This window comes from Marivirga arenosa, assembly GCF_030503875.2.
Taxonomy (GTDB): Bacteria; Bacteroidota; Bacteroidia; order Cytophagales; family Cyclobacteriaceae; genus Marivirga; species Marivirga arenosa.
On sequence record NZ_CP129968.2, the window covers coordinates 2,716,444 to 2,774,114 of the forward strand.

The following is a 57,671-nucleotide window of genomic DNA, read 5'->3' on the forward strand; positions in this document are numbered from 1 at the left end:
ATTTTATATTCTTCATGACTTGTATTTTAGAATGTAACGTTTAAACCTATTGTATAAGTTCGCGGTCTAGGAAAAGAAGTATAATCAATATTTAAAGATGGTACTCCATTCAAAGACTTATTAACATTAACCTCTGGATCAATACCAGAATAATCAGTAATTACAAATAAATTCTGAGCATTAGCATACACTCTTAAAGCGCTAATAAATCCATCATCCGCTAGATCAAAATTATAACCTAATGCTAGGTTTTGTAAACGTAAAAAGTCACCTGATTCTAAGAACCTTGTTGAAACGTCTGGTGCGTTTATCGCAGATTCTCCAGAAGTTAATACATCTGAAGTTACATTTCTACCATTACCTAAAGCTCCTGCAGTAAAAAATGCATTTGCTGTATTATTGTATATGTAATGACCATACTGACCATTCATATAAATATTTAAATCAAAGTTTTTATATCTAGCGGTTGTATTGATACCTAAGTTATATTTTGGTATTGGGCTAAATCCAAGAAACTGTTGAAAATCACCATCATTATATTGAGCAACACCTTCAGCATTATATCCTGCAAAATCTCTTAAATAGTAAGCGAATAATGGCTGTCCTCCTGTGATACGTTGAGCAAATGCACCCGTTAAACCTTGTCCTGAAATTTCACCAGTATCGATAGATCCTTCGTAATCTTCCACAACATTATTATTATAAGATACATTGAACCCAAAGTTCCAAGTGAAATCAGCTTCATCCAAAATCACATAGTCTAATGCAAATTCAACCCCTCTGTTAATCACATTAGCATCAAGGTTAAACCAAGTAAAGGGTTGTGGTGCTGGTTGTGCAGATGTAACTTGAATTAATAAATCAGTAGTAGTTTTATTATAGAAATCTAAGCTACCACTTAATCTACCATTTAAGAATCCATAATCTAAACCAATGTTGGTTTGTGCTGTTTCTTCCCATCTTAGATCTTCATTATCAAAAGCAACGGTTGATAATCCTGGTCTGATAATTTGACCACCATCATTAAATCCTATATCACCATAATCTTGTCTTCTTTGGTGAAGGTTATGAGGGATTTCCTGATTACCAGTAACACCATATCCTGCTCTTAATTTTAAATCATAAATAGATTCAGGAATAAATGACTCATCTGATATTCTCCATGCTAATGCAGCTGAAGGGAAAATACCATATTTGTTGTTACCTCCGAATCTTGTTGAACCATCAGCTCTTAAAGTGGCAGTGAATAAATATTTGTCCTTAACATTATAGTTTATACGTCCAAAATAAGATTGTAATTCATTTTTATTTGCGAATATATCTTCAACAACTGCATTTACAGGAATAGATGGTCTAGCAGATAAATCTTCAGAACCTGATTCTAATCTATTTACAAAGAACTGATCATTTCCTGGATCGTAACCAAATTGCTGATAAGCACCAGAAATTGCACCTCTTACTGAGTTACCCGCTGATTCTAAATCAGAAATCATATTGTTCATGTCAGATGTATTGAATCCAAATCCTTGCAAAGTATTACCGCTTCTGTTAAACTCTTGGTAAGAGTAACCAGCTAATACATTAATATTGCCTTCTCCTAATTTCTTATCGTAAGTTAATAAAGCTTCAAGAAGATTACTGCTTGTTTCAACAGTTGCAATACCTGCTCTACCTTGTTGGAAAGAAGTACCGATATTTAACTCTGGAGAAACTGCTTGATTACGAACAGAATTAGAATTGTCAAAACCAGTGTTAATTCTGAAATTTAAATCGCTGGTAATATCATAATCTAATGAAAGATTAATTAAAGCTCTATTCGTTTGAGCCTCATCAAGATTATATTCTAACATTGATAAAGGATTTCTTAATCCTGCGATTTGATTTTCAGGATCAGCAGGAAGAGTAGGATTAGCAATATAAGCGGCACCTAATAAATCTCCTTCAAAACCGGCATTATTCGTGATTGGAGGAGCAACATCATTGATTCTTGATAAAGTTACCTGAGCACCAAATGTTAATTTATCATCTAAGAATCTTTGACTTAAATTTAATCTTGCATTGAGTCTCTCCATTGCAGAGTTTTGAATAACCCCCTGTTGATTTTCATAACCAGCAGATACTCTATAATTACCAGACTCATAAGCATTAGAGTAAGATAAATCGTGCTTATGAGAAATAGCAGTTCGAGTAATCTCATCTTGCCAATCAGTTGCATCTCCAAAATCTAATTCACTAGCACTTGCTCCATAATCTGGCAATGCAGACAAATATTCATCAGCAGTTAACAGATCAAACTTATTTGCAGGTGTTGCAAAACTTACTGATGAACCATAATTGAAATTATTTTGAGCACCAGAACCACTTTTAGTGGTAATTAAAACCACACCATTTGCACCTCTGGCTCCATAAATTGCAGTTGCTGATGCATCCTTCAGGATATCGATACTTTCAATATCGTTTGGATTTAAAAAGTTTAATGGATTTCTAGGTGATGATGTTCCACTACCTACATCTAATCCCCCAGCTGTAATATCATCACCAGATAATGGAATACCGTCTACTACAAATAGTGGATTATTACCATTTCTAACCGATGATGTACCTCTGATACGAATGTTTACACCTGCACCAGGCTCACCACTTGCTGAAGTAATTTGAACACCGGCAGATTTCCCCTGGATTAATTGCTCTGGTGAAGCAATTACACCACCGTTAAAGTCTTTTGCCGATACTCTTTCTACCGCTCCAGTAGCATCTCTAGCCTCCACTTGGCCATAACCTACTACTACAACCTCAGAAAGCTGTTCAACATCTTCCTCTAGCTTAACATTTACTACACTTCTACTTCCCACATCAATTGTTTGTGGTTTGTAACCAATGTAAGAGAATTTCAACTTAGCATCTGAGGGTACAGATAGTTTATAATTCCCATCGAAATCAGTAGTAGCACCATTTGTTGTGCCCACCACTAACACGTTAACGCCAGGTAAACCTTCCCCGGTCTTTGAATCTGTTACCGTACCGGTAACTGTCCTATCTTGTGCATAAAGGTTTCCCAGGGAAAACCAGCATACACTTGCGATAATTAGTAAAAAGTGTCTCATGAATTTTTAAATTTAGCCGTTTAATTGTTCAATAAGTGCTAATCAATTATAAAAATCAATTATTACTTATATCATTACACTTTGTATATTTAATGTGTTTAACAATAATTAAACATCAATGTAAAAATTACATCTAATCTCTGCAAGACTTTCAGTGTAAATTGTACACTTAGTCCCTTACGTAATCGTTTACGTAAATATTTTCTACTTTATTTATAATCTTTCTAAATAAAAAAGGGCTTTTTTGTTAAAATAATATAAAAATGAGTAAACATAACATTAGGTTAAAAGACATAGCAAAAGAATTAGGACTGAGTGTCCCCTCAGTTTCTCGCGCTTTAAACAATAAACCTGACATCAGCGAAAGCACTAAAAAAAAGGTATTTGAATTAGCAGAGAAGCTTCATTATCAGCGAAATGAATTCGCAGTTAACTTCAAGAATCAGCAATCCTTCATTATAGGAGCTATCATTCCCCAAATCGTGCATCACTTTTTCTCAAATGTTATTAATGGCATTATTACAGAAGCAGAAAAAGCGGGTTACGGCATTATGCTGTATCAAAGTAATGAATCCTATCAATCAGAATTGAGAGGGGTTCAAACCTTTCAGAGAAGTATGATAGATGGACTTATTATTTCATTATCAGACAGCACCACCAATGTAGATCATCTTAGGAGTTTGCAAAATCATAATGTACCCGTGGTGATGATTGATAAAGTAAGCAATGCTCTAGAAACGGCTAAAATTATTTGCGATGATTTTAAAGGGGCTTTTGAAGCAACTGAGCATTTAGTGCAAATTGGCAAAACTAAAATCGCCCATATCACAGGCTCATTAGAGCCTCATACTACAAAAGAAAGGTATAGAGGGTATAAAGCTGCTTTGAAGCAACATAATCTCGAACTCAAAGATCATTTTATAAAAAAATGTAACTTAGTATCACAAGAAGATGGATATAACGCCACCCTTGAATTAATGAAGCAGCATGATAAACCCAACGCCATATTTTGCGCTACTGACCCAGCTGCAATTGGAGCCATAAAAGCCTTAAAAAAATTGAATATAAAAATTCCAGAAGAAGTGGCCGTGATGGGATTTAGTGATTGGAATATGTCTTCTGTTATTGATCCTCCCCTTTCATCTGTAATTCAACCCGACCAAGAAATGGGCAAAAAAGCTGTAGAATTAATTATAAATGAAATTGAATTGAGCAAACAGAATAAACCCGTGCAGTATAAGACCCACGTAATGGAAACCTCCTTAATATTACGTGAATCTACATTGGGCAATAAAAATGAATGATTTTTATGCTGGTACTTTAATCATTTTCAAATCAATCAATTTTGATTCTTCATAACCAATTGATAAATATCCAAAAACTCCACCCGCTGCTTCTGCAACTCTTTTTGCAATATCCTTCATGGATTCAATAAACTGAACGGCCCAATCTTTATCCACTTTAGTTAATATTGAATTTAATCTTTCTATTTCCTCTATTACTTGCTTACTTCTTACTTCTGCTTCCTGAGGATATGAATTTAATAACTCATTTAAACTCTCTTCAAAATCAGGGGCTACTTCTTTGTAATAACTTAATAATTCTTTCCTGGCCTTACTTTGCTTAATCTTCGTAACATTAACCGCCTCCTTTAATTCACTTTTGCTTATTTCCTCATCAGCGCCAGCGATTAATATGGTCACCATAGCCGGTATTTTTTTTAATAGATCTATTTCAGACTCATTTAAGTTTTGAAGTTCTGGTATCATAGTTTTTTGTTTGATTTATCAGCAATATAAATAATCAGTGAAATAATTGACACGATTAAGGAGAGAAAAATATTATTTTCGATAAATAAATTTAATATAACTACAAATAACATTACTTAGCCTTTATTTGTTGTGACAACCAAATGCAAAATAATATCACTTTTAATAAATATTATCATCTGACTATAATTCTTTTATAAGAACTTTCACCTCCCACATTTATTCTCACGATATAAACACCAGAATTGAGTATGTCTTTCATAGGTATCAAATACTCAATTTTGTCTTTAAAACTCTCATTGAATATGATCCTATTTCCTTTCAAATCTATAATATTTACAGATAAATCGTGTTTTTGAGATAGTTCAATATCAATATTAAAATTATTGACTATTGGATTAGGATATACATTAAATTTTTTGATTAGCTTCTCTGAAATCCCGAAATTTCTTTGATTGGAATTTTCTTCCTGACTCTTGGATGAAATATTGATTATTTGTGAATAGTAATCTAAACATTCTGCTTGTTTTACTTCTAAACCTAGTTCAAAAGAGCCTTCCTGATTAAATATTAAAGATACATAATCATTATTTTCTTCTAATACAGTGACACCTTCCGGAATTTCCCAACTTACTTCATCAGGAATTGGCCAGCTTATATCAATAACTACAATGGTATCCCCAATAATTGCCTCTGAGGCCATTGTCATATCAGCACTTAATAAATCATCAGATACAATTAATTCAAAATTCTCAGTAGCAATACAGCCATTTTCGTTTTCAACAGTTAATTGATAAGTACCTTCTGTTGATAACTCTACTATTCGCTGATCACTTTCAAAACCATTTTCGGAACTCCAAAAATACTTGACAGCTCCTGGAATATTGTAATCGGTAATAAAGGAGGACCCAGTACAAATCTCTAATTCTGTATCAACTTGTATCTGAAAAGGTTCTGGATCAACTATGGTAATAGGCTCTTCAAATGTACACCCTTCAGAATCAATCACCGTAACTGAATAATTACCAGCTGAAACCTCGGTCAATTTAGCTCCAATTTTTCCATTATTCCATTTATAGGTATAGCCTTTATTACCACCAATTGCTTTAACTTCAATACTTCCATTCGAACTGCCAACACAGGATGGATTAATTACTTCTATAATTTCCAAATCTAGCGGCTCTTTTTCTCCTATAAAAATACTTTTAGTTAAAGAACAACCATTTTCATCAGAAACTGTAATATTGTAGGTACCGCTAGCAATATTGGAAATCGATTTTGTAGAACTTCCATTTGACCACGAAATATCATAATCTCCAGTTCCTCCTGTTATATCTACCTCAATAGAACCATCCGCTCCGTTGTAACAAGTAGGAAGGATGCTTTCGACAATAGAAATAACTATAGGTTCTGGTGAAGGGACATCAATCTGTTTAACAACAACACAACCATTTACATCTGTTATTTTAGCAGCATTTATACCTGAAACTAATTCTGTTGCCGATTTACCGATTTCCCCATTAGCCCAACTAACATCAAACGGTCCATCACCTGAAATTGATATAGAAGCCCTCCCATCAGCTGAGTCAAAACAACTTGTTGGATATATGTAGTCAACGCTCACTTGAGGCCCATCAGTACTCGTGATATAAACAATACTTTCATCCACACAATTATTGGCGTCATTTACTATAACCCTATAAATATCTGCTAAAACGTTATTAAGTTCTAAGCCTTGTTCAACAACTTCGCCCGCATTATTTACCCATTGTACGTTATACGGTTCAATTCCTCCTTCAATAGAAGCTTTAGCAAAACCCACTGCATCGCCACAACGAGCGTTTCCGGCATTAACTATTGAAACATTCAATCTACTTGGTTGTGAAATATTCAATTCAATTTGATCAGCGCAATTATTTGCATCCCTTACATAGAAAGTATAATCACCTGCCATTAAATTATTAAAAACATTTTCGCTCTGAAAGTTAATCCCATCCATTGAAAATTGTTTATCGCTAACTCCTCCTGAAGTATATAAAATTACTTGACCTGAAGCATCACCAAAACACTCAACATCAGTAATTTGAGGTTCAAGAAAATTTAATTGATCCGGTTCAGTAAGCGAATAATTTTCAGTTATAGAACAACCATTGAAATCCGTAATTTCTACACTGTAGTCACCGGCAGTTAAATCAGTGATATTTGGTGTAGTTTCTCCGGTAGACCATAAGTAAGAATAAGGAGTGGTGCCACCAGTGGCTTCCACTTGAATGGCACCATCATTAAATCCAAAGCAACTTATATTAAAACCATCATAATCGCTTATCAAAGCATCAGCTCGAAGTGGAGAAGGTTCAGTAAGCGTATAACTTTTTATAATTGAACAGGCTCTGCCATCCGTCACTTCAACTGTATAAGTGCCCGCTTCAAGACCTTCTAGACGATTGCTTGTATTGTCTGGAAAACCGCTCCAGGAATACGTATAATCAGCTCCAGTGCCTCCTGCAACATTTACTTCAATACTACCATCTTCAGCACCAGAACAAGAAATTTCGTACCCATTATAGCTTGAAAAAACCGGAGTAAGCTCCAGAGGATCATTAATGGCTACAAATACATTTATGGTCTTCGTACATTGATTATCATCCCGAACCGTTACAGGGTAAGTACCAGTTTCGAGAAAATCATATGTATTATCACTCTTGAAGAATGCCCCGTCAATTGAATACTGGTACGGAGCAGTTCCATAAGTTACATTCTCTATTGTAATAGAACCATCCAGGTTAGATGGACAGCTCTGATTAATTGTGCTTACACCAAAAGTTATCTCCTCTGGATCTTCCAATGTGACCGCATATGATTTTTTACACCCGTTCTGGTCTTTTATCCAGACGGTATAGCTTCCAGCTGATCTTCCTGTAAATGTGTTTGTAGTAAGATAGTCTACATCATTAAGGGAGTACATATAGGTGCCAGTGCCACCTGTCGCATTACTAACTGTTATAGCACCGCTATTGTCAAAGGCACAAATCGGATTAGTTTTTGTAATACTTGCTGTAATTTGATCAGGTTCAACTAATGTCACTGTTTCAGAATAGGTAGCCACACAACCCTTATCATCCTTTACATAGACATTATAAGTTCCTGCACTTAAACCAGTAAGATTACCTGTATAGGTGATACCATTTATGCTGTATCTGTAAGGAGGGGTACCCCCTATTGCCTCTACTGCAATTTGACCATTGCTACCACCCTTACATGAAATATCAAAACCATTTAAATCATCTCTAGAGGCATAAGCGTTTGTTATTTCCAGGGCTGCATCGGGTTGGGAAATAGTAAATGTTTCTTGTCCAACGCAGTTAATTCCTTCATTAACATCGACAGTGTAAGAACCTGCAGCTAAACCGCTGATGTTGCTTGTGACAGCACTACCATTCAATTTATATGTATACGATCCACTCCCACCTGTTACATTGATAGTAGCTGCTCCGTCACTTCCACCAAAACATGATACATTCGATATATTAGAAAAACTGACTGTAAGATCTACAGTTTCATCTTCAATATTAAAATCCAGAATTCGCGTACAAATAGGATTGTTTTTGTACTGTAATTTTAAAACATATGAACCCGGATCTATATTTAGCCTTAGTGGTAAATCTGATCTTTTAAATGTTGGCATTGACCCTGGGAAATCCTGAATTCTAAATTCAGTTTGTAGATCACCCGCACCTCCAATAGAATTGATTCTAATTCCAGATTCTGAATTGCATGACTTGTTTATAATATCATAATCTGGAAGTGGTGGTCGGATATTTATGAATGAGGTAGCACTTTCGCCAGAAAAAGCAGATTCTACTGCACCACTGGAACAATTTCGATAAACAGTTTTAACCCGAAACACTATATCTTCTGAATCATCGGTATTTATATTTAAATTGGGCACAGTCCAGTTCAAAGTTTTACTTGACGTCCTTCTTCTACCTCCCCAACTACCTTCTCCAATTTTTCTTTCCCAAATATAATCTACGTTATTCTTGCTATCTCCATCTGCATTAAGATCAGGATCCACTGTGGCTTCCAAAGAAATTACATCACTAGGACAAAAACTACTGACAGGATTATCAATTGTAATACCTGTAGGAGCTGCTGGTGCTGTTGTTGGTATTTTTGATGTAACCGTGAGAGAAGCATAATCACCATTTTTTATACAAATATCGCTTTTACCGGTAAATGTTACAGAAACTGTACCAGTTGCACCACTTCCCCATCTAACCAATACTGTGCCTCCATTATCATTCCCTACAATTGTCCCACCTGTTACATTCCACTTCCGGCTACTATATGTACACCCTTCTTCACCTATTAAAGGATTAAAAGTGTAACTATAAGATATTTCGGAACTCGGACACTTCTCTGCTGCCCCATTTATTGTAAATCTTCTATCTTGACCAAAGCTACTACTTGCAAAGCCTAATAAGAATACAAGGGTTACGATAAAATTAATATATTTATATTTCATAAAACACTTATTTAGCGTACTTTTTCATGCTTGAGTACTTTCCAGATTTATCCTTAATTTGTAAGTAATATAAAAACTCATTAGACTTTGAAAGATCTAAGAATTCAAACTCATCAAATTCCTGCGTTGCATATAGCACCACATTGTCTTCTATTAATTTATAAATCAAAACTTTCTCGCCAATGAAATCATCAGAAAGCTGCCATTTTATAATAAACCCTTTTTCATCTGCAAGCACTGTAAAGAATTCATCTGGAAAAGAAAAAAATTTATCTTGCGTTTTTAATTTTATAATATTCGATGACTCAGAACTTAATCCCATGGAATCTTGAGCGACAACCATATAATAGTAATTCTTATTATTTTGAATATTCTCATCCTGAAACGATTCACTCATTCTATTTTTAGTTCCTATATCAGTCCATTCTAAAGCTTCTTCTCTTTTTCTGTAAATTATATACTTATTGATATCTGAACTATAACTTTTTTCCCAATATATCTTTATACCATCATTTGTAAACTCATAATTTTTTAAAACAGGTGGGACAGGTGGTATAAAATCAGGTTTTTTTACTTTCAAAATATCACTAAACTCAGAGGGGTTGTACCTGTTATCAATGGCTTTTAATTTATAATATATATTTTTACTTAAATTTTTTATTTCAATGCGATCTGTAAAAGTAGTTCCTAAAACGGGTGATTTGGTTATTTCAGAAAATTCACTGTTTTCAAAGTTGGATCTATAAATACGATATCCAAGTAAATCCTCCTCTTTATTTTCTCCCCAACTCAGATACACTTCACCCTCAGAAGAAACAACATACTTTAATTCCGAAGGGCTATCAGGAGGAATACTATCTATCTTCTGTACAAGAATTGGAAATGACTGTTGTTCAATATCATTTACACCTTTTGTAGTTATTCTGAAGTAGGAGGTATTGAAATTGTCTTTAACAGTATATTCCCTAACAGACTTTTCAATCAAATCATTATTTTCTCTTTTAAAGGGGCCACTTTGTTTATCACTCCGTTCAATATAAAACCCCTTGATATTTTGCTCCTGATTTATCGGAAAAGTCCATTTTAGCCTTGTTGTATTTTCTGAAATTTCATATTCACTTAAAACTGCACGTTCGACCATGGACATTTGTCCTTTTCCTGATACTATTTCGGAAGGTTCGCCAAAATCGCCAAACTGATCGACTCCTACAATACGATAATAGACCTTCTCATTATTCGCTCTAAGACTATCACTCTTCCGGTAGATAAAGCCCTGCTTATCTGGAGACAAAAAAGGCTTATCATTCACTTTGAAAAAGTTGATGGAATCATAAGATTTTTCAACAAAATATCCGGTATAAAAATCTTTATATTTATAGATGTCCCAGGATAACATCACATTACCATCTCCAAAATCTGCTTCAGGTTTTTGTAATGGAGGTAACTGACTCATTTTCCTTGCATCCACATAAATGAAACCGTATTGATAATCAGTAGTATCCATGTTGTTAGCTATTATGCGGTAGAGGTAGGTTTCATTATCTTTAATACTCAAATCTGAAAAGCCTAGACCAGCATATTTAGCTACCTTGAATGACATATCGGCAGAAAATAAAGCAAAGGAAAAACGGGTCTGTTGCTCCTTGGAGGTGTTCACTATGCTAGCAATGTCATTACTAGATTCATTTGAAAATTGAAAGGTACTTCCATAAAGTGCCTGAGCTGCAATTGCAGCATAATCGTTCGCATCTACAAAACTCTCCCATTTTTCAAGCGGAAAAGCCTTCACCAGTGAAGATAGTGTTGTTTTAGGCTTTTCATCGAGCAAAACTGAATCTCTTATAATTGTATATCGCTCAATAGCATACCCCGTCCTATTCAGTTTCTGCCAGAAAATGTGATTGGAAGGAGCCCATCTTAGTGAAACTGAATCCTCATAAACCTTGGCTTTCACTAAAATACTATCTCTAGAAAACGCTTGTCCGTTTATATAATGAACAAGGGCAAAGTAAATTACGGCAAGTATGTAAATTCTTGTCAACTTCATAAGTTAATAATTATAATCAATCACTTTGTTTCCACTGTTATTAACCGACTTTTCACCCGGTAGTACATAGAGAAATTCAACACTGTAATCATCGTATTTCAACCATGGAAAAGGGCGACTAAATAAGTAATTGATTCTTGAAGTATTCTGCTCTACGGAAGCATCGGCAGCTTGATTTATTAAATTCATATAGTCTGCATTCATCTCAAATGGGAGATCATATATGATTTTTAAGGAATTAATAGTCTGACTAGCACTCCTACTTGTTAAATCATCCGGGCTCTGGATAATATTTATGGCTTTTAAAGGTATAGTCCCTAAGACATTTGTATTCCTGTGGGTAAATTTCATTTTTCCCTGGATAGGATAATCATCATAAACTAAAGGATAGACCTCATTCTGATACCAGTTGTTATCCGTTCTGGCTTTCACTACCACCAGATTTTCCGTTCCACTACCTATCTCATGACTTCCAAATGCCTCATCCAAATCCGGATCAGTTTTAAGTTCATCAATACCATTCAACACACTTGAAGAGTATCCCTTATTTAAACTCATTTTATTTACCTTTTCTCCAAAGGTAGAATACTTACTACTTCTGAAATTCATTCCAAACACCTGCTTTTCCTGCAATTGGTCTATAGTACCTTCTGCTGTTTTAGTTCTGATTTCAGTATCAAGCTTGTTATTTCCTACCGTTAGTTTATCACTACGTTCACTGACGTTTCGATCTATGGCTTCAGCCTTTTTTGCAGGAAGATTTACCAATTCAAACTGATAAATTTTGTTCTTGCTCAAATTTGCAGGTATATCGAAAGTAACTTCCCTGCTGGAGTTGGAATACGAATAATTTAGGTAGACGCCTTCTCCACCTGAAGGCGTAAATCTAGCTCTTTGCGTCCATTCGCTGCTTACTTGAAACAGCTCAGGTTGACCTTTATCCAATTTGATATATCCTTTATTATATTCGTCCTTATAGAAATTAAGCTGATTTACAATAGGATAGGAGTATTCCACATTTTCTTGAGGTATATAATCAGGAGCTATTCCTGTGGTGAATTTGATGGATTTCTCTTCGATATATTTCTTATTATCGACTATTACGGGACTCCATGCACCAGCTTTTTTCTCTTCAAAACTTACCTTTACTCTAAATGTTAATTCTTTTTCGGAAGGAAAAATATCATATGAATCAAAGGCCACCACATCATTCGTAGTATTCCAGTTCAGATCGCCAGCAATTTCAGTAGTACCGTTTAGTACTTTGAGCTCATCTAATTTTATACGGAAAGTCTTCTTTTGTTCATCTTCATCAACCATTTCAAATATTTCGTCCACCGCCATATTGAATACGGCTTGGGGATTATTGAATACATTAACATCCTTTTCCCCATCTCGAGGGGTAAGTTCAGCAATAACTTGAACTCCTTCCAAAGGATTTCCACCTTCCATATCACATTCTTCACCAATTGTGACCTCGAACTGACAATCACCTTTTACAAGCCCACCTAAAGCACTAAAGCTCCCTCCTACTATCCCTCGCATCCAAAATGGATTTGGCAATTTAGCCTGCAATACCGCTGCTGCACCTAAATTCAATATATCCACCTTTTTATTTTTACCAAATAGCTTCACCTTAATTCCTATTTTACCGTCAAAATAAGCATAGGCCTGACCATTGGCATACCATCCATTTACACCTAAAGGATCGGAACTACCTGCACACGTCACATTTCCATAATCTTTTAACATAATATCAAAACCAGCCCCAGCTGAGAGACTTGCATAAAACATCAAGAACGTCAAGTCTCCAGTATCTATAGAAAAAGCAGAGCCAAACGCAAAACCCCCACCATTCTCTAATGCATTCATATCACGCATATAATCCAATTCTACCCCCTTTAAATTATTCTTGACATTATCAGGGGGTGGCGGGCTACCTTTTATGTCCGTACCCACCATTAAATAACTAGTGGCTTCTGCCCTAATTGGTCCAACTCCCATACTTAAGCCAATCCTGTCATCTGGCGTTCCGGCATATACATACCAATCGTCAGGTGCAAAATGCAATACTGCCCAACCAGCTCTACCTCCAGCCCCGCTTCCTTTGATTATACCACCCGCTACATTGACATAGGTTTCAAAATTGCCGTGTAATTCTTTGTTATTAAAATCATAACTAATAAATACGCTGGCAGAAATTTGCCCCTTTTCTCCAGCAGCTGCCCCTATTTGTCCATAAATCTGAGTCACACTTTGATCTGCCTCCGCATTCTTTGCTAAAAGTGCACCTCCAGGAATATTTCCTGCTACTTTTTCTGCTTTAGCTACTACAGAAGCCAGCTTCTGCGTTTTCTCTTTAATCTTGGCTAAAGTCCCTTCTGCTGGCGGAGTCGCTAAATATCCATTGCCTTTAAATGAAACATAACGCATACCGCCTCCCTTGTTAAAGGCTACTTCAAAGGTAAGGTCTCCATTAAAGGCTTCCGGTTTAGGATGTGAGCCTAATTCAACCGTGGCTTTAAGTCCTAAACCTGCTGATTCTTTCGGTACATAAACTACACCTGAAGCAGTTTCTCCAAGTGAACTTCCTACGCCCTTAGTGTCCATTGCCATTCGGTAATAAGCACCACCTCCAAAGCCGTAAATACCCACTCCAGTAAAAATAGGAAGCCCTTCGGAAAACGACCCCAAGGCATCGGCATACCAATAGCGATACCCCTCTACATTACCAAAGATTGCAGTGGCCTGAAGTTTAATACCTGGCTTAAATTCGGCTTGCACTTGTCCATTAAAACCTTCACCGTACATTGGGTCATTTTTAAAGAAAGTAAGCTGTCCATTAAATTTGTAGGCACCGCCATCTATATCAATAGCGATATCACGAACCTGAATTTCTTTATATTTCCATTTTTTTATTTTTTCTCCTTCTGGTAATTCTCCAACAATAGTTAATCCAGCATCCGCTCCAAAAGAGCCTCCATCAGAACCCGTTAAACCTAACAATAAATCAAATTCTAAGCCTACCTCTGTATCCGAAATGGTTTTCATCCCAATATTGTTAATGCTTACCGGGAAATTAGCCATGGCTTGTTGCGCTGCTTCTGAACCAAAGGAGAAATTCCCAGCTTGAATGAAAGGCTTAACAGTTTGCACTTGTAAGTTCTCAAAGGTAATATCGGCTAATTCTACCCCTTTTTTGTTTTCATTATTACCCAATTGAGCCTGAATATTCATTTTACCATGTAAGTTGGCTTTTGGCCTGAATTTCCCATCCACCACTTTTATTTCCACGTAAGAGTTAGGATAAAGCTCTAATTTGCTGGTTTTAAACATCGGAAACTCCAAACTGTCTGGGGCTTGTACGTTGAAAACATAGTCGCTGCCTGACTGGATTAAGGCAGAATAATCAAATGGCCTTTCTTCACCTGAAATGGGAATGATAATACCTCCTGAAAAACTACCACTTCGGATACTGTTCGCCATAATATCTATTTGAAGGCTGTCTATAGAATAAGCCCAGCCATTCATGTCTCCATTATCTTTATTGATGAGCTCAGTTGCCGTTAACAAACCGCTGAATCCCATGTCATCAATTAATACATTTTGAGCAAAGAATTGCGTACGCTCGCTGGCTCCCGACTTATTGAATTCAGGTGGGAGTGCTACCATTAATTCTCGCATATAAAAGCCTCTCCAAAGATTGGGTAGACCAGCCATAATTGCAGGCGACTGGTAATCATCCGGGAATTGAACATTAGCCGCATTTCTATAATCTGAATAATCGAAAACTACTTTTTGGGCACTAAAGCCTACACCTTTTAAAGATGCTAACTGAAAAGGAGGCATATCCATTTCTATTACCAAATCATTCCAGTTTTGAAGCGTGGTTTCAAAGCTAGTAATCACATTTCCTGAAATGGTGTCCCCGGCTTGATTCTCAGGTACAATAAGACTACGAGCAAATTTGATATCGGCATTTAACTGCATGGCTAAAAAGCCACTACAATCAAAATCAACTTTTGTGCCTTCTTTTAGAATAATTTGAGATTTATCCCCTTGTAAATTGATGGCATAATCGCCCAGAAGTTGCAGACTGGCATCTCCAACAATAGCACCTGCTTTTGTAAATTTCACCCCTTTTGCCATGAAAGTAAGGGTTTTACCGTTTTGTGGCATTTCAAAACTCATAAAGATTTCCAGTTCCGCATAGCGAGGCTTGAGCTTAATGCTTGAAATTGCAATGTCATAATCTAAGCCTCCTATTTCTTTGTGAATACCCACAGGTAGAGATTGCAATGCTTCCCCATCCAAGTAGCCCACAAATTTATTTAAATCACGAACCTCTTGAATAACCGATTGCGCTTTAGCTATGTAATACTGAACAGAGTCTATAGGATCAGAAGAAGGGATTAATCCTTCGGGATGCAGTGAGACATTAGAGGATTGGCCACGATAGGTACCGGGTTGGTCATTGGGAGATTGATAATTAGCTAATCGGCTATTGGGAATCGGGAAATGGTTATTGGTATTTAGGTTTTTTGGAGTGCGTGGATTAACAGTCGATGCTATATTACCTGAGTCTAGCGGAGGAGTTTCTGCGTTTTTAGTTAATAAATCATGACCATTTATAACTAAAGCAGTGTCCTCAGAAGGGAAAATTACTAAATCAGTTGCTTTATTGCTGCTTAGGCCTAGAATATCGGTGCTTGTACTGCCAGAAAAAGCCAGCAGCTGTCCTAAAGCGCTTAGTGTAATAAAGAATATCAGTAAAGTTTTTTTCATATTTCAGTACCTAATTAAATATTTTGTTTTGGTTGCGGTAAATTGGTTAGTCTTTTGTCTTTTGTTTTTTACTTCTTATCGGACTTAATCCTTTTTTACCGTACTCAAACTCACAGCCATTCAAGCATTTTTTAATATCCGATTTCGAAGGATAAAAATCATATTTTATAATTGTAGAACGACAGGTCGGAGAAAACAAAACTAACACTTTATCCCCTTCCTTTTTTTTCTTAAAATCGTCACCCTCTACTTCCATAAATCTCTCAACTGAATTACCCAGATAATTATATATGACCGTAAAGTGCCCCCTGCCCTTTTTAGAAGAATGTTTAGATAGAATTTTCGAAGAAATCACAACTCCACCCTTTTCTTTTAAATCATTAATTTCAGTTTTATTTTCCATCTTTAAAACTATAGCGAAATAGACAAGTGTTAATAAAAGGAACAGCTGGACTTTACGGTCTTTATTTAATTTCACACATACTGAAAAAAGGAATCTATGTAAAAAAAACACTGTAAAAATTATTACTAGCCATGACTCTAAACCATTAAGCGGTAATGACCTTTCACAAACAAAGAGTGATGCAAGTTTTATTTTAGCATAAATTGATCCACTTAATAATAAAAGCCAGAAACTACTTATTAACCATCTATTCTTCATCATCAGTAACTATCTCTAAAATGTAACCAGTACTCATAGCTCCAAATGCACCTTGATCAACCGATATTATTGTATTGGTTGTTTTATCCACTATCATTTCTATGGCTAAATCACTTGCCTCGAAAGCTTTCAATATGCTAATCGTAGTTCCTCCACCATCTAAATAATAATAAGTACTTCCTGCCACTTCATTTTCGAAAAAATCCTGTGTATTCATGGGTTTTCCGTTGATGGTGACTGTGCCCTCAAATAAACCTTCCGTTTTAATCTTATTCATAGCTGTAATGTACTGCTGATAATTAGAAGAAGTCTTGTGTAAATAGACTAACATTCTATTTACATCCTTAGTCCCTTCAAATAATTCTTTCAAGCCAGCAGTACCGTTGTTCGCTACAATAGCGTTCAAACGCTCAAAATTTCGCCAAGACAATCGACCTAAATCAAAATTAGCTTCTCTTAAAACATCATAAGCTTTAGATCCATTTTCCGTAGGAAGAAGTTCAACCATTTTTTCTTTCCAGTAATTGCCTCTCTTAGCTACTACCCCATCAAAGTCGAAAATAAAAGCGATAACATCAAATTCTACTTCTTTAGGTAAATTGTATTTTCGTAACACTCTTAATAACTTATTGGAACCGCTTCTTTGAATTTGAGTAGCCAGTTCATTAGAAACTCCACTTCCAAATTGCCACTCTAAATACGCAGGAATAACGCATTCAGCACCTAATTTAACTAATTCTCCATCAGGGTATGTATCTTTTTGAATCATTTCATAGAAGTCATTTAAGTTCATTCCTTGAATACATGCTGCTACTACCTGTGGCGTCTTTTCATATTTCACTACATTTCTAATTCCAGCGATTAGTACATCTGTCGAATAGTCCAAAGGGTCAATAGGTTCACCTTCTCCAAAATATTCATGTATTAACCGATAACTAAAAGCTTCGAATAAAGCCCCTTCCATAAATTTTCTTCCAGTCTCTTGCTCCAATATGTATGAAGACATCTCCACCAACTGAGGCAGTAAAACTGTTGTACCTGCAATTCCGATAAATGTAAAAGAAAAGCCAGCTATCACTTGATCGAATTCATTCATCCATTCCGTTCGATAACCTAAACCTTCACTTACCGGTCTTAACGTCTTTAATATACAAGGGTCATTCTCAATCGCTTTACTTAAAACATCGCTATTGCTTAACTCTGATTTCTGAAATTCAGCCAGCAAATCTTCACAGGTCAATTCTTCATTTGTTTCAATTATTCCAGCAGAGTAATACAATTCACTAATATCAATCTCATCTTTACACTCAATTATCTTACCTTCACCTATATCAGAAAAGAAAGTAGTCTTATTCCTATTATTGAGAGCATACTCTTTTGTTGTCCGGTAATATTTATTTTGATCGCAACCTCCCCAGTTCTCAAATAAATATACTTCATCAGTTGGTTTTGAATCAGGAAAATAAACGATGCTAGTAGGTTCAGCACCATTGTCCGAAAAATATCCTTTAAATATTTCTCCTTCAAAAGTTGCTTTATACTGTACTCCATTTTCCGTAAAACCAGGAATGGTTCCTTGTGGTACCTGTTCAATTGTAGAACCATAAATCGTTTTAGATTCTTTCACCTTGAAAACCTTCCAATCAGGAGTGAACCATTTAGCTGTGGCTAATGAACCCTCATTAATATCCTCGACAAAGCCAAGCACAACTGGCGGGTTGTGAATTAAATCCCATTGGTATTTGCGCAATTTGGTACCCGTGCCGTAATCCATCAGGTTATCCGTGCTACTTTGGGCTATGGTTGGGTATTCCTCCCAAGGGTGCTGCAATCTGAAGGCGCCATGGCCTAATTCGTGGGCAATGGTGCGCAGCTTATCACCGCTTTCCCCCATATAGATAAAGCCATATTGGTACTTCCTTGGCATATAGCCACTTTTGCCGGTTTGGGATTTATCTACTAGGAATAAGTAAAATTCATTATCTTCTATGCTTACGCCTTCTTGATTTTTATAGGCTTTGATAATGGCTTTCATGCCTTCACTGTAGGTTGAAAGCATTTGCTGCTCGTCATCCTGCAAAGTGCCATTATAGCCATCCGCAGTAATAGCATCTTCCATTTCAACCTCCCAAGTAGCTCCTGCTTGGGCGTAAACTTGGTTAAGGTAAGTATTTAATTGGCCATCGGAGAAATTAGCGGTGGTATTCCCTACCGGTACTATATGCACTTTTCTCTTTATTTCTTCATAGCCAATGGCGTTGAGTTTGCCAATGGTTTCTCCATTCTGATCAATCGCATTAACCACTAGCGGCTGTTCCTTTTGAATAGCCGGTAGAGTCACCGTCCATTCCTCTCCATTTAATTGCGCATCCAAATCCAGTCCATCTACACCCGATTTAAATCTGACCTTCTCTTTCTCCACCTTTTCGGTAGGTAAAAATTTCGCCTTTACACTTCCTTCTTCACCCGCTTTGGTAGCCACCCAAGGAACCGCTACCGTTTCATCAGCTAAAATCATGATATTATAATGCAAGCGATGGGCTTTATGAGCTTGCGCATCAAATCCCATTTTATCCCCATTGAATTCAGTCAAATTCTCATGAAATTCTACAGCTCTGATATCAAGAGTATCTGAATTGTTATAGATGTTCTGTAATTTATTCGCTCTGTTTTTTAGAGCTGTAGCTTTTGCCACTTTGGTAGCTGCATTACTAATATTTTGCGTTGTTGCCCCTCCATTAGCCATAGTGGCCGCAGCATCTTTTAAGGCTTCTTCTGCAGCATCTTCATAGTCCTCTACGGTATAATCCTCCATCTCTTCTTCTTCATCATCTGTAAAAGGACCGTTATCTAAAATATCATCCGCTAAATCTCTTACTTCATCAGAAATTTCATCTGCTAAATCTAAACCATCGCTTACCTCATCCAATACATCCTCCACACTGGCCAATGATTCATCCAACTCATCCAGTAAATCAATAAAACTATCCGGCAATACGTCTAGCCCTACACTCTTCACTTCCATACTACCAGCCGTCATTCTATAGTCTGTATTAACTGTAATATTGGTGAATTCTACCGAAACGGGAAGGTTATCTAAATAAGGAACCATAACAGTTCCTTTACCTGTGAAGGTACCGGCTGAACCCGTGGCTTCAGAGATTTTCACATCAAAATCTCCTGCATACAAAATATCATTTGCGTTTAGCGCTGGAAGAGGCTGATTATTACCAAAGTCGATATCATCAGGAGGCAAGCCGCATACATAAGTTATCTCGGGTGCAGGATCAGTGGTAACGGTGGCTACAGGACTATAAGTGGAAGTAAAAGGACCACAACCACCTGTTAATTGATATTCGTATTCTGTTTCAGCAGTTAAACCATTAATTTCGATTTCTTCAAAGTAGCTGTCTACTTCAATCCATCTCGCATTTGGATTATTAGCCTTTCTATAGCGTAAGCTAAAAGCAGAATGGTTAGGGTTTGAATCGAAGGTAACCCTAAAGCCTGCACTATTTTTAGCCTGAGCCCAAATATTCCGCGGAATATTGCATTCATCGCCATATTGGAAAGTATGTACTTGGCTTCTACCTTGATTTTTAAATAGATCTAGTTCTTCGGCCCCTGTAACACTTTTGGCTCTTACCTGAAACGCATAGCGTCTGCCAAGCTCAAGTGGAGTTTCTGCAGGTCCGTAGATTAGGGTTGTGCTCTGGGTTGTAGTTTGGTAAATAGGAGGCGAAGTCAATATGGCGTCATTGGGGTTTCTATTTGCAGGCCATAGCTCTACTAAAGTAAACTCATACTCAGTGCTGAAAGCTGAATTAGGAGATCCTGTATGGCGTGGAGTCCACTGGAAGGTAACATATTGTGGATCTTGTGGTCTTATTTTCTCATTCTGTCTTGGTAGGTTAATTAATGGTGGATCATTAAGAATGAGCCAAGCCATAGCACAACCAGTATTGGACAGTTTAGCTCCTCTATTGTATTCTAAAACTTCAAAACAGATTCGGTAAAGTCCTTCTGGTAATTGTCCGCTTCTTTCAAATTGAAGACGGGTAAGGCCATTAAAATTAAGGTTCTGTGGTTGAAAATAAGGTGCTAAGTCACTTGCGACTAGTCTTTCAGGCACACCCCCTTGCAAATTTAATGGAGCAGGCAGATATTCAGGTTTGGTTTCAATCAATATCCCTTGACCTTCAATTTTTAATCGTAACCTAACTTGTAATTCCGATCTGTTTATATCATTTAAAAAAACATTTAGCGCTATGCGATTAGAGCCGGGCGCTACATAATCAGCCAGGTAAGTCGAATAAGGTGGCGTTACATTAGTGGAAACCGTAACTGGGAAGGTTTGTGCTAATAAGGATCCTGTTACCAATAACAGTAATTGCAGACAGAGATATATGTAAACTTTCTTAAGCATTCGGTATTTGATTGGTCATTATTAAAGCATAATAAGGCATTAATATTCGATTGCCCTTTATATCAAAACTGTATTGACTATTGATTTTCGGGGATTTTAATATGTAAATTCTTATTTTATTCATTTTTCTATCGAGAGCTAAAATTATAATTATAACCCAGCGTTGCTGTAAATTCAGTAAAATCGCTTGTTGCAGTTTCCCTATTACTCTGTCTATTAACCATCACTAATCCCAAATTAATATTGTGCTTCTTTTTAATTTTATAACTTCCATTCAGTCGCAGATTTAATATATTCCCTGTGTTACTATTTTCTGAAAAAGAGCTATTGTAAGAGCTAGATAAAGTCACTCGTAGTAATTTTTCTAAATAACTTTGACTGATTGATAAGGTAGGTCCTAATGTTCTACTTTTAGTATTTATCGTTTTATTTTCATTATAATTGAAAGACCCAGAAATACTGATGTTTTGAGGCACTAAACTCAAGCTATAAGCAGCATTCATTAAATAAAATTGAGATCCACTATTTTGTTCTACCCCGCCTTGTTGATCAGCAGCATCCTGAAATGATAAATTTATATTTAAATTCTGCCTTTTATCTTCACTAGATTGAATAATGAAATTACCATTTACCGAAGCATTTTGAGAAATTTGAGTATAGTTTAAGGTGTCAAGATTATCATAAGGCGTTAATTGGTTAATATCTACAAACTGAGATCTAATATTGGTAAAAGAAGTAAAGTTTGAATAGGATGTCGATAAATTAATTCTCTCGCTTGCAGCAATCCCTATGTTTACAGAACCAACAGTCCGTCTCATTGTGCTTACTTTTTCCTTATCAAGATTATCTTCCTGAACTCCAATATTTCCAGATAAATTTATCTTACCTCGAAAGAATGAAGTAGCTCCGTTAACTGTATAATTAATTAAATCATTATTAAAAAAGTAAGCACCCAATGTTCTGTAACCAGGATCAATTCTTTCAACTCCTACACCGATCGTAAATACACTTGCCTGATAATTTAGATTCGAATTGAAAGCATTATAATAACCAGTACTCACTCTTGGCTGAAATAAATTCCCTACATTATTGAAAAATTTATAGCTTTCGGGATTTATTCGACTCGTCCTAATATCTCGAGTTATACCAGATATGGCATATTCAGCTTCTAAAACAAAATGATCCAATATTTTTTTACTCCCTATTAAGCTTACTACTAAATTTTCTTCCGGTAAAATATCCTCTTCTTCCGGTACATATTCAATAGAGTTAATATCATCTTTTGCATTAAATAAAATCAAATGTAATTGATCCTGACCATCAGTATACCCTGCTTTTATTCCCCATCCCATTCTCCTGAAAGCGGGGATTCCACGATTGTCAGATGTGGAATCAGGCGGAACTGGAGCTAACAGTCTACCATACATGGCACTTACCTGCCATTTCCCGGGCCTTGCTTCAACGCCAGCTCCCAAGAAATTATGCCCACCCAGAGTATAAGGTGAAAAATTCATGCTTGAAAAACCAAAGTGACCTGTAATCCATTTATAAGTTGGATTAATACTATACTGATTAAATGGTTGTTGAAATGTTACCTGTTGATTTGAATAGGAAAATGATAATGGAACACTCCAACCGTATAAGTCAAAATTGATATTTCCACTTGCAAAAAATGAATATGGATCTCTACGAGATTCTAGTCCATTATTACCATAAAAGATTTGATTTAGTGAAACACCACCAGATACAGTGATCGGATTTTCTTTGCCTATTGACTCTAAGTTTTGCGATTTTATCTTGAGGTTTATACCCAAAGACAAATAGAACACAAGGATAAAAAATAGGTTTTTAAATGTTATACTGAACTTCAATAGGTAAAGTTTTGGCTAAAACAATTAGTTAAATAATTAACATAAAAAACAAACATAAAATGTAATGTTTAAAATAACAAAGCAATATCAAAAATTTTCATATACATAAAGGGAGACTAACATATTAATATCATATTAATGACAGTTTTACTTTGGAAAATTCTTATGATGATTAATCGCCTCAATCTGGTGCTGATGATGTTTCATATGAGAAACAAAAAATTGTAGGCATTGAATTACATTTTGTTTACCTACCGCAGGATGCATAAAGCAGAAGTGATTAATTTTATCTGTTGGGAAATCCTGCAAAAAGCTTAACAAGTCTTGATCTAACTTTTGCCATTGGTGCCCAAATTCATGAGCATCATCACTGATGTCAAGATTAGATTTATTATCAGATAATACTTTGGGTGCTTTAAATTTCTTTTTGGAATTCAAGCGATTTACTAACAGCATGGTTTTCAGTTCTGCCTTTAATCCGAGCTTTTCATCCTTACGGTTGAAATCAAAATTCTGAAGAAATTTTAAACTTAGGGATTCTGAAGTGTAAAGATGCTGCATAACTTGTAACATTGACCAGGCATTTTCACTGGGCTTGAAATTCAATTGTTCATCATTAAATACTTTTAATAAAGCATCATAATATTGTTTACCATTCTCGTAGCGCTCCCAATGTTTTTGAATTTTTGAATGCATAATTTTATAGTTTTATACTAAGCCAATTTATAGGTTTAAAATTTTATTATGAAGAATTATTTAAGACTAAAAGTCATCCAAACAGGCAGGTGATCTGAGATGTCTCCAGCTACTTTTAACACATCTGAGTCAATTTTAGAAATCTTGTTTTTATTATAAAAAATATAGTCTAACCTTTCGTAAGGATCTTCAGTATTAAATGTAAAAAATTGAGATTCATTTCTTAGATATCTATCCTTTTCAATAGCCTCTCCAATATTAGGGTCAATTAAAAATAAACCAATCGTTATTTCCTCTTCCACTATATCAGAAGCAAAGGGTGGACGACTATTAAAATCCCCAATTAATAGAGTCGGGTAATCAGAAGTATAAGACTTATAAATATTATATATTTTTTTAGCTTGTAACTCTCTTGTCTCTTTATCGAAAGCCTCTAAATGAACATTCATAACAATCAAAGTATCTGAACCTAATTGCACTTTAGTAATTTGCAATAATCGATCAAGATAAAAAGCATTATAGTAAAAAGGTGCACTAATTGGCTTTCTTAATGTGACAAATTCATTAGATAATATTTGCATTTTACTTAGAACACCTTGCCCGGACAACATCTTTCCAAAATGATTTTGAATTGGTAAATATGGAAATGGGACATAGGACTTATCCCAGTTTACAGCATAAGCCCCTTGATGAAATTTTAAATGATTTCCTAGGCTATCAAACTGATTAATATTAAAACTTCGAGAGGAATTAAAATCTACTTCTTGCAAACCAATAAAATCATAATTAGCACTATCCAAGATTTTGACAACTCTATTATAGTTGTTGGTAAAAAGAGAAGCAGATCTATCAACTGCTAGATTATTGGTCATCCCAGATAAGTAGCCAATATTGTAAGTCATTATTGATAAGGTATCGGAAGTGTGCAAAATCTCATCATCATAATTTACAACTTGGTCATATTTCTTTTCATCTGAAAAGCTTGAGCTACCCCAAAAATAAAAAACCACAAGACTAACTAATAGAAGTGCGAGTATGCCTAATAATATCTTTTTCATAAAACGATATTAATCAAAAAGAATCACATCTTATAAAAACCAATCAGATGAACATAAAAAAGCAAAATATATTGATTTAATTATTTCAAGAAATAAAAAATTAATAATTAAAATAAATCTCCGCGAAAACATTTTAGTTATAGTAATAAAACCATCTGTGAGGTTTAATTACTTGATATTCACTCCTAAGATTAGTAATATTACTAGAGTATAAAAATCAATTTGATAAATTGTAAAAACATTACAATAGGGACTAAAAATAGCCAATCACACTACTAAAACGTCTTCCAAACAATATTTTGCACAGGAATGAAAAACTAAATGATTACTCAAGTTCATAATTAAACTTATTGTTTATTAAAACAATATTAACATCTCATTATTAATAATTTATAAGACCTTAACTAATCATTAACTTGAATACTAATAAGCTGACCAAATTTTCTTCTGAGAGCATACTCAAGGGAGGCAATATGAAAATCCTTTATAAAGCGATTTAGTTTTACCGAATTTCAATCCATATCTATAAAATACAATTACTAAATACTTACAACACATACAGGAGTGTAGTAAAAAATGTATGATTAATTAATATGGGAGATTTTTGAACTCAGACTCTAGATCATATCCTATATAATTATTTTAAGAGAAGACTTTAAAAATTAATTTTTACAAAACCCTACTCCTATTCAGTAAGTTTGTAGCAACTGAACAGATATTTCCTATAATGAAAAGCTTTAGCAACATCCATAAGTACAGAGAGCATTTCGAACACCTTATCCAGATTGAAAGAAAAGCGGAGATGGATTTTCATCTTAACGAAATCTTAATGCTAAACGGCAGGCAAAGGGAACGAAAAGGAAGGGCCATATTAGGACTTAATGGTAGAGATGCTGGGACTGGAATTGGAGGTATGTATTTAGTTAAATTGGTTAAGGGTTCCGGGATCTCTGACAATGAAATTTCTAATGGGGATATCGTTATTATTTCAAAGGAGAAACCAACAGGAACAGAAGATCAAGCTACGGTAATTAGTAAGACTAAAAGAAGCATTACGATTGGGTATAATAAGACTCCCCCATATGTAGTTTATGGTAAAAATTTACGACTAGATTTATTCTCAAATGATATTACTTTTCAAAGAATGAGCGAAGCCTTAAGTGTAGCAGAAAAGAACCCTAAAATTCAAGAATTCTTAAAATCTAATATTGACTTTTTCAAAGATCCTAATGAATCAGAAATTAGTATAGAATTAGACAAAAAGCTAAATGAAAAACAAGTTAATATTGTCAAGCAAGCGAATAGCTCAAATGATATTTTTCTAATACATGGCCCTCCCGGAACTGGAAAGACTACTACCCTATCCTATCTTATAAAAGCTTTCCATAATCAGAAAAAGAAAATCTTAGTAAGCGCTCCATCGAACACTGCTGTAGATAATATTTTAGATAAATTACACTCCTTAAATATACCTTCTACCAGAATAGGGAATCCTGTAAGGATGGATAAAAATTTACTAAGCTTAAGCTTAGATGTGAAATTACAAGACCACCCAGATTTCCAACAAGCTAACAGTATTTGGAATAAAATCCAGATCTTAAAAAAAGAACAAGAAGACTATATTCCTGCTACTGGGCAAAACAGAAGAGGTCTGAGCGATCATAAAATAATACAATTAGCAAATAGCAAGAAACTGTATAGAGGTATCCATCAATCCAAGCTTAGAAAGATGGCAAAGTGGATACAAATTCAGCAACAGATTAATAAAAGTTTTGATGATGCCAATGCTTTACAAGCCAATGCTATTGAAAGTATTTTAGAGAAAAGTGATGTTATTTGTACTACGAATTCTTCTGCTGGAAGCGAGTTATTGAAGGACATTATTTTTGACATAGTCTGTATAGACGAAGCCACTCAATCCACCGAACCCGAAGTATTAATTCCTTTGGTAAAAGGAAAAAAATGGATCTTAGCAGGTGATCATAAACAACTTCCCCCTACCGTAAAAGCACAAGAAGCTGCTCAACTTAATGTAAGCTTGTTTGAAAGATTTCAATCTGAACTGCCAAAAGATAGAATGGATATTCTAACGATTCAGTACAGGATGAATAAAGAAATAATGAAGTTCTCAAATGAACACTTCTATTCTAATCGCCTTAAAGCTCATCCTTCTGTAGCTCATCATAATTTAAAAGACATGCTGGGTTTCGAACCCTATCCTTACATAGATCCTATTATAGATGATGTTTTAAAAGCATCAAAACCCATAGTATTTATCCCCTGTGAAGAAGGAGTAGAGGAGCAATTAACGGATAGTTTCTCCTATTACAATAAAGAAGAGATTAAGCTAACTAAAAAGATTACGGATGCATTACTTTCCTCTAGGCTTTTTCCTGATGATATAGGAATCATTTCTCCTTATGATCAACAAGTATCTCGCTTAAAATCAGAGATGCGAGATTATCATATTGAAATTAAATCAATAGATGGTTTCCAAGGTCGTGAAAAAGAAGTAATCATAATTAGCCTAGTTCGATCAAACCAAGAAGGAAATATAGGCTTCCTCAGGGATTATAGACGATTAAACGTTGCATTAACCAGAGCTAAAAGAAAATTGATTATAATAGGAAACCCTAACACTATCAAACAAGATAAAATGTATGAATCCTTATTAAATATGATAGGTCATGCTTAATTTGGTCACTTATGATTGAAAACATTATCCATTATAGCCTACATTTTATTGCACCATTAGGAATTGCCTACTTGTATAATAAGCAAAATTGGAAGCAAGCCTATATTGTTTTATTAGGCACTATGTTGGTGGATTTAGATCATCTACTTGCTTCTCCTATATTCGACCCTAACAGATGTAGCATTGGTTTTCACCCACTGCATTCCTTTTACGCTATTCTCATATATTTCTTTCTCCTTTTCCCAAAACGTAGCAGATTGGTCGCAATAGGATTGCTATTTCATATGTTTACTGATGGATTAGATTGCTTTTTGCAGGGCACCATTTAAAGGCTCTCAAAAGGAAATAAGAGCGGTAACAAGATAGTCGCTAAAATCCAGAAAAGAAGATTTAACATCACCCCTACCTTTGTAAAATCAGTAAACTTATAATTACCAGAAGTATAAACCATGGTATTAGTCTGATAACCAATTGGAGTCATAAAACTAGCCGATGCAGCAAAAGTAACTGCCATCAAAAATGGGGTGGGAACTAAACCTAACTGAGTACTGATAGCAATTGCAATAGGTGCCATTAAAGCTGCAGTTGCATTATTAGACATTAATTCGGTTAAAAATGAAGTAGCTAAATATAACCCACTTAAAACAATTACAGGACCAAATCCGCCTAATTGACTAATTAATCCTCCTGCTATTTTCTGATCTAATCCGGTATTACTCAAAGCCACACCAAAGCTTAAAACACCAGCTAGAAGAAAAACTATCTTCCAATTGATGGCTTTATATACCTCTCTCATGCTGAGCACATTTAACAGTACTAAAGCTACTACACCAGCCATAACTGATATCACAATATCTAGTATTCCAAAACTAGCTAAAGCAATCACAATCCCCAATATACTGGTGACTAGCATAAATTGCTTTTTATTGAAATCTACCATATGATCAGAAGATAATAGAGCAAATGGCGCGTTTTGACTCATCTCTTTTTTACGAAGTTCCTTCACATAATGAGACTTCACCTCTGCTAAAAGTACATCCCCAGCTTTTAGCTTTATATCATATAAATCTTCATGAATTACTTCCTCTCTATGCCGAATCGCTAAGGGAGATGCTCTATACCGTCTTCTAAAGTCCAATTCCGAAAGATTTTTACCATCAAATTCGGAATTAGCACTCACCACCATTTCAACTAATGAGGAACCTGTGCCTTTTAGATTATCACCCGCCATTTTTAGCGATGATCCTTCCAATACTTTTGCTCTACTTTTTAATTCCTTGATGTTTGAGAGATTACATCTCACTTTCAATACATCGCCTGCATTTAATATAAAATCCCCCTGAGGTAAATTGTATCGAGTTCCACTTCTATTGATTTCTAATATATCAATCCGTAAATCCTTCACTAAAGAACTTTCCATAATGGTTTTACCAATAGAATCTGTATTCTCTTGTAATTCTATTTCAGTCAGATATTCACGCATCCCAAATTTTTCTTCTAGGTCTTCACCATTTTTTCTGTTTTTAGGTAAGATTCGTGACCCTATCAGCATCATGTACATCGTACCAACAATGACCAATATAATCCCGAAAGGTAATAATTGGAACATTGAGAACCCTTCAAAACCAAAATCTTGAGCAATACCGCTCACTAACACATTGGTTGAAGTACCGATATAAGTACAAGTTCCTCCAAAAATAGAGGCAAATGACAATGGAATTAATAACTGAGAAGGGCTCCTTCCAGTGCTTTTAGCGATTTGAATCACTACTGGTATGAATACCGCAACAACGGGAGTATTATTAATAAATGCTGAAATAAGAGCAATTAAAAACATCATAAGAACCAAGCCAAGCCTAAAATTACGCTTAAAAATGTCTGATAATTTATAGGCAACAAATTGAAGCGCTCCTGTTTTTAATAATGCAGCACTCATTACAAACATAAAAGCAACTGTAATGGTAGCGGTATTGCTAAATCCTTTAATCCCTTCTACTGGAGTAATCACTCCCGTTATAACCAAAGCACAAATGATTACGAGTCCGATTAAATCTACCGACAGCTTTTCAGTTACAAAAAGAATGATTGCCAATAAAATAATGGCAAGAGTTGCAATAGTTTGAAAATCCATAGTTTAGGTTTAGCCAGCACAAATATAGAATGAAATTCTATAAATCTACTAAACCTATAGAGAATCAGATTTAAAGGACTTTACTTGGTTTAATTAAGAAGCTAGTTTTGATAAAAATTACTGTATGTATATATATTTAATTATACTTTATTTATTCAAAAAATATAAAATATTAGCCATTCTATCTTTTTTGATAGTCCCAATTATTATTTATATGTCTTTTTTTAGTGTTTCTAAATTTTTGACTACTTGATCTATTTCACGAGTTAAAAATAAATTGTTTCTATCTTGTCCCGTCATATCAATTGCTAAATTCCATAGATAGTCTGTTAATAATTCAATATCTCCAAGTCTAACAATAATATCATCAACATAGCGGGTATATTCTAAATAAACATTATGAGCGAATTTACTTGCTTTTTGAATATCTAAAGGGTCCCAATTTATCAAAATTATATTCACCTGTGTTTGTAGGCCATTTAATTTCTTAAGGTGATTATAGTCCACTTTTCAATTTGTTAAGCTTAAATATTGATTCCACAACGAACTCTTTCTCTTGATCATTTGTAAAAAAGAACCCTATTCGGGTTTCTTCAATTTCATAAATCAAATCTCTCAATTTCTCGTTTTCAATATCTGTATGTTCTTTTATCCCAATAGGGTCCCATTCCATTAAAATAGAATTAATATTAGATTTAATATTCATAGTTTAGTAATTCTTAAGGAAGGTAACTATTTTTCCATAATTATAGGTTCCAGGAATAGTAACTGTCACCTTCCTCATTTCTTATTTTATAAAAACGAAAAATTCCTAGAATGTCAACAATAGACGTTAACTACTGCAGAATGGTATTCTTTTTTCTTTAAAACCAGAAGTGTTCATAACAATAGGGCAAAATAAATAATACAGTTTTTCTATACAATTGATTACTTTCATCATATTCGATATATTTAGAATATTCAGCATAGACATTATGTCCAAACTCACTGGAATTATAAATATCAATTTGACCCCACTGAATTCAAATTTTGTCGATTTTGATTTGAATCTCGTTGATATATTTTAACTGATCTAAGTCTTTTTAATTGTAATTCAAAAGCTTGATGAAAGAATTTCCTTATAATTTATATTTCTCCATATTAATTGGATATTCAATTTTCCATTTATAACCAGGATATTTAAATTCATCAAGAGATGCAGGATTTTGTTTTACCTCCTTACTATTGAATTTTGATAGATACTTTTTCAAATTTTCTAATTCATCTTCACCATTTCTACCATCCCAGCTTATTTGTTCCTGCTTTTTGCTGTCATAACCAGTTAAATAGATAATGTCATGCGTGATCATAAATTGAAGAATTAGAATTAAAGCTTCAAATGTTTTCTGGAGCGTAAATCCCAGGTTTGAATTCGAAATATCAAACCAAATATTTTCTATAAAATCTCCGTCCTCCTTATGGCTCTCTGATATGATTGTTTTTACATTTTCTATGTCTGATAGATTCATCTACGGATAAAATTTAAGTTCAATTATTCCATTTCTTATTGATGGCATATTTACATCAATAATTGGTTCACCGGTCTGTCCACTAGATGAATAATTACGAAACGTAATACTATTTTTTGTTCCATTTGAGTCTCTCCAAAACAATGTCTCTCGATATTTACCACTGCCAATATTTACTTTTTTCATATGACAATTAGTAATCCTTATTTAAATTAAATCTTTTAAGCAACTCCACCCACTCTATTTTCCATACTAGGAAACAATATTCAAACTCATAAAAATAAATATGTGCTTGCTGAAGTTTTTTTGGGGTAAGATTTTCAATAAAATTTCTAAGCATATTTATTACTTCATCCGTTGATCCTTCCCACTTTACTTCTTTATCATTTTTTTTATCGAAGGCACCGTAAAGATTAGCCATATTCTCTTTGAGGATATATTCAACTAATTCGAGAAAGACATCGGTTCGTTTTGATTCAGTAAAAAATGGGTTTTCATTTGCTATTTGTGAAAACATGCCAGAAATAGAAGAACCACTAGTTCCTGGATCATCATAGCTACTTGCCAGGATATTGTATAAACCTTTTATATCTTTTGAATACATATTGTTTAAGGAAAGAATTTAAGTTCAATTCGAATATCTCTTATGGAAGAGATTTCAAATTCTATTGTAACCTCACCTGAATTTGTTGAAGACCATTTTCTAAACTGTACATACTCTCCGCCTTCCAGCTGTATATTTTTTATGGGGCCTTTAGGTGTGGTAATGGTCTTCACTTGTCTTCCTGCTGCCATATCCGCAAAAATAACTTCGGCCTCAGATGCAGAAACCCCGTTAAAGCTGTAAGCGGTTTTAGAACCATTCGCTGTTCCTAATAAATTCCTCTCTGCTATTTTCAAAGTTAATGAGGTTCTATTTGAAGCAAAAGATAAACCAGACTTCATTCTATTTACTACAGTCGCAATGGATGAAGTGTTAACTCCTATTTTAGCTAATTCTATTCCCCATTTTACACTCAATAGTCCTTTTACAGCTTGAAAAAGCACTCCAGAACCTGTTTCAATTAATGCTAATTCTATGAAAGGTTTAGCAGCTTCCGCAACTGGATAATAAATAGCAATAAAATACTCGCCCTTTAACTTTTAATAATAATCCTCTACAATAAAATTAATATCATACACCTCACCTACACTTATTCCTGGGGTATTAATCAGGTCAGTTATGTTTTGAAAGAAATCTCTTCCTTTTTGTCCATTGTGTTTAAATATATATAATAACTGTGCAGACCTTCTTTCATCAGGATCATTCAAGTTTTCGATTGTCATTTCCAGCAATTCTTTCTGATCAAGTTCTGATAATCCGTAATTAGGATCATTAGTACCCCCTGAAATTGGCGGGCCACCAATTGGAGTACCGCTTCCCCCGCCACTAGTACAGTCACATTGCATTACAAGATCATACATAATAACGTCACCTGTTATAGGTCCTAATACAGGAGATAGTACATAATAACAATTACAGGCATCAATTGAGGTAGATCTTTCATTTACAGCACTATGTGTTGAACTTTCTCCCTGAATAAATCTTTCCTCCGCCAAAATATTTCGTTCTAAATTTAATGTTCTTATTACACCTGTATAATCTTGAAAATAGCTTTCAGTGAATTCCTTTTTATCTGATTGAAATTGCAATATAGAACCATAATATTGATCCTCCCTTGGAGTCAAAAGCAAATATTCTACAGTTTGAATACTGTCAATAGGTGGTATTAGTTTGATAGTATAATTTGGATATTTCGGATTTTGTTCCGAGATCCTTCTGATGATATTTTCTACATCAAGAGTCCCAAATTCAGTGTTAAATTCAAAATTCGATGTTCTTTGATTTTCACTAGTTATCAAACTATTAACCATACTTTTAAGTAAAGTATCGCTATCTATCTTTACAGCAACATTTAAATCCTCTTTTTTGTGATAAAACTCATATTCTTCTCGGCAAGCTATAGAGAACAAGATTACTAGTCCAACTAATAATAATAATAACTTTTTCATATGCAAGGTTTGGTTTAAAATTATAAGAAGATAAAACTAATAATTAGAAATTTTTATCCCAAAAATAGAAAACCATTTTTATGAACTCATCCAAAATTTAAAGAACTTTACTTGGTTTAATTAAGAAGCTAGTTTTGATAAAAATTGAAAAGGTGAACTCTCAGATTTACGCTCACCGAATTGCTTCTTTAAAAGAATAAACTCCTTTTGGTAATTTGCTGGAAACGCATTTCTAATCGCATTAACATTTTTGATATTGCTTATTAAATCAACATCCACTCTATCATAAGGTAATCCTATCATATTGCAGATATCTTCTCCTAATAAATAGCTCATCATAGTGGTAGAAGGAAATGGAAAAGGCAATGGTTGATTTTTAATATAATTTTGGAGATTGACTGCCAGCATCTCCCCTTCTTTAGAGTACTTGAAATTACGTTGCTTTATTTTTTTCTCTAAAATAAAGGCATCTTGATTAGTATCCGGTAACCAAGCATTCTGAATACCTAGCATTTCACCTATCATATTCCAGTATTGAATATAGGTTTGAGATTCCTCAGAACTTATTGTGTAACCTAATTTTCTAAGTCCGCGAATTGCTATTAATGAAAATGAAAGATTAGTTCCAGCCATATCTTCCTGATTCACTGGATAGCCAAAGTCATCTTTCCACTTTCCACTTTTCAATAAATGGTAACGAATTGCAGCATGCATTAAACGCACTTTAGCAATACTTATAAATCCTTTTCCATTAGGTTGAAATGCTTCAGGACTACACACATCAAAAACAAACTCCGCTGTTTCAGTTAATCTTTTTTCGGGTTGCTCATATATTCTCTTTGAGAAGCTTAGCACTTTGGCGCCTTCAGCAGCAGCATAACAATATGGAAGTGAAAGCATACCTAGGCAAAGCATAACAGGTGCTGCATGCTTTAAGTAAAAGGCAGAACCATTTTCCGCTAAAACCTCATCTACCTTAGATGATTTAATATCGGAAAAATATGTAGTTAAAACATCAGGAAAATCTTTAGGAATAGCCTGATTATTATAGATCAATTGATTATATGAATTAGATTTTAGCGGATTAAACCCGGTTTCGAAGAGAATCTTTACAGTTTTATCTGCTAACTCATCGCCCTGCTTTCGAGCAAGAGCCAATTCGGTATTTGGGTATTTAAGTTTTGTAGTGCTCACAACTAACTAAACAGATAATGAGGCAAATTGATTAAATAAATTTACATAAAATCATTTTTCAATATCTCCCATCTGAATATTAAGTGCTTTTACACTAATTTGTATTTCGATAATAGATAAGAGAAGTGAAATCATCAATAGGACTAATGAAAAGCCAAATATTATACTCCCTGCCATTTGATACTCTTGATAAATCGTAAACATACTCACCACACAAAAGAATAAGGATGATATACCTAATAACTGCATATTTCTTATTAAAAGAACCCGTTTCTTTAAATTAGAAATTTGAGCTTTAATTTTCACATCATTCTCCTGCATATAGCGGGCATGTAAACTTCTAATTAGATTCGCTATAGCTAAAAAACGATTAGTATAAGCCAACAATAACAAAGAAATCGCTGGGAATAATAAAGCTGGTGTGGTTAAGGAAATCGTCATTCCATTATAAATTCATTTTCTTTAATTCTGAAACTGCATAATCAACGGCTCTAGCGGTTAGCGCCATATAAGTTAAACTTGGATTTTGACATGCTGATGAGGTCATAGCAGAACCATCGGTAACAAATACATTGGGAACTTCGTGAAGTTGATTATGGCTATTTAACATGGATGTTTTAGGATCACGCCCCATTCTGGCGGTACCCATTTCATGAATACCAAAACCAGGCACTGCTTTCATATTCACAGTCTCAATATTTTTCCCGCCAGCTACTTCTAACATCTCAGCGCCTGTTTTCATCATATCTTTTCGCATATTATGTTCGTTTTCTTTAAACTCACAATCAATATGCAAGGTAGGCAAGCCCCATTTGTCTCTTACATTTTCATTTAGGGTTACTTGATTATCTTCATAAGGCAAAGTTTCCCCAAAAGGCATAAAAGACATTTCCCAGGGACCAGGTTTTAATAAAGCATCTTTAAATTCAGCTCCAAAACCTGCTAATCGATTCCCATACCCCCATCCAGCTCGATTTCCACCTCCTTGGAAGCCATAACCTCTAATAAAGTCAGGATGTTTGCTTTTAATATTTTGAAAACGAGGCACATAAATACCATTTGGACGATAACCCGTATGATATTTATCATTAAAGTCATCAAATTGAGCCTTCACATAAACTTCAAAATGATGATCCATTAAGTGCTTTCCTAATGTTCCGCTTGTATTTCCTAAACCTTCTGGGAATCGGTCACTTTTTGAATTCAGCATAATCCAAGTAGAACCTAAGGTAGAAGCACAAAGGAATATAACTTTTGCATAATACTCATGATATTCGTTGGTTTCAGCATCAATTATTCTAACGCCTTTTGCTTTATTGGTACTATCATCCAGAATTACAGATTCTACAATAGAATTGGGCCTTAAAGTCATGTTCCCTGTAGCCGTTGCAGCGGGTAAGGTTGATGAATTACTACTAAAATACCCCCCATATGGACAACCTCTACTACACAGGTTTCTATACTGACATTTGGATCTATTATGCTTATTTTCTGTAAGGTTTGCAGTTCTACCAATAGTCATGAAACGGTCATCCCAATTCTTTTCGATAGCCTTTTTAACCTTATCCTCCACGCAATACATATCCATAGGAGGTTGGAATTTTCCATCTGGTAGTTGGGCATAACCTTCATTTCTTCCAGAAACTCCAATAAACTCTTCCACTTTATCATACCATGGGGCTAAGTCTTCATAGCGGATAGGCCAATCCACCCCTATACCATCTTTAGCATTGGCTTCAAAATCCATAGGCGACAATCTATAGCTTTGTCGTCCCCAAGTTAAGGATCTACCTCCTACATGATTTCCTCTAATCCATCTGAATTCTTTGTTATCTGGAGTAGTATAAGGATTTTCTTTATCGTTTACCCAGAAATGCTTGGTAGCCTCATCAAAGGCGTAAGTCTTGCTTTGTACGTAATATTCCTCCTGTACTTCCTGAGATTCTTTCCCCCTGTGATCAAATTCCCAAGGGGCTTTATTCATAGTAGGATAATCTTTAATATGCTCAACATTCCTACCGCGCTCTAATACTAAAGTTTTTAATCCTTTCTCGGTCAATTCTTTTGCTGCCCATCCGCCAGAAATACCTGATCCTACCACTATAGCATCAAATTCATTACTTTTTTTACTCATCCCTGAAAATAATTTCCTACCCTTAATTTTTGATTTGATTCCATAGGTTCACATCCAATTAATTGGGATGGAACTGGTATATAGTCCAGATGCTTAGTCATAATTTCTTCTGATGTGAAATATCCTAATAAAACTAGCTCCTTAAGCATTAAGAAGAAAGGCTTTTCATTAGGATCGTTTTCAAATGACAAATATTTAATTTCGCTTTGCAAGCTAAAAAGAGCATCATATTTCTCTTCATTATTTAGATCAGTGAATATCTTGCCGTTTTTCAATTCACAATTTTTTTCAAAATTATCTAAACCCTCTACAAACTGTTGCTGCTCTTTTTTATTATATACTTCAGCCACCATCTTATCAACAAAAGAATCGACTCCAACATCTAGTGCACCTGGAGTGTCCGTTTTAGGCAAAATTTGATCCGCTAAAGCCGCTATTAATAAGGCTTGTTTTTCATTAAAGAACTTGGGTTTCCATCCTAGTGGCTTTTTAGATTCGCAGGATTGAACTAAATGCATCAACAAGGGCGAAGTAGCCGCAAATCCCAATGCCAAGCCCGTTTTTTTAATAGCTTCTCTTCTATTCATTCTTCAATTTTTCGATATCAAATTTAATAATAACTAAGTTATTGTTTAGTTTCAAGAAATCAGAAATGATTTCAGTTAAAGATTTTATAAATGGTGGAATTAATCCATCAGCCTAGATAGATAAAAACTTCAAAATATTTCAGTATGAGTTCAGAATTAAAAATGGGAATGATTGGCGGTGGACCGGGTTCTATGATTGGAGATATACATAGAATAACCGCTACTGCCAGTAAAAAAGCTAAACTAGTATGTGGAGCTTTTAGCGCTACGAAAGAGAAATCATTAGAAAAAGGAAAAGATTTAGGTTTAGATGATTCAAGAATTTACGGCAGTTATGAAGAAATGATTGAAAAGGAATCACTTCTAAGTCCGGAAGACCGAATGGATTTTGTTGCCATTGTAACCCCAAACTTTTTACACGTAAAACAAGCTAAAGCTGCATTAGAAGCTGGTTTTCATGTGATATGTGACAAACCCTTGGCCTTTGATTATAATGAAGCCAAAGAATTTCAGAAAGTAGTTGAAAACACCAAGGCTCAATTTGCTATGACTTATACCTACAGAGGTTATCCTTTATTAGAAAAGGCGGAAGAATTAATTAGTTCTGGTCATTTAGGTGAAATCAGAAAAGTAAAAGTAGACTACTCTCAAGGTTGGCTTTCACAATTAATTGAAGCCGAAGGTCACAAACAAGCCAGCTGGCGAACTGATCCAGAAAAATCGGGTGTTGGCGGTACTATTGCAGACATTGGAACTCATGCATTTAACTTATTAGAATCTGTTAGTGGATTAAAAGTGAAAAGTTTAATGGCTGATGTTTCAATCCTAGTAGATGGAAGAAAAATTGATGATGACACCAATGTACTTTTAGAAATGGATAACGGAGCAAAGGGATATCTATCCTGTAGTCAAATATGCACAGGGGAAGACCAAGATTTAAGTCTTCACATTTATGGTAGTAAGGCTGGTTTAATTTGGAATCATAATGAACCCAATGAAATTACAATCAAATACCCTGATTTTAAAGAGGAAAAAATAAAAGGACTTGATCATGAATTAGGTGAATCACATGAAATTCATATCCCAGGACATTCACCATATTTTACAGAAGCATTTCAAAGAATTTACGATGGTTTTTATGACACCATCCAACATGGAAATGATAATGACAAATTCGTAAAGGCTAATATAAATGATGGCGTAAGAGGCATGCAGTTTATTGAAAAAGCAATTCAATCCTCAAGAGAAAAAAAATGGGTTATTTTTTAAAACAATTCTTATCAATCCAAACATATCATTAACTATTTATGATGAAAGATCTAATGATAAACAGATCTTACCGTTCAATAATAGATTCTAAAATTAAGGTAAAACCTAATAAGCAATTCACTGTTGTCTTTTGAATTAAAATGGTAATTTCACCTTTTTTAAAAATCTTCTTATGAAACCAAGCGTAGACCCTAATAACTTTAAATTCTCAGAAAATATTCAGGTAAGATGGACTGATTTGGATCCATTAGCCCATGTAAACAATTCAATATATATACAGTATTTTGAAATAGCTAGAGGTAGATATATGTTGGAAGCAGCTCCTAGCTGGGATTGGCACAAAGACATGTTTTTATTGGCCAATATCAATTGCGATTATTTACAGGAATTAAAAATTGGCATGCCCAAAACCAAATGCTGGGTAAGAACAAAGGAAATGGGAAAGAAGAGTTTTGTAATCGAGTACATGATCACAACTGATGATAAAAATGTTCATACTGTAGGTACATCTATTCAAGTAATGTTTGATACTAAAAGCAAAACCACAATAGAAATTCCTGATTGGCTTAGAAATGAAATAGCTTCCTACGAGAAGGAAAATACAATTAATATAAAATAGCAAGTCCCTGACTATCATCAACTGGCTAAAACTAAAAACTAGTCTAAGTCGTTGATAAACCAAAACTAATAACTATGATGATAAGAAATATAAGCATTGTAATTTTAAGTATGCTATTTTTCGCCTGTGCTGCGGAAAATGAAAAAAAGGAAAAAACTCAGAATACCTCAGAGATCATTCAAAATCCAGAAGCAATAGATACCGCTTATTTTGCTGGTGGTTGTTTTTGGTGTGTAGAAGCCTCTTTCGAACAAATTAAAGGCGTAAAAGAAGCTGTTTCAGGCTATTCTGGTGGAGAAAAGAAAAACCCTACTTATAAAGAGGTGAGTTATGGAAAAACCAATCATGCGGAAAGTGTCATGGTATTATATGATCCGAATATAATCACATACGAAAAACTACTCGATATTTTCTTTGTTGCTCATGATCCAACGCAGTTAAACCGTCAAGGACCAGATGTGGGGAAGCAATATAGATCCGCTATTTTCTACAGAAATTCTAAAGAAAAAAATATCGCGTTAAAGAAAATGAATGAATTAGCGCCAAAATTTGAAGATAAGATTGTAACTGAACTAACTCCATTTACAAAGTTTTGGAAGGCTGAAGATTATCATCAGGATTTCGAAAAGAAAAACCCTAATAATCGATATATAGTAAACGTATCTAGACCTAAAATTGAAAAGGTAGCTAAGACTTTTAAAGATATTTTGAAATAATTCTTAATTAGAAGAATTATAAAAGAAGAAAGGCATCCGCTGATTAGCGGATGCCTTTTCTATTTATGATATAACAGCTATTATTATTTTAAATCGAATCGATCTAAGTTCATTACTTTATCCCAAGCTTTTATAAAGTCTTTCACAAACTTTTCTTTTGCATCATTCTGAGCATACACTTCAGAAATTGCCCTTAGCTGAGAATTAGAACCAAATACTAAATCAACTCTAGTACCTGTCCATTTGGTTTCACCTGAGCTTCTATCTTTTCCTTCAAAAATATCATCCTCTTTGGAAGGCTCCCATTTCGTATTGATATCTGTGATATTAACAAAGAAGTCATTTGAGAGCTTCCCTGGATTATTCGTTAAAACACCATGCTTAGAGCTATTATAATTAGCATCTAATACTCTTAAACCACCGACTAATACAGTCATCTCTGGAGCGCTTAGAGTTAATAATTGTGCTTTATCAATTAGCATTTCCTCATCAGGAACCGTGAAAGCCGCTCTTCTATAGTTTCTGAAACCATCTGCTTCAGGCTTTAACCAATTGAATGATTCAATATCAGTTAATTCTTGTGAAGCATCGGCTCTTCCTGCTGAGAATGGAACCTCAACCTTATGACCTGCATCTTTAGCAGCTTTTTCAACAGCAGCACATCCGCCTAACACAATCATATCAGCTAAAGATATTTGCTTGTTGCCTGATTGAGCATCATTGAACTTCATTTGAATTCCTGAAAGAGTATCAATTACTTTTGATAATTGAGCAGGTTGATTTACCTCCCAGTCTTTCATTGGAGTTAATGCAATTCTTGCTCCGTTAGCACCACCTCTCATATCTGATCCTCTGAAAGTTGAGGCAGATGACCATGCCGTATAAACTAATTCAGAAACCGATAAACCGGATTCTAAGATTTGAGCCTTTAATTCTTTAACATCAGCATCATTTACCAAGTCATGAGTCACCTCAGGAATTGGATCTTGCCAATCTAAATCCTCCTCTGGTACTTCTGGTCCTAAATACCTTACTTTAGGCCCCATATCTCTATGTGTTAATTTAAACCACGCTCTTGCAAAAGCATCTGCAAATTCATCTGGATTTTTATGAAAATGTTCTGAGATTTTTCTGTACTCAGGATCTTCTTTCATGGCCATATCGGCAGTAGACATCATAATCCCTACTTTCATAGATGAATCTTCAGCATCAGGAGCTTTATGTTCATCCTTAAGATTTTTCGGCACCCATTGATGCGCTCCTGCAGGACTTTTTGATAATTCCCAATCATAACCAAATAGAACATCAAAGTAGCTCATATCCCAAGTAGTAGGTGTTGGGGTCCATGCACCTTCTAAACCACTGGTTATGGTATCTCTTCCTTTTCCACTTTTATACTTACTGATCCACCCAAAACCCATTTGTTCAATAGGGGCTGCTTCAGGCTCAGGACCAACTAAGGCTGCATCACCAGCACCATGTGTTTTACCAAATGTATGACCACCTGCAGTTAAAGCAACAGTTTCGTAATCATTCATGGCCATACGAGCAAAAGTCTCTCTAATATCTTTTGCAGAAGCTAAAGGATCAGGATTACCATCTGGCCCTTCAGGGTTTACATAAATTAATCCCATTTGAACAGCTGCCAATGGATTTTCTAAATCTCTTTCGCCTGTATATCTATTGTTTCCTAGCCAAGTTTCTTCAGCACCCCAATAAATATCTTCTTCTGGTTGAAAAATGTCTTCACGGCCACCAGCAAAACCAAAAGTTTTGAATCCCATTGATTCTAAGGCAACATTACCTGTTAGAATATACAGATCCGCCCAAGATACACTATTGCCATATTTTTGTTTGATAGGCCAAAGCAGTCTTCTTGCCTTATCTAAATTACCATTATCAGGCCAGCTATTGATAGGGGCAAATCTTTGATTGCCTGTTCCAGCACCACCACGGCCATCACCTGTTCTGTAGGTACCAGCACTATGCCAGGCCATTCTAATCATAAAAGGACCATAATGACCATAATCGGCAGGCCACCAATCCTGAGAAGTAGTAAGTACCTCTTCAATATCTTTTTTCAGTGCCTTTAAATCAACTTTCTTAAAAGCCTCTGCGTAGACAAAATCTTCTCCTAGGGGATTTGATTTAGATGAATGTTGATGTAAAATTCCAAGATTGAGCTGGTTAGGCCACCAATCCTTGTTCATAGTACCCTGTCCACCGATAGTAGTATTACCACCATGCATCACTGGGCACTTTCCTACATCTCCAAGATTATTCTTCATGTGTTCCATAATAAAAAAAGTGTTTAGGTTAGATTCTTTTGTAATATAGTAAGTAAAAGAATATAATGAAAATCTATAATTTTTATATAGTCATAATCAAAAGCTATAATAGTGAGTCAAGCCAGTAACCTATATAAATTATAGATAATTAATAAAAATTAAAAATATTTATAGTTTTTAATCATAAATTCAACACTGCTATTAGCTGATTGTTATAAATTATACAAAAGTGATATATATCTGATTTTATAATACAATAAAAAAGGCGATGGAATATAATTCACATCGCCTGTAAAAGTACTTTACATATAACTATTAAATAATTTCTAATACTTTCTCCGGTGGTCTACCCACCACAGCTTTATCACCATTTATAAGAATTGGTCTTTCAATTAATTTAGGTTCTGCAATCATGGCTTCTATCCATTGAGAATCAGAAAGCTTTTTACCCTTATATATCTCTTTAAAAACCTTTTCATTTTTTCTAATTAATTCTTGAGGAGAAATACCAAGTTTTTTAATTACATCTTCTAATTCAGCATGAGTAGGTTTTTCCTTTAAATATTGCTTAATATCGGGTTCAATACCTTTTTCATTTAAAAGCTTCAATGCTTCTCTACTTTTACCGCATCTTGGGTTATGATAGATTTCCATAGTTCAAAAATTTTTTAGTGGTTCATTAAAAAATAATAAAAAGAATGATTTCTTAAAACTATTTAATAGTCTCTACAACTAAATTATGGTTTGTATAGATACAAATATCCGCTGCAATATGCAGACTTTCCTTTACAATATCCTCCGCTGATAATTTATCGCCTGCATGTTTTTTTAAAGCCGTAGCAGCAGATTGAGCATACATACTACCTGAACCAATAGTGGCTATTTGATTATCAGGTTCCAATACATCGCCTGTTCCAGATATAATTAACACTTCATCTTTATCCGCTACGATCATCATAGCTTCTAACTTTCTTAAATAACGATCTGTCCGCCACTCTTTTGCTAACTCAATAGCTGATCTTTTCATGTTACCGCCAAAAGCATTTAGCTTTTCATCAAACTTTTCAAGTAAGTTGAATGCATCTGCTGTTGAACCTGCAAAACCTGTTACTATTTTACCGTCCTGCAATTTTCTTATCTTCTTTACATTACTTTTGGCTACTGTATTTCCCATCGTTGCCTGACCATCTGCTCCAATGGCTACTTCACCCTTATGTACTACTGCACAGACCGTTGTTGATTTTATATTTGACATCTGAATGTTCTAATTTATTTTATGAATAAAAAAGTCTCGCTATAGAACAACGAGACTTTATAAATGAGGTTAAGATATATTTTTAAATTAATATTCTTACTGGATCTTCTAGTAAGCCTTTCAGCGTTTGTAAGAAGGCTGAACCTACAGCTCCATCTACCACTCTGTGGTCACACGATAAGGTAACTTTCATTACATTGCCTGGCACTAATTCACCATCTTTTACTACAGCAGTTTGCTTGATTCCTCCCACAGCTAAAATACAAGCATCTGGCGGATTTATAATGGCTGTAAACTCTTCAATACCAAACATACCCAAGTTTGATACAGTAAAGGTATTACCTTCCCAATCTTTAGGTTCTAGTTCTTTATTGTGGGCTTTTTTAGCAAAATCTTTTGCTTCAGCAGCAATGTGTGATAATGATTTATTATCTGCAAACTTGATAACCGGAACTAATAAACCTTCTTCAACTGCTACGGCCATTCCAACGTGTACATGGTGATTTCTTCTGATTTTATCACCTAACCATGAACTATTAACTTTAGGATGCTGACGTAATGAAGCAGCCACCGCTTTAATAACCATATCATTAAATGATATTTTCACAGGGCTCATCTCATTCATGCTCTTACGTGCCTCCATAGCCTTATCCATGTTGATTTCCATGGTTAAATAGAAATGAGGTGCAGTGAATTTACTTTCAGAAAGTCTTTTCGCTACCGTTTTTCTCATTTGAGAAACTTTCACCTCTTCATAGCTTTCTTCTCCTACTACTTTAGGTATATTGATAGACTGCTCAGTACTAGTTTGTTTTTGAGATGCCTCGCTGGATTTTGCTTTAGGAGTAAAGTTCTCAACATCAGCTTTTATAATTCTTCCATTATTACCAGAACCTTCTACCTCAGCTAAATCAATACCTTTATCTTGAGCAATCTTTTTAGCTAAAGGACTAGCAAAAATTCTTCCTCCCTTTTTATTTTCTGACTGAGTATTCGCTGAAGCATTTGGACTTGGAGAAGATGATTCTTTTTTAGAAGAAGACTCCTCTTTCTTATCATCTTTTTTACTTTCTTTATTAGATGATGATCCCGATTTCTTCCGCTCATGCGCTTTCAATAATTTCTCATAATCAGCACCTTCTTCACCGATAACAGCAATAACACCATCAATTGGGGCCGCATCACCTTCTTTTATTCCGATGTACAATAAAGTACCATCTTCATAGGCTTCCAGCTCCATAGTAGCTTTATCAGTCTCAACTTCTGCTAATATATCTCCAGCCTCAACCTTATCCCCTTCTTTCTTCAACCATGAAGCGATTACACCTTCCTCCATGGTATCACTCATTTTAGGCATGGTGATCAGGTTAGCATTTACATCCGATGCATCTACTTCTTCCTCATTTGAATCAGAGCTTGAATCGCTAGATTCTTCTTCATCAGAACCGCTATCATCATTACTACCACTATCACCACCACCTTCTTTAATATCTTTTAATAGGCCTTCAATATCTTCTCCTTTTTCTCCAATAATGGCTATTACTCCATTTACGGGCACTGCGTCTCCTTCTTCAATACCAATATGTAAAATTACACCATCTTCATAAGACTCTAATTCCATTGTGGCCTTATCGGTTTCTACCTCAGCCAATATATCTCCAGATGATACCTCATCGCCCTCTTTCACTAACCAAGAGGAAATTACACCCTCCTCCATGGTATCACTCATTTTGGGCATTTTTATTACTTCAGCCATATATGTCTATTTCAAATTAAACTTGTCAAAAATAATGGGATTCGTTCTTAATTCAAATTAAATGAATTAAAGTATTAAGAATACCGTAAATCTTTAGTATTGTTTTAAATTATTTAACATTAAAAAGCCCGCACCATTTAAGGAACGGGCTGATTTATTAAATTTTAATAAAATTATTCTTCTTCAGATGCAGAATCAGCATTATAAGCTTCATTCAAACCTTTGATTACATCATTAGTGATTTCAAGGCCTTCATTAGCATATAAAACATCACTTCCTCTTGAGTAAGTTAATACTAATTGAAGATTATTCTTATCACCATATTCTTTCAAATAATCACTAATTGATTTATATAACTCATTATTTAATTCCATCTCTCTTTGTCTTAACTTTCTAGACAAGTCTTCTTGATAGATTCTTAAATTTTGCTGCTTTTTCATTAGGTTTTCCTCTAATGCTTTCCCTTGAGCAACCGTTAAATTCTGAGCAGTTCTTTGGAAATCACTAATTTCTTTTTGTAAACCTTGGGCTCTGTTTTGGTATTCACCTTCATATTTTTCAGAAAGCTCAGCAAGCTCAGATTCTATTTCTTTCATGTAATCATATTTTGCTAAAAGTGAATCAGAATGCACATAAGCAATGGCTACATTTTCATATATTTTATCATTTGATTGTTCTTCTGTTGCAGTTTCTTCACTTTCCCCTGCTTCACTGAATTTATCAACAAACAAATAACCAACAGCTACAATTAAAATGATATTAAGTACTATAGATAAGTTTTTCACGTGTAATTATATTTTGATTAGATTTTACAAACGCTTGCAAAGTTAATCAAACATCTTAAAGTGCAAAGCCTACAAAAAAGGGATTTTAATCTATTTTATTAGGATCAGGAGTATCATCTATTTCTTTTGATTTATATTCATAAGAAAACTCCTGTTCTGGATTGGTAAAGTTAAAATTTGTACCATCGTCCTGATATTCATCATCATCGAAGTTTTTCTCAAAATACAATTCTAGTTCAGCTTGCCCTGCAAATTCGTCTTTCATCGCAATTGCCACTAATAAGCCACTTAATAAGCCCATTAAATGTGATTCCCATGATATATGGCCATCTTGAGGAAGAACACCATAAAACATACCTCCATAGAGTAATAGTATTACAAATGATAATGCTAATGATGATTGATTCTTTCTTAACAGTCCACTGAATAAAATAAAAGAGGCTATTCCATATATAACTCCACTTGCTCCAATATGATAGGCTTCTCTGGCAATGATCCATACAAAAATACCTGTGCTGATGTATATATATAATAGTGCTTTAAGTGCTATTTTATCATAAAAGAAAAATAGGATGATTATTAACAGCATTAATGAAAAGCTGTTGGATAACAGATGCAAAAAATCACCATGTATAAAAGGTGAAGTAAAAATACCAATGGTACCCAGAAGATGACGAGGCATAATCCCAAAATGAGCAAAATTAGCAGCAAATGCCCATTCCATGGACTTTACAAGCCAAAGTGCTAATATAATATAGCTACCAAACACTACACTTTGCCTAAAAAGGGATTTTTCTTTCGACATAGTTAAATATACGAAAATCCACAGAAATGATTGAAAATTAGAAAAATAAGTCTTGAGCTAAGCGGTAAGTATTGGCATGAGCTTCAATAATATGAGCTATTTTTTCAGAATAACCACCCCCCATACTCGCTACAACAGGAATTTCATTTTTTATGCAATGTTCAAAAACTATCCTATCTCTTTCTTTACATCCCTGAATTGACATTCCTAATCGACCTAATTTATCAGTTGATAGAACATCCACTCCTGACTGAAAAAAAATAAAATCCGGTTCTTGTTCATCAAGTAACATAGGTAATGTTTCTCGAAGAATTTTTAAATATTTTCTATCATCAGTTCCGTCTTCTAGTGGAATATCAAGGTCTGATGTTTCTTTATGCATAGGATAATTACCTTTTCCATGCATACTAAATGTAAAAACAGAAGCATTATTTTGAAATATCTCAGCAGTACCATTTCCTTGATGTACGTCTAAGTCTACCACTAATATTTTTTTTGCTTTACCTTCTCTTAATAAATAATTAGCAGCTAAAGCAATATCATTTAACAAACAAAAGCCTTCACCTCTATCTGTAAAGGCATGATGGGTTCCGCCTGCGATATTCATAGCTACACCGTACTGAAGGGCAAAATTCGCAGCATCTATAGTCCCTTGATTAATAATCCGTTCCCTATCTACTAAGGCCTGAGAAAGTGGAAAACCCGTTCTTCTTTCCTCTTTTCTGCTTAGGCTTAAGCTTTTAAGTTTTTGCCAATAATTTGCATCGTGAACTTGTAAAATATCCTGCTCTGAGAGAAAATCAGGTGAGAAAAAATTACTCTCAGAAACTGTGCCTTCATACAGCAATTGTTCTGGTAAGAGATCATATTTCTCCATTGGAAACCTATGATTTTCGGGCAAAGGATGTGTATATTCTTTTCTCCAGGCGATTTTGAGCATAAAAAAAGTGTTATTCGACAAAAATAACACTAATAGCTAGTTGTTGTTATATTTTAAAATCAGATTATTAATCTAAATCAAATTCCTCTTCATTTGAGACAAAAGAATAAAGGGTATCATCCAATTTAAGATTATCTTCATTGAAATCATTAACAAATTTATTCATCACTTTGTCTGTCACTTCATCTACATTCAAACCTATATCCAATCCAATTCCATACTCACCCCCATTATCCATATCAACATGTTCCTGGACTTTTACTAATTCCTCATCTTCTAATTCATCAATCATTTCAGCAATGTAAAGGCCAATTTCCTCTTCAACATCATCTAAGGTTCTCAAATCACCATTTTCATCTTCCTGGAACTTGATAGGTTTAAAATTGGGGAATTTCTGAGCTGCTTTATGTTCTGCTAACTCATACACTTCACTTGCATGGTGTAATCTCAAAGTATAAATAACAGCATCATAAATCACCTCCTTACCTTCATACATTCCCACAAAACGAAAGTGTTTATATTCTTCGTTATTATCTTCTGTATCCACTAAAACGAAGCTATTATTTGATTGAGCTATTTCTTGCTTTAAATTTTCTATTTGTGTGGCATCAAAGCCTTGGTTAAGAGCACCCATAGTTTTGTGGTTAGTTTTGAAAAAATAAATTACAATTTTTTTTAAAAAAATACAATAAATATAAAATTAATCATCTTTTTTACTCACACCCTCAAAAATACTGTTTACAATTGCCAGAATGACACCAAATAAAAGTGCCCACCAGAATCCATCAATATGAAATCCATCCACAATATAATCGGCTAGCATTATCATTAACGCATTGATTACCAGTAAAAAGAATCCTAAGGAGAATACGGTTACAGGAATAGTTAAAATAACTAATAGTGGTTTTAAGGTAGCACTAAAAAGAGCTAAAAATAAAGAGACCACAAGAGCATCAAAAAAGCCATCTACATAAGCTCCTGGGAGTATATATGATGCTACAATTACAGATAATGATGATAATAAAAGTTTGATTAAAAAATTCATCTTGTTAAAAAATTTGATTACAAATATCTTTTATTTAAAATATTTTGATGGTGCTTCCAGTGTCCAGCTATAATATACCATAGACTTAAAACCGAAATTGGTTTGCCATCAGCTTCACCTTCAATTGATAAAATCTTATTAGGCATTGTTTGAAATAAGGACAAATTACATTTTCTTAAATGATAATACTCATCTGCCATTTTTAATTGATTCAAGCTAGAATATTCTGAAGCTGCAGCATAATCATTTTCAGCATATCCTGGCAAAATTGCATTTTCATCTCTACTCAAAGATAATGCTCGAAATGCCATAATTCTCTCCGTATCTATACAATGTCGGATTAGCTGAGCTACAGTCCATTTTCCAGCTTCATATTTGTAATGCCATTTACTTTCAGGAATATTACTAATCATAATGGTAAGCTCTTGAATTTGTGCTTCAAGAGCTTTCCCAATCTCACCTTGAATTAAATCGATGTATCCTTGGTAAAAAGGTGCATTTACTAATTTCATTTATTATTTAATCTTTAATAGCATCCATTTTTTTGGCTACTTCTTCAGCTTCAGCCATTTTCATATCTGCCTTTTTCCTATCAATTGTGCTTAATTTATGATATTCTTCAAGCAACTTTTTGTATTGATCGTTAAGCTTTTCTTTCTCAGACTTCTTCTTAAATAATCCAAACATAATTTCTTTTTTAAATTTGTTTGAAAAACCCACTCAACTTCAATTTGTTTTAAATAACTCAAGTCCTTCTAGTAAGAAACTTAAAACATCTTCTTTTCTCTCTGGCATCTCTTCTACAGGAAATTTCTTACTGATTTTAATAAAGCCAGTCTCATCTATATGATCAGATATCTCTGTTAAACTTAAAGTATGGAATTTAACATAATTACTTTTTTCATAATGGTAATCCCACGGCTTCCTATTGATACAAAAGTAAGTAGATTCGTCAGATTTAAAATGATCTATGAATAAATCTCCGAATTTATTCAAATATTCACCTTGCAAGTGAAAGGTAGACGAGAAAAAATTCCCCCAATAAAACATAGTCCGGTAGGCAAAAATATCTTCCTTAGAAAAATAAGCTGGATAATCTAAAATGGAATAAGGCAATCGTTTATAATTTTCGCCTTTAGAAATTTTGCCGTGATTTAAATTAATCTCTTTTGGAATATGAGTTGATATTTTTTTCAAATGAGTTCGAAACTCCTTGTGAATTTCTTCAAGGTAATCCCAAACTTTCTCCATCATCCTATATTTGATAAGAAGAATAGTAGGGTCTGATGCTAAGTCGAGTTCTTGCGTTGTAAATAATGACATAATAAAAAAGGTGAATTAAATTAATCCACCTTTGCAATCGATTTATTGCTGATCAGGTTTTTGAATGATTTTCAGAATGACCTCATGAGGATCATTATCATTATCATTAAATTTTATTTTGACCACAGGGTTATCAGCATGAATATTATCATCAACCGATACCACCTTAAATTGGCTTAATTTTGATTCAATTTCTGGGGCTAATTCTTTTATAGCTTTAGCTATTTCCACCTCAAGTTGACTTGGGTTATATTGCTGAGTAATCATATTCTTTCTTGATTTTTCTTAAATCTAATAATTTTACAATAGATTAATAATATTTATTTTAAGAATATTACCATCTTATTAAAGCAGAGCCCCAAGTAAATCCGCTACCAAAAGCTGCTAAACATACAAGATCTCCTTCTTTCACTTTGCCTTCATGCCAAGCTTCACTTAGTGCAATGGGAATAGAAGCGGCTGTTGTATTTCCATACTTCTGAATATTGTTAAACACTTTATCATCAGACAACCCCATTTTAGACTGAATAAACTTAGAAATTCTTAAGTTTGCTTGATGAGGAACTAACATATCAATATCTGAAGCACTCAGCCCATTAGCCTCTAAAGCTTCATTAATTACTTCTTGAAAGCGAACCACAGCATGCTTAAATACCATGTTTCCATTCATGTATACTTTATATCCAGATGTGTCTAATATTTGCTCCGGCTGTCTTTCCTCTCTTGGTCTACTACTTCCCGGATCTTTCACATATAATTCCTCTGCATAAGTGCCTTCAGCATGCAGATGAGTTGAAAGAACTCCTTGTTCCTCAGTGGCACTCATAATGGCAACCCCTACTCCATCTCCAAAAATAACAGCTGTAGACCTTCCTCTATCTGACATATCGATAGCTGTCGATTGAATCTCTCCCCCTACAACCATGATATTTTTATACATTCCCGTTTTAATGAATTGGTCCGCAACGGATAAACTGTATACAAAACCAGAACATGCATTTCTAATATCCAGACAACCCACTGTTCCCATGCCCAGTTCACGCTGCAACAAAACACTTGAGCCTGGAAAAAAGTAATCTGGAGTAATACTGGCAAAAATTATAAAATCAATATCATCTTTATTCATTTTTGCATTTTTAAGCGCCATATCAGCAGCTTTTTTAGCCATTTTCGCTAAAGATTCTTCTATTTCCGGATCAAAAAACCTTCTTTCTTTAATTCCAGTTCTTTCAGTAATCCACTCATCTGTAGTATCAATCCAACTAGCAATATCATCATTAGTCACTACTGTTTGAGGCACAGCATGACCTAAACCTACTATTTTAGAATTTTTCATTTTTATATTTTTTCGTTTCCATACGCACTTCAAAATTCCACAGAAGATCAAAATGCGCTCCAATATAGAGCAATATTGAATTGTTGTCAAAAATAGTAGTCATGCAGAGTATTTACATGTTAACCTCATGTATCTGAGGCTTAATCTTCAAACCATGTTTTATATAAGGTGTAATTTTTGGCTGTTCTATCAAATATTTGTGACAAGTCCCCTTCAATTTTTTTTACTTTCTTTGCTGGAACACCTGCATATATATAACCTGATTCTACAATTGTATTCTCAAGCACTACAGCACCAGCTGCCACTATAGATCCTGTCTGTACTACTGCATGATCCATAACGATAGCTCCCATTCCCACAAGAGCTGAATCTTCTACAGTACAGCCATGTACAATAGCCTTATGACCGATTGATACCTTATTACCAATCTTTGTTGCTGCTTTTTGATACGTGCAATGTATGACTGCCCCATCTTGAATATTGCTTTCCTCTCCTATTTCTATTGAATTAACATCGCCTCGTATCACAGCACTCCACCATACGGAACAATTTTTACCGATTTTAACATCTCCTACAATTACGGCATTATCCGCTATGTAAGTATTCTCTCCAATTTTAGGAGTTTTGCCTTCACACTCTTTAATTATACCCATTTTTTATTGTTATATTTTTATCTATGTATACACATTTAATGATTATGTATTATTTTTGAAAAAATCATAAACTTTATAAAAGTTAAATCGTTATTCGGTTGAATCAATTAAAAACCACTAATCTATGAAAATTTTAAAAACAACAAGCGCATTAGCATTAGCCATTGTAATGGCAGTAGCATGTACTTCAAATCCAAAAGGAGATGAAGCCAAAGTAAGCGAAGCTGAAGAAGTAAAAGAAGCTCAAGGAATGGATATCAAAGTTTCTGGTGATCAAGCTAAAATGGAATTCGTAGGTACTAAGCCAACAGGCAGACACTATGGAAATATTGCATTAACTGATGGTTCAATTACAGTTAAAGATGGTGAAATAACTGGAGGTAAATTTGTATTTGACTTGAATCAAATTACAGTTGCAGACTTAAAAGATGATGAAGAAAATCATCAAAAATTAGTTGGTCACTTACAATCTGATGACTTTTTTGATGCAGCAAATCATCCTAATGTTACTTTCGAATTAGTATCTGTAAAACCATTAGCTACCGAAAAAGCAGCTGCGGGTTATACTTCATATCAAAATGATATGCAACAGCCAGGAGAAGACGAAAGAATTATGGAGCTACCTGAGTATGAGTTAGAAGGTGCTACTCATGAGGTAACTGGAAATTTAACAATGAGAGGTAAAACATTAGCTATTACTGTACCTGCTAAAGTTGAAGTTTCTGACAATGGTGTGAAAGCATTTACTAACTTCAGCATTGATAGAACTAAATGGGGTTTAATGTACGGGGATGAATCTCAGGCTGTAGATAAAGCAAAAGATAGATTTATTTATAATACGGTTGGAGTTGGATTTAATGTTGATGCTTCTGCTGAAAGCATGTAATTCAACAATAAATTAATAATAGTTAAGGCTGCTAATATTTTATAGCAGCCTTTTTTTATGCAATTTTGCCAAAAATAGTTTGGTTGAAAGAAGTTAGAATAAAAATAAAGAACGATAAAAGTATTTGGCTGAAGCTATTAGAATGGAGCAAATCATTTAAATATGTAGCAGCTTTTCTACCTCAACAGACTGAGCAATATCCTTTTGGGGCGTTTCCAAAATGCATCGCAGTTGGAAATCAAAAACTTAATTTATCGGCACCCTATTTCAAATCACTAGAAGAGTATCTTACTAATAATCCATCTCATAAATTGTATGGTTATTTAGGATATGATTTGAAAAATGAATTAGAGAATTTAAAAAGCAAAAATGAATCTTTTATTGACTGGCTTCCCATGCAGTTTTTCAAAGCTGATTGTATTATTGAGTTCCATCAAGGCGAAATCCTAATTAAATCTGAATTTGCTCAAAGATTTAAAGAGCAAATTGAAAAAAGTATTGAAAAGGATATTGATCCTCAATATCATGGATCTTTAGTTGGGAAATTAAAAAGCTGGACTTCAAGAGATGAGTATATAAACACAGTTAAGAAACTAAAAAAACATATCGAAGAGGGAGATATTTATGAAATTAATTATTGCATTAACTTTTCAGTAGATGTAAAAGATTTAGATCCCTTTCATGTCTTTAATGAATTATGCAATAACTCTCCAGCACCCTTTGGCTCATTTTTAAAACTGGATCATCAATATATAATTTCAGCATCGCCAGAACGATTTATTAAATTAAAGGACTCAAAAATAATTAGCCAACCCATTAAAGGGACTGCAAAAAGAGGGACTACCAAAAATGAGGATGAATTCCTTAAAAAACAGCTGTTTGAAAGTGAAAAAGAAAGAGCTGAGAACATGATGATAGTTGATTTGGTCAGAAATGATTTGGCTAAATCATCAGAAAGTGGATCAGTAAAAGTAGATGAAATATTTAGTATCTATAGCTTTCAACAGGTTCATCAAATGATCAGTACAATATCCTCCAAAAAGAAAAAAGAAATTCATCCTGTTAAAGTCATTGAAAACGCGTTTCCAATGGGAAGTATGACAGGTGCACCAAAAATTCGAGCCATGCAGCTAATAGAGGATTATGAGAATAGTAAAAGAAATGTTTTTTCTGGAAGCATTGGTTACTTCAATGGTTTGAATGAATTTGATTTCAATGTACTAATAAGAAGTATCTATTATGATGAAAAGCTTAAAAAGCTCAATTATGAAGTTGGAAGTGCCATTACCTATGATGCTGATCCGGAGGCTGAATATGATGAATGCTTATTGAAAGCAAAAGCTATTGAAAGAACCTTAAAACTGTAATGCAGTATTTTTCATAAAAAGAAACCGAAAATCCACTGCCATTATGTCATTTTCCAGAATAATTGGCTACCTTTGCCTTTTATAAAATTTTACAAAAAAAACCCTTTAGAAATAGTAAATATGAGTGATTTGATTAAAGATTTGGACATCATTTCTGAAGATACAAAAACGGATGAATCTTGTGCAGTTCAAGTTTCAAAAGAAGAAGATACTGGCAAAAGCCGTAAATTATATATAGAAAGTTATGGATGTCAAATGAATTTCTCTGATAGTGAGATTGTGACCTCCATTATGAAAGATAATGGTTTTGACACCACCAATGATTTTAACTCAGCAGATGTTGTTTTTCTTAACACCTGTTCAATTCGTGAGAAAGCAGAATTAACCGTTAGGAAAAGACTTACAGAATTCAATAAAATCAAAGCTAAAAAGCCTGAAATGCAGATTGGCGTATTAGGCTGCATGGCTGAAAGATTAAAAACCAAGCTACTTGAGGAAGAAAAGATAGTAGATATCGTAGCAGGGCCTGATTCATATCGAGATCTTCCTAACTTAGTTAAGACAGTTGATGAAGGTGAAAAAGCAGTCAATACTTTCTTAAGTAGAGAAGAAACGTATGCAGATATTAGCCCAGTAAGATTAAATTCTAATGGCGTAACAGCTTTCATATCAATCATGAGAGGATGCGACAATATGTGTTCTTTCTGTGTAGTACCTTTCACAAGAGGTAGAGAAAGAAGTAGAGATCCGTACTCAATAGTTCAGGAAGCTCAGGATTTATTTGACAGAGGTTTTAGAGAAGTTACCTTATTAGGTCAAAATGTTGATTCTTACAAATGGTCACCAGAACTAAATAATAAGGCTCGATTAGAAAAACTAGAGAAAAAAGAAGAGGTTGAAATCATTAACTTCGCCAATCTAATTGAAATGGTGGCTAAAGTATCACCAGATTTAAGAGTTAGATTCTCAACTTCTCACCCTAAAGATATTACGGATGAAGTCTTACATACTATAAAGAAGTATGAGAATATCTGTAATTATATACACCTACCTGCCCAAAGTGGTAATTCTCGTATTCTTAAAATGATGAACCGTACTTACGATAGAGAATGGTACATCAACAGAGTAGATGCTATTAGAGATATCTTAGGTGAAGAATGTGGTATTTCATCAGATATGATCACGGGTTTCTGTTCAGAAACTGAGGAAGAACATCAAGACACTTTAAGCTTGATGGATTATGTAAAATACGACTTTTCATATATGTTCTTTTATTCTGAAAGACCAGGAACTTTAGCAGAAAAAAGATATGAGGATGATATTCCATTAGAAACCAAGAAAAGAAGGCTTCAAGAAGTTATTAATAAACAAAGTCAGCATTCTTTAGAGAGAAATAAACTTGATTTAAATAAAGTTCACAAGGTACTAGTTGAAGGAACTTCCAAAAGATCTGAAGAACAATTACAAGGAAGGAATTCAGCCAATAAAGTTGTGGTTTTCCCAAGAGAAAATTACAAAAAAGGGGATTATGTAAATGTATTTGTAGAAGAATGTACTGGAGCCACCTTAATTGGTAAAGCGGTTTAAATATTTAAGCTTTGGATATACAAACTATCAAAAATAGATTCGGTATCATAGGCAACTCTGATCACCTAAATTTTGCCATAAAGGTAGCGATGCAAGTTGCCCCTACGGATATGACTGTATTAATTACAGGTGAAAGTGGTGTAGGTAAAGAATCATTCTCTAAGATTATTCATCAGCTAAGCGCAAGAAAGCACGGACAATTCATCGCAGTAAACTGTGGAGCTATTCCTGAAGGTACTATTGACTCAGAATTATTCGGCCATGAAAAAGGCTCTTTTACTGGAGCTTATGATTCAAGAAAAGGTTATTTTGAGGTTACTGACGGAGGAACTATCTTTTTAGATGAAATTGGAGAAATGCCACTTCCAACTCAGTCAAGATTATTAAGGGTTTTAGAAAATGGTGAATTTATTAGAGTAGGTTCATCTAAAGTAGTTAAGACAGATGTTAGAGTTGTTGCAGCAACCAACGTAAACCTTATTCAGGCGGTGGAAAAAGGTAAGTTTAGAGAAGACCTTTATTATCGATTAAATACAGTCCCTATTTTTGTTCCTCCTTTGAGAGAGAGAGGAAATGATATTGAATTATTATTCAGAAAATTCACCTCTGACTTTGCAGAAAAGCATCACGTAAACCCAATTAAACTGACTGAAGACGCTAAAGAGGCATTATTAGCCTTTAGGTATCCTGGCAATATCAGACAGTTAAAAAATATAGCTGAGCAGATTTCTTTACTCGAAATGGAAAGAGAAGTCAATAAAGAAATATTGCTTAAATATTTGCCTCAAGAAGGGAATATGATGCCTGCTATTTACAAAAGCAATGATAGCTCATCTGGTGGTAAAGATAATTTTTCAGAACGCGACATTTTGTATAAAATACTCTTTGACATGCGGAATGATGTTGAAGAACTGAAAAAACTGGTACATAATGTTTTGAAGAATGAAAATTATGGAGAAGAGATCATAAAAGATCATGAGGGCTTATTTGAAGTGAAACCAAATGAGTTTAAGGAAAATGAAGAAGGCATCAGAACGCCATTTTTGTTAGATAGTAGCAAACATGATGATTCTTCATCCGATAGTTATAATTTAGAAGAATATCAGGATGCAGAGCATGAAATAGAGGAAGAATCGTTATCCTTAGAAAAGAAGGAAAAAGAAATGATTCAAAGGGCACTATCTAAAAATCAAAATAAAAGAAAATACGCGGCACGAGATTTGGGGATATCTGAACGTACGTTATACAGAAAAATCAAACAATATGACCTTTAGGAGTTTAATAATCTTCATTTTCATAGCAGTATTTACTTCAAGCTGTGTGGTATACAGCTTTACAGGAGCATCTATTTCACCTGACATAAAAACTATGTCTATCCAGTATTTTTATAATGATTCTGGAAATGGACCTCCAAATCTGCAGCAAACTTTTACAGAAGAAATTAGAGATTACTACCAACAGAATACAAGCTTAGAATTAGTTGAAAGTAATGGTGATTTACAATTAGAAGGTTCCATAACAGGTTATAGAGTACAACCAATAGCCGTAACTTCATCAGGCAATCCTAATCTAGCGGATGCAGCTGGAGCACAAAGGTTGACCATTTCGGTATCCGTTACATATGTAAATACAAAAGATGAAGTGTTTAATTTCAATAATAAGTCTTTCTCCTTCTATGAAGATTTTGATGCTACTTCAACTACTTTAACTGCAGTAGAAGACCAACTAATTGAGACAATCTCAGATCAAATCATTATAGATATATTTAACGCAACTGTAGCAAATTGGTAATTTTTTG

Annotated in this window: 48 protein-coding genes (1 of these 48 running past the window's edge); 11 read left to right on the plus strand and 37 right to left on the minus strand. The window is 34.4% G+C overall.

Annotated elements, in window-relative coordinates:
* Together QYS47_RS11715 and QYS47_RS11720 are read right to left on the minus strand one after the other, a co-directional pair.
* Positions 1-16, minus strand: partial view of a RagB/SusD family nutrient uptake outer membrane protein gene (locus tag QYS47_RS11715; RefSeq protein WP_322346312.1) — the beginning only. The gene continues 1,514 nt to the left of window position 1, outside the view; 16 of the gene's 1,530 nt are visible here — the first part of the coding sequence; its start codon is at positions 14-16; its stop codon lies off the left edge, out of view.
* Positions 17-26: 10 nt separating this feature from the next.
* On the minus strand, positions 27-3,104 hold the full coding sequence (locus tag QYS47_RS11720) for a SusC/RagA family TonB-linked outer membrane protein (RefSeq protein ID WP_322346315.1): 3,078 nt from the start codon (positions 3,102-3,104) through the stop codon (positions 27-29).
* A 263-nt stretch (positions 3,105-3,367) separates the two neighbouring features.
* Between QYS47_RS11720 and QYS47_RS11725 the strand changes: the two genes are divergently transcribed.
* Entirely contained in the window at positions 3,368-4,408 is a 1,041-nt protein-coding gene (locus tag QYS47_RS11725; RefSeq protein WP_322346316.1) for a LacI family DNA-binding transcriptional regulator, read from the plus strand.
* 3 nt (positions 4,409-4,411) lie between these two features.
* Here QYS47_RS11725 and QYS47_RS11730 read toward each other — a convergent pair whose 3' ends face one another.
* The 9 genes from QYS47_RS11730 to QYS47_RS11770 all read right to left on the minus strand — a co-directional run bounded on the left by QYS47_RS11730 (position 4,412) and on the right by QYS47_RS11770 (position 24,942).
* Entirely contained in the window at positions 4,412-4,873 is a 462-nt protein-coding gene (locus tag QYS47_RS11730; protein ID WP_322346319.1) for a hypothetical protein, read from the minus strand.
* Positions 4,874-5,048: 175 nt separating this feature from the next.
* Positions 5,049-9,398, minus strand: coding sequence for a T9SS type A sorting domain-containing protein (locus tag QYS47_RS11735; protein ID WP_322346321.1), 4,350 nt, complete (start codon positions 9,396-9,398; stop codon positions 5,049-5,051).
* A gap of 7 nt (positions 9,399-9,405) precedes the next feature.
* Positions 9,406-11,445 carry a fibronectin type III domain-containing protein gene (locus QYS47_RS11740; protein ID WP_322346322.1) on the minus strand — a complete coding sequence of 680 codons (2,040 nt, stop codon included), beginning with the start codon at positions 11,443-11,445 and terminating at the stop codon, positions 9,406-9,408.
* A gap of 3 nt (positions 11,446-11,448) precedes the next feature.
* Entirely contained in the window at positions 11,449-16,230 is a 4,782-nt protein-coding gene (locus QYS47_RS11745) for a hypothetical protein (RefSeq protein WP_322346324.1), read from the minus strand.
* Positions 16,231-16,276: 46 nt separating this feature from the next.
* Positions 16,277-16,894, minus strand: a complete 618-nt coding sequence (locus QYS47_RS11750; RefSeq protein ID WP_322346326.1) for a hypothetical protein — start codon at positions 16,892-16,894, stop codon at positions 16,277-16,279.
* Positions 16,881-21,317, minus strand: coding sequence for a fibronectin type III domain-containing protein (locus QYS47_RS11755; RefSeq protein ID WP_322346328.1), 4,437 nt, complete (start codon positions 21,315-21,317; stop codon positions 16,881-16,883). The genes QYS47_RS11750 and QYS47_RS11755 overlap by 14 nt, the downstream gene beginning before the upstream one ends.
* A 128-nt stretch (positions 21,318-21,445) precedes the next feature.
* Entirely contained in the window at positions 21,446-23,188 is a 1,743-nt protein-coding gene (locus tag QYS47_RS11760; protein ID WP_322346329.1) for a hypothetical protein, read from the minus strand.
* A gap of 147 nt (positions 23,189-23,335) precedes the next feature.
* The gene (locus tag QYS47_RS11765) at positions 23,336-23,884 is read right to left on the minus strand and encodes a DinB family protein (RefSeq protein ID WP_322346331.1); all 549 of its coding nucleotides are present in this window, start codon (positions 23,882-23,884) and stop codon (positions 23,336-23,338) included.
* A gap of 56 nt (positions 23,885-23,940) precedes the next feature.
* Positions 23,941-24,942 (minus strand): endonuclease/exonuclease/phosphatase family protein, encoded by a 1,002-nt coding sequence (locus QYS47_RS11770; protein WP_322346333.1) that lies wholly within the window; start codon positions 24,940-24,942, stop codon positions 23,941-23,943.
* A gap of 727 nt (positions 24,943-25,669) precedes the next feature.
* Here QYS47_RS11770 and QYS47_RS11775 point away from each other — a divergent pair.
* Together QYS47_RS11775 and QYS47_RS11780 are read left to right on the plus strand one after the other, a co-directional pair.
* On the plus strand, positions 25,670-27,637 hold the full coding sequence (locus QYS47_RS11775) for an IGHMBP2 family helicase (RefSeq protein WP_322346335.1): 1,968 nt from the start codon (positions 25,670-25,672) through the stop codon (positions 27,635-27,637).
* An 11-nt stretch (positions 27,638-27,648) separates the two neighbouring features.
* Positions 27,649-27,966 carry a DUF6122 family protein gene (locus QYS47_RS11780; RefSeq protein WP_302101119.1) on the plus strand — a complete coding sequence of 106 codons (318 nt, stop codon included), beginning with the start codon at positions 27,649-27,651 and terminating at the stop codon, positions 27,964-27,966.
* On the opposite strand, the gene QYS47_RS11785 is transcribed toward QYS47_RS11780, so the two are convergent.
* The 11 genes from QYS47_RS11785 to QYS47_RS11835 all read right to left on the minus strand — a co-directional run bounded on the left by QYS47_RS11785 (position 27,963) and on the right by QYS47_RS11835 (position 37,243).
* A complete protein-coding gene (locus QYS47_RS11785; RefSeq protein ID WP_322346339.1) occupies positions 27,963-29,768 on the minus strand; it encodes an SLC13 family permease in 1,806 nt (601 codons plus the stop codon). The genes QYS47_RS11780 and QYS47_RS11785 overlap by 4 nt on opposite strands.
* A gap of 210 nt (positions 29,769-29,978) precedes the next feature.
* Positions 29,979-30,275 (minus strand): hypothetical protein, encoded by a 297-nt coding sequence (locus QYS47_RS11790; protein ID WP_322346341.1) that lies wholly within the window; start codon positions 30,273-30,275, stop codon positions 29,979-29,981.
* Positions 30,265-30,474, minus strand: coding sequence for a hypothetical protein (locus tag QYS47_RS11795; RefSeq protein WP_322346343.1), 210 nt, complete (start codon positions 30,472-30,474; stop codon positions 30,265-30,267). Before QYS47_RS11795 ends, QYS47_RS11790 begins: the two co-directional genes overlap by 11 nt.
* A 412-nt stretch (positions 30,475-30,886) precedes the next feature.
* Positions 30,887-31,276 (minus strand): hypothetical protein, encoded by a 390-nt coding sequence (locus QYS47_RS11800; protein WP_302124489.1) that lies wholly within the window; start codon positions 31,274-31,276, stop codon positions 30,887-30,889.
* 193 nt (positions 31,277-31,469) lie between these two features.
* Positions 31,470-31,880, minus strand: a complete 411-nt coding sequence (locus QYS47_RS11805; protein WP_322346344.1) for a hypothetical protein — start codon at positions 31,878-31,880, stop codon at positions 31,470-31,472.
* A 5-nt stretch (positions 31,881-31,885) separates the two neighbouring features.
* The gene (locus QYS47_RS11810; protein WP_322346347.1) at positions 31,886-32,323 is read right to left on the minus strand and encodes a hypothetical protein; all 438 of its coding nucleotides are present in this window, start codon (positions 32,321-32,323) and stop codon (positions 31,886-31,888) included.
* 96 nt (positions 32,324-32,419) lie between these two features.
* Positions 32,420-33,328, minus strand: coding sequence for a hypothetical protein (locus QYS47_RS11815; protein WP_322346349.1), 909 nt, complete (start codon positions 33,326-33,328; stop codon positions 32,420-32,422).
* Positions 33,329-33,448: 120 nt separating this feature from the next.
* Entirely contained in the window at positions 33,449-34,522 is a 1,074-nt protein-coding gene (locus QYS47_RS11820; protein WP_322346351.1) for an oxygenase MpaB family protein, read from the minus strand.
* 51 nt (positions 34,523-34,573) lie between these two features.
* On the minus strand, positions 34,574-34,963 hold the full coding sequence (locus QYS47_RS11825) for a DUF2721 domain-containing protein (protein ID WP_322346352.1): 390 nt from the start codon (positions 34,961-34,963) through the stop codon (positions 34,574-34,576).
* A 4-nt stretch (positions 34,964-34,967) separates the two neighbouring features.
* Complete coding sequence (locus QYS47_RS11830; RefSeq protein WP_322346354.1) at positions 34,968-36,656, minus strand: GMC family oxidoreductase; 1,689 nt, start codon at positions 36,654-36,656, stop codon at positions 34,968-34,970.
* The gene (locus QYS47_RS11835; RefSeq protein ID WP_322346357.1) at positions 36,653-37,243 is read right to left on the minus strand and encodes a gluconate 2-dehydrogenase subunit 3 family protein; all 591 of its coding nucleotides are present in this window, start codon (positions 37,241-37,243) and stop codon (positions 36,653-36,655) included. Before QYS47_RS11835 ends, QYS47_RS11830 begins: the two co-directional genes overlap by 4 nt.
* Before the next feature lie 144 nt (positions 37,244-37,387).
* On the opposite strand from QYS47_RS11835, the gene QYS47_RS11840 reads away from it, so the two are divergent.
* The 3 genes from QYS47_RS11840 to msrA all read left to right on the plus strand — a co-directional run bounded on the left by QYS47_RS11840 (position 37,388) and on the right by msrA (position 39,847).
* Positions 37,388-38,512 (plus strand): Gfo/Idh/MocA family protein, encoded by a 1,125-nt coding sequence (locus QYS47_RS11840; RefSeq protein WP_322346359.1) that lies wholly within the window; start codon positions 37,388-37,390, stop codon positions 38,510-38,512.
* 172 nt (positions 38,513-38,684) lie between these two features.
* Entirely contained in the window at positions 38,685-39,131 is a 447-nt protein-coding gene (locus tag QYS47_RS11845; RefSeq protein WP_322346361.1) for an acyl-CoA thioesterase, read from the plus strand.
* A gap of 74 nt (positions 39,132-39,205) precedes the next feature.
* Complete coding sequence (gene msrA / locus QYS47_RS11850; RefSeq protein ID WP_322346363.1) at positions 39,206-39,847, plus strand: peptide-methionine (S)-S-oxide reductase MsrA; 642 nt, start codon at positions 39,206-39,208, stop codon at positions 39,845-39,847.
* Between the two features lie 83 nt (positions 39,848-39,930).
* Here the strand turns inward: msrA and katG are convergent, their stop codons facing one another.
* From katG to QYS47_RS11925, 15 genes are all read right to left on the minus strand, one after another.
* On the minus strand, positions 39,931-42,135 hold the full coding sequence (gene katG, locus QYS47_RS11855; RefSeq protein ID WP_407660333.1) for a catalase/peroxidase HPI: 2,205 nt from the start codon (positions 42,133-42,135) through the stop codon (positions 39,931-39,933).
* Between the two features lie 315 nt (positions 42,136-42,450).
* On the minus strand, positions 42,451-42,789 hold the full coding sequence (arsC, locus tag QYS47_RS11860; protein ID WP_322346366.1) for an arsenate reductase (glutaredoxin): 339 nt from the start codon (positions 42,787-42,789) through the stop codon (positions 42,451-42,453).
* Between the two features lie 58 nt (positions 42,790-42,847).
* A complete protein-coding gene (gene hslV, locus QYS47_RS11865) occupies positions 42,848-43,390 on the minus strand; it encodes an ATP-dependent protease subunit HslV (protein WP_302101135.1) in 543 nt (180 codons plus the stop codon).
* A gap of 82 nt (positions 43,391-43,472) precedes the next feature.
* Complete coding sequence (locus QYS47_RS11870; protein WP_322346368.1) at positions 43,473-45,146, minus strand: pyruvate dehydrogenase complex dihydrolipoamide acetyltransferase; 1,674 nt, start codon at positions 45,144-45,146, stop codon at positions 43,473-43,475.
* A gap of 173 nt (positions 45,147-45,319) precedes the next feature.
* The gene (locus QYS47_RS11875) at positions 45,320-45,931 is read right to left on the minus strand and encodes an OmpH family outer membrane protein (protein ID WP_322346370.1); all 612 of its coding nucleotides are present in this window, start codon (positions 45,929-45,931) and stop codon (positions 45,320-45,322) included.
* 85 nt (positions 45,932-46,016) lie between these two features.
* Entirely contained in the window at positions 46,017-46,736 is a 720-nt protein-coding gene (locus tag QYS47_RS11880; RefSeq protein WP_322346372.1) for a rhomboid family intramembrane serine protease, read from the minus strand.
* 37 nt (positions 46,737-46,773) lie between these two features.
* Positions 46,774-47,676, minus strand: a complete 903-nt coding sequence (locus tag QYS47_RS11885; RefSeq protein ID WP_322346374.1) for a histone deacetylase family protein — start codon at positions 47,674-47,676, stop codon at positions 46,774-46,776.
* A 67-nt stretch (positions 47,677-47,743) separates the two neighbouring features.
* Positions 47,744-48,310 carry a hypothetical protein gene (locus QYS47_RS11890; RefSeq protein WP_322346376.1) on the minus strand — a complete coding sequence of 189 codons (567 nt, stop codon included), beginning with the start codon at positions 48,308-48,310 and terminating at the stop codon, positions 47,744-47,746.
* Between the two features lie 66 nt (positions 48,311-48,376).
* On the minus strand, positions 48,377-48,721 hold the full coding sequence (locus QYS47_RS11895; RefSeq protein WP_302101138.1) for a phage holin family protein: 345 nt from the start codon (positions 48,719-48,721) through the stop codon (positions 48,377-48,379).
* 17 nt (positions 48,722-48,738) lie between these two features.
* Positions 48,739-49,233: a DinB family protein gene (locus tag QYS47_RS11900; RefSeq protein ID WP_322346378.1), complete on the minus strand. Its 495-nt coding sequence runs from the start codon at positions 49,231-49,233 to the stop codon at positions 48,739-48,741.
* Between the two features lie 7 nt (positions 49,234-49,240).
* Positions 49,241-49,408, minus strand: a complete 168-nt coding sequence (locus QYS47_RS11905) for a Lacal_2735 family protein (RefSeq protein ID WP_302101140.1) — start codon at positions 49,406-49,408, stop codon at positions 49,241-49,243.
* A 39-nt stretch (positions 49,409-49,447) separates the two neighbouring features.
* On the minus strand, positions 49,448-50,044 hold the full coding sequence (locus QYS47_RS11910) for a hypothetical protein (protein WP_322346380.1): 597 nt from the start codon (positions 50,042-50,044) through the stop codon (positions 49,448-49,450).
* 42 nt (positions 50,045-50,086) lie between these two features.
* Complete coding sequence (locus QYS47_RS11915; RefSeq protein WP_308356432.1) at positions 50,087-50,311, minus strand: hypothetical protein; 225 nt, start codon at positions 50,309-50,311, stop codon at positions 50,087-50,089.
* Between the two features lie 67 nt (positions 50,312-50,378).
* Positions 50,379-51,380 (minus strand): 3-oxoacyl-ACP synthase III family protein, encoded by a 1,002-nt coding sequence (locus tag QYS47_RS11920; protein WP_308356431.1) that lies wholly within the window; start codon positions 51,378-51,380, stop codon positions 50,379-50,381.
* Between the two features lie 140 nt (positions 51,381-51,520).
* A complete protein-coding gene (locus QYS47_RS11925) occupies positions 51,521-52,033 on the minus strand; it encodes a gamma carbonic anhydrase family protein (RefSeq protein ID WP_322346384.1) in 513 nt (170 codons plus the stop codon).
* 124 nt (positions 52,034-52,157) lie between these two features.
* Here QYS47_RS11925 and QYS47_RS11930 point away from each other — a divergent pair, with 124 nt between their 5' ends.
* The 5 genes from QYS47_RS11930 to lptE all read left to right on the plus strand — a co-directional run bounded on the left by QYS47_RS11930 (position 52,158) and on the right by lptE (position 57,664).
* Positions 52,158-52,919: a YceI family protein gene (locus QYS47_RS11930; RefSeq protein WP_322346386.1), complete on the plus strand. Its 762-nt coding sequence runs from the start codon at positions 52,158-52,160 to the stop codon at positions 52,917-52,919.
* Positions 52,920-53,002: 83 nt separating this feature from the next.
* Positions 53,003-54,286 carry an aminodeoxychorismate synthase component I gene (gene pabB, locus QYS47_RS11935; RefSeq protein WP_322346388.1) on the plus strand — a complete coding sequence of 428 codons (1,284 nt, stop codon included), beginning with the start codon at positions 53,003-53,005 and terminating at the stop codon, positions 54,284-54,286.
* Positions 54,287-54,406: 120 nt separating this feature from the next.
* A complete protein-coding gene (miaB, locus tag QYS47_RS11940) occupies positions 54,407-55,873 on the plus strand; it encodes a tRNA (N6-isopentenyl adenosine(37)-C2)-methylthiotransferase MiaB (protein ID WP_308356427.1) in 1,467 nt (488 codons plus the stop codon).
* Between the two features lie 11 nt (positions 55,874-55,884).
* Positions 55,885-57,147 (plus strand): sigma-54 interaction domain-containing protein, encoded by a 1,263-nt coding sequence (locus tag QYS47_RS11945; RefSeq protein WP_308356426.1) that lies wholly within the window; start codon positions 55,885-55,887, stop codon positions 57,145-57,147.
* Positions 57,137-57,664: an LptE family protein gene (gene lptE, locus QYS47_RS11950; protein WP_302124465.1), complete on the plus strand. Its 528-nt coding sequence runs from the start codon at positions 57,137-57,139 to the stop codon at positions 57,662-57,664. Before QYS47_RS11945 ends, lptE begins: the two co-directional genes overlap by 11 nt.
* Positions 57,665-57,671 lie beyond the last annotated feature (7 nt).

What these genes read in the sequence shown, in the direction of transcription:
- QYS47_RS11780 (WP_302101119.1), top strand. Translation starts at nt 27,649, where the DNA reads ATGATTGAAAACATTATCCATTATAGCCTACATTTTATTGCACCATTA.
- QYS47_RS11870 (WP_322346368.1), bottom strand. Translation starts at nt 45,146, where the DNA reads ATGGCTGAAGTAATAAAAATGCCCAAAATGAGTGATACCATGGAGGAG.
- QYS47_RS11740 (WP_322346322.1), bottom strand. Translation starts at nt 11,445, where the DNA reads ATGAAGTTGACAAGAATTTACATACTTGCCGTAATTTACTTTGCCCTT.
- katG (WP_407660333.1), bottom strand. Translation starts at nt 42,135, where the DNA reads ATGAAGAATAATCTTGGAGATGTAGGAAAGTGCCCAGTGATGCATGGT.
- miaB (WP_308356427.1), top strand. Translation starts at nt 54,407, where the DNA reads ATGAGTGATTTGATTAAAGATTTGGACATCATTTCTGAAGATACAAAA.
- QYS47_RS11730 (WP_322346319.1), bottom strand. Translation starts at nt 4,873, where the DNA reads ATGATACCAGAACTTCAAAACTTAAATGAGTCTGAAATAGATCTATTA.
- QYS47_RS11905 (WP_302101140.1), bottom strand. Translation starts at nt 49,408, where the DNA reads ATGTTTGGATTATTTAAGAAGAAGTCTGAGAAAGAAAAGCTTAACGAT.
- QYS47_RS11815 (WP_322346349.1), bottom strand. Translation starts at nt 33,328, where the DNA reads ATGAAAAAGTTATTATTATTATTAGTTGGACTAGTAATCTTGTTCTCT.
- QYS47_RS11745 (WP_322346324.1), bottom strand. Translation starts at nt 16,230, where the DNA reads ATGAAAAAAACTTTACTGATATTCTTTATTACACTAAGCGCTTTAGGA.
- QYS47_RS11840 (WP_322346359.1), top strand. Translation starts at nt 37,388, where the DNA reads ATGAGTTCAGAATTAAAAATGGGAATGATTGGCGGTGGACCGGGTTCT.
- QYS47_RS11805 (WP_322346344.1), bottom strand. Translation starts at nt 31,880, where the DNA reads ATGTATTCAAAAGATATAAAAGGTTTATACAATATCCTGGCAAGTAGC.
- QYS47_RS11735 (WP_322346321.1), bottom strand. Translation starts at nt 9,398, where the DNA reads ATGAAATATAAATATATTAATTTTATCGTAACCCTTGTATTCTTATTA.
- QYS47_RS11930 (WP_322346386.1), top strand. Translation starts at nt 52,158, where the DNA reads ATGAAAATTTTAAAAACAACAAGCGCATTAGCATTAGCCATTGTAATG.
- QYS47_RS11885 (WP_322346374.1), bottom strand. Translation starts at nt 47,676, where the DNA reads ATGCTCAAAATCGCCTGGAGAAAAGAATATACACATCCTTTGCCCGAA.
- QYS47_RS11880 (WP_322346372.1), bottom strand. Translation starts at nt 46,736, where the DNA reads ATGTCGAAAGAAAAATCCCTTTTTAGGCAAAGTGTAGTGTTTGGTAGC.
- QYS47_RS11895 (WP_302101138.1), bottom strand. Translation starts at nt 48,721, where the DNA reads ATGAATTTTTTAATCAAACTTTTATTATCATCATTATCTGTAATTGTA.
- QYS47_RS11925 (WP_322346384.1), bottom strand. Translation starts at nt 52,033, where the DNA reads ATGGGTATAATTAAAGAGTGTGAAGGCAAAACTCCTAAAATTGGAGAG.
- QYS47_RS11920 (WP_308356431.1), bottom strand. Translation starts at nt 51,380, where the DNA reads ATGAAAAATTCTAAAATAGTAGGTTTAGGTCATGCTGTGCCTCAAACA.
- QYS47_RS11845 (WP_322346361.1), top strand. Translation starts at nt 38,685, where the DNA reads ATGAAACCAAGCGTAGACCCTAATAACTTTAAATTCTCAGAAAATATT.
- QYS47_RS11890 (WP_322346376.1), bottom strand. Translation starts at nt 48,310, where the DNA reads ATGGGTGCTCTTAACCAAGGCTTTGATGCCACACAAATAGAAAATTTA.
- QYS47_RS11750 (WP_322346326.1), bottom strand. Translation starts at nt 16,894, where the DNA reads ATGATGAAGAATAGATGGTTAATAAGTAGTTTCTGGCTTTTATTATTA.
- lptE (WP_302124465.1), top strand. Translation starts at nt 57,137, where the DNA reads ATGACCTTTAGGAGTTTAATAATCTTCATTTTCATAGCAGTATTTACT.
- QYS47_RS11785 (WP_322346339.1), bottom strand. Translation starts at nt 29,768, where the DNA reads ATGGATTTTCAAACTATTGCAACTCTTGCCATTATTTTATTGGCAATC.
- QYS47_RS11825 (WP_322346352.1), bottom strand. Translation starts at nt 34,963, where the DNA reads ATGACGATTTCCTTAACCACACCAGCTTTATTATTCCCAGCGATTTCT.
- msrA (WP_322346363.1), top strand. Translation starts at nt 39,206, where the DNA reads ATGATGATAAGAAATATAAGCATTGTAATTTTAAGTATGCTATTTTTC.
- arsC (WP_322346366.1), bottom strand. Translation starts at nt 42,789, where the DNA reads ATGGAAATCTATCATAACCCAAGATGCGGTAAAAGTAGAGAAGCATTG.
- QYS47_RS11900 (WP_322346378.1), bottom strand. Translation starts at nt 49,233, where the DNA reads ATGAAATTAGTAAATGCACCTTTTTACCAAGGATACATCGATTTAATT.
- QYS47_RS11915 (WP_308356432.1), bottom strand. Translation starts at nt 50,311, where the DNA reads ATGATTACTCAGCAATATAACCCAAGTCAACTTGAGGTGGAAATAGCT.
- QYS47_RS11765 (WP_322346331.1), bottom strand. Translation starts at nt 23,884, where the DNA reads ATGCATTCAAAAATTCAAAAACATTGGGAGCGCTACGAGAATGGTAAA.
- QYS47_RS11800 (WP_302124489.1), bottom strand. Translation starts at nt 31,276, where the DNA reads ATGAATCTATCAGACATAGAAAATGTAAAAACAATCATATCAGAGAGC.
- hslV (WP_302101135.1), bottom strand. Translation starts at nt 43,390, where the DNA reads ATGTCAAATATAAAATCAACAACGGTCTGTGCAGTAGTACATAAGGGT.
- QYS47_RS11770 (WP_322346333.1), bottom strand. Translation starts at nt 24,942, where the DNA reads ATGAAAAAGATATTATTAGGCATACTCGCACTTCTATTAGTTAGTCTT.
- QYS47_RS11775 (WP_322346335.1), top strand. Translation starts at nt 25,670, where the DNA reads ATGAAAAGCTTTAGCAACATCCATAAGTACAGAGAGCATTTCGAACAC.
- QYS47_RS11830 (WP_322346354.1), bottom strand. Translation starts at nt 36,656, where the DNA reads ATGAGTAAAAAAAGTAATGAATTTGATGCTATAGTGGTAGGATCAGGT.
- QYS47_RS11755 (WP_322346328.1), bottom strand. Translation starts at nt 21,317, where the DNA reads ATGCTTAAGAAAGTTTACATATATCTCTGTCTGCAATTACTGTTATTG.
- QYS47_RS11725 (WP_322346316.1), top strand. Translation starts at nt 3,368, where the DNA reads ATGAGTAAACATAACATTAGGTTAAAAGACATAGCAAAAGAATTAGGA.
- QYS47_RS11835 (WP_322346357.1), bottom strand. Translation starts at nt 37,243, where the DNA reads ATGAATAGAAGAGAAGCTATTAAAAAAACGGGCTTGGCATTGGGATTT.
- QYS47_RS11910 (WP_322346380.1), bottom strand. Translation starts at nt 50,044, where the DNA reads ATGTCATTATTTACAACGCAAGAACTCGACTTAGCATCAGACCCTACT.
- QYS47_RS11795 (WP_322346343.1), bottom strand. Translation starts at nt 30,474, where the DNA reads ATGAATATTAAATCTAATATTAATTCTATTTTAATGGAATGGGACCCT.
- QYS47_RS11720 (WP_322346315.1), bottom strand. Translation starts at nt 3,104, where the DNA reads ATGAGACACTTTTTACTAATTATCGCAAGTGTATGCTGGTTTTCCCTG.